General features: G+C 60.5%; 51 protein-coding genes (2 of these 51 running past the window's edge). 34 read left to right on the forward strand and 17 right to left on the reverse strand.

Translation table 11 applies throughout. The features are described from left to right. Positions 1-300, forward strand: partial view of a protein adenylyltransferase SelO gene (gene selO / locus AB7M26_RS03080; protein WP_123499889.1) — the final stretch only. It extends 1,164 nt beyond the left edge of the window; the window shows 300 of its 1,464 coding nt (coding positions 1,165-1,464); its start codon lies beyond the left edge, outside the window; its stop codon occupies positions 298-300. A 116-nt stretch (positions 301-416) separates the two neighbouring features. Then, a complete protein-coding gene (gene trxC / locus AB7M26_RS03085; protein ID WP_123499891.1) occupies positions 417-851 on the forward strand; it encodes a thioredoxin TrxC in 435 nt (144 codons plus the stop codon). 133 nt (positions 852-984) lie between these two features. Here trxC and AB7M26_RS03090 read toward each other — a convergent pair whose 3' ends face one another. Then, a complete protein-coding gene (locus tag AB7M26_RS03090; RefSeq protein WP_123499893.1) occupies positions 985-1,755 on the reverse strand; it encodes a ParA family protein in 771 nt (256 codons plus the stop codon). Positions 1,756-2,113: 358 nt separating this feature from the next. Here AB7M26_RS03090 and AB7M26_RS03095 point away from each other — a divergent pair, with 358 nt between their 5' ends. The 21 genes from AB7M26_RS03095 (at position 2,114) to AB7M26_RS03195 (ending at position 20,722) form a co-directional block, all read left to right on the forward strand. Next, positions 2,114-2,839: a beta-ketoacyl synthase chain length factor gene (locus tag AB7M26_RS03095; protein WP_123499895.1), complete on the forward strand. Its 726-nt coding sequence runs from the start codon at positions 2,114-2,116 to the stop codon at positions 2,837-2,839. Further along, complete coding sequence (locus AB7M26_RS03100; RefSeq protein ID WP_063341795.1) at positions 2,815-3,624, forward strand: lysophospholipid acyltransferase family protein; 810 nt, start codon at positions 2,815-2,817, stop codon at positions 3,622-3,624. The genes AB7M26_RS03095 and AB7M26_RS03100 overlap by 25 nt, the downstream gene beginning before the upstream one ends. Further along, a complete protein-coding gene (locus AB7M26_RS03105) occupies positions 3,605-3,865 on the forward strand; it encodes a phosphopantetheine-binding protein (protein ID WP_007903179.1) in 261 nt (86 codons plus the stop codon). Before AB7M26_RS03100 ends, AB7M26_RS03105 begins: the two co-directional genes overlap by 20 nt. A 9-nt stretch (positions 3,866-3,874) precedes the next feature. Continuing rightward, the gene (locus AB7M26_RS03110; RefSeq protein WP_007903178.1) at positions 3,875-4,129 is read left to right on the forward strand and encodes an acyl carrier protein; all 255 of its coding nucleotides are present in this window, start codon (positions 3,875-3,877) and stop codon (positions 4,127-4,129) included. Further along, positions 4,126-4,671, forward strand: a complete 546-nt coding sequence (locus tag AB7M26_RS03115) for a COG4648 family protein (RefSeq protein WP_007903177.1) — start codon at positions 4,126-4,128, stop codon at positions 4,669-4,671. The genes AB7M26_RS03110 and AB7M26_RS03115 overlap by 4 nt, the downstream gene beginning before the upstream one ends. Next, positions 4,668-6,350 carry an acyl-CoA synthetase family protein gene (locus AB7M26_RS03120; protein WP_123499897.1) on the forward strand — a complete coding sequence of 561 codons (1,683 nt, stop codon included), beginning with the start codon at positions 4,668-4,670 and terminating at the stop codon, positions 6,348-6,350. Before AB7M26_RS03115 ends, AB7M26_RS03120 begins: the two co-directional genes overlap by 4 nt. 155 nt (positions 6,351-6,505) lie before the next feature. Then, positions 6,506-7,240 carry a glycosyltransferase family 2 protein gene (locus AB7M26_RS03125; RefSeq protein ID WP_123499899.1) on the forward strand — a complete coding sequence of 245 codons (735 nt, stop codon included), beginning with the start codon at positions 6,506-6,508 and terminating at the stop codon, positions 7,238-7,240. Then, positions 7,237-8,184, forward strand: a complete 948-nt coding sequence (locus AB7M26_RS03130; protein WP_123499901.1) for an LpxL/LpxP family acyltransferase — start codon at positions 7,237-7,239, stop codon at positions 8,182-8,184. The genes AB7M26_RS03125 and AB7M26_RS03130 overlap by 4 nt, the downstream gene beginning before the upstream one ends. Next, on the forward strand, positions 8,165-9,709 hold the full coding sequence (locus tag AB7M26_RS03135) for an HAL/PAL/TAL family ammonia-lyase (protein ID WP_123499903.1): 1,545 nt from the start codon (positions 8,165-8,167) through the stop codon (positions 9,707-9,709). The genes AB7M26_RS03130 and AB7M26_RS03135 overlap by 20 nt, the downstream gene beginning before the upstream one ends. Continuing rightward, positions 9,702-10,127: an acyl-CoA thioesterase gene (locus AB7M26_RS03140; RefSeq protein ID WP_007903171.1), complete on the forward strand. Its 426-nt coding sequence runs from the start codon at positions 9,702-9,704 to the stop codon at positions 10,125-10,127. The genes AB7M26_RS03135 and AB7M26_RS03140 overlap by 8 nt, the downstream gene beginning before the upstream one ends. Next, positions 10,124-10,726 carry an outer membrane lipoprotein carrier protein LolA gene (locus AB7M26_RS03145; RefSeq protein ID WP_123499905.1) on the forward strand — a complete coding sequence of 201 codons (603 nt, stop codon included), beginning with the start codon at positions 10,124-10,126 and terminating at the stop codon, positions 10,724-10,726. Before AB7M26_RS03140 ends, AB7M26_RS03145 begins: the two co-directional genes overlap by 4 nt. Further along, positions 10,710-13,049: an MMPL family transporter gene (locus tag AB7M26_RS03150; protein WP_123499908.1), complete on the forward strand. Its 2,340-nt coding sequence runs from the start codon at positions 10,710-10,712 to the stop codon at positions 13,047-13,049. The genes AB7M26_RS03145 and AB7M26_RS03150 overlap by 17 nt, the downstream gene beginning before the upstream one ends. Then, positions 13,046-14,206, forward strand: a complete 1,161-nt coding sequence (locus AB7M26_RS03155) for a cation:proton antiporter (RefSeq protein WP_123499910.1) — start codon at positions 13,046-13,048, stop codon at positions 14,204-14,206. The genes AB7M26_RS03150 and AB7M26_RS03155 overlap by 4 nt, the downstream gene beginning before the upstream one ends. Then, positions 14,193-15,440 carry an NAD(P)/FAD-dependent oxidoreductase gene (locus AB7M26_RS03160; RefSeq protein ID WP_123499912.1) on the forward strand — a complete coding sequence of 416 codons (1,248 nt, stop codon included), beginning with the start codon at positions 14,193-14,195 and terminating at the stop codon, positions 15,438-15,440. Before AB7M26_RS03155 ends, AB7M26_RS03160 begins: the two co-directional genes overlap by 14 nt. After that, complete coding sequence (locus AB7M26_RS03165) at positions 15,437-16,162, forward strand: class I SAM-dependent methyltransferase (protein ID WP_123499914.1); 726 nt, start codon at positions 15,437-15,439, stop codon at positions 16,160-16,162. The genes AB7M26_RS03160 and AB7M26_RS03165 overlap by 4 nt, the downstream gene beginning before the upstream one ends. Continuing rightward, positions 16,162-16,644, forward strand: a complete 483-nt coding sequence (locus AB7M26_RS03170) for a DUF3261 domain-containing protein (protein ID WP_123499916.1) — start codon at positions 16,162-16,164, stop codon at positions 16,642-16,644. The genes AB7M26_RS03165 and AB7M26_RS03170 overlap by 1 nt, the downstream gene beginning before the upstream one ends. Continuing rightward, complete coding sequence (locus tag AB7M26_RS03175) at positions 16,641-17,837, forward strand: beta-ketoacyl-[acyl-carrier-protein] synthase family protein (RefSeq protein WP_123499918.1); 1,197 nt, start codon at positions 16,641-16,643, stop codon at positions 17,835-17,837. The genes AB7M26_RS03170 and AB7M26_RS03175 overlap by 4 nt, the downstream gene beginning before the upstream one ends. Beyond that, complete coding sequence (locus tag AB7M26_RS03180; RefSeq protein ID WP_123499920.1) at positions 17,834-18,292, forward strand: hotdog family protein; 459 nt, start codon at positions 17,834-17,836, stop codon at positions 18,290-18,292. The genes AB7M26_RS03175 and AB7M26_RS03180 overlap by 4 nt, the downstream gene beginning before the upstream one ends. Then, positions 18,292-19,020, forward strand: a complete 729-nt coding sequence (gene fabG, locus AB7M26_RS03185) for a 3-oxoacyl-ACP reductase FabG (protein WP_123499922.1) — start codon at positions 18,292-18,294, stop codon at positions 19,018-19,020. Before AB7M26_RS03180 ends, fabG begins: the two co-directional genes overlap by 1 nt. Continuing rightward, positions 19,020-20,246, forward strand: coding sequence for a beta-ketoacyl-ACP synthase (locus AB7M26_RS03190; protein ID WP_123499924.1), 1,227 nt, complete (start codon positions 19,020-19,022; stop codon positions 20,244-20,246). The genes fabG and AB7M26_RS03190 overlap by 1 nt, the downstream gene beginning before the upstream one ends. Positions 20,247-20,275: 29 nt before the next feature. Beyond that, on the forward strand, positions 20,276-20,722 hold the full coding sequence (locus AB7M26_RS03195; RefSeq protein ID WP_008067623.1) for a hypothetical protein: 447 nt from the start codon (positions 20,276-20,278) through the stop codon (positions 20,720-20,722). Positions 20,723-20,929: 207 nt separating this feature from the next. On the opposite strand, the gene AB7M26_RS03200 is transcribed toward AB7M26_RS03195, so the two are convergent. Together AB7M26_RS03200 and AB7M26_RS03205 are read right to left on the reverse strand one after the other, a co-directional pair. After that, positions 20,930-21,313 carry a type II toxin-antitoxin system PemK/MazF family toxin gene (locus AB7M26_RS03200; protein ID WP_123499926.1) on the reverse strand — a complete coding sequence of 128 codons (384 nt, stop codon included), beginning with the start codon at positions 21,311-21,313 and terminating at the stop codon, positions 20,930-20,932. A 98-nt stretch (positions 21,314-21,411) separates the two neighbouring features. Further along, complete coding sequence (locus AB7M26_RS03205; protein WP_123499928.1) at positions 21,412-22,314, reverse strand: LysR family transcriptional regulator; 903 nt, start codon at positions 22,312-22,314, stop codon at positions 21,412-21,414. Between the two features lie 161 nt (positions 22,315-22,475). Here AB7M26_RS03205 and AB7M26_RS03210 point away from each other — a divergent pair, with 161 nt between their 5' ends. Further along, entirely contained in the window at positions 22,476-23,708 is a 1,233-nt protein-coding gene (locus AB7M26_RS03210) for an MFS transporter (protein WP_429387892.1), read from the forward strand. A 172-nt stretch (positions 23,709-23,880) separates the two neighbouring features. On the opposite strand, the gene hemE is transcribed toward AB7M26_RS03210, so the two are convergent. The 11 genes from hemE to AB7M26_RS03265 all read right to left on the reverse strand — a co-directional run bounded on the left by hemE (position 23,881) and on the right by AB7M26_RS03265 (position 39,671). Then, positions 23,881-24,948 carry a uroporphyrinogen decarboxylase gene (gene hemE / locus AB7M26_RS03215; protein ID WP_008067641.1) on the reverse strand — a complete coding sequence of 356 codons (1,068 nt, stop codon included), beginning with the start codon at positions 24,946-24,948 and terminating at the stop codon, positions 23,881-23,883. Between the two features lie 246 nt (positions 24,949-25,194). Next, entirely contained in the window at positions 25,195-26,613 is a 1,419-nt protein-coding gene (locus tag AB7M26_RS03220) for an FAD-dependent oxidoreductase (RefSeq protein WP_048396075.1), read from the reverse strand. Positions 26,614-26,646: 33 nt separating this feature from the next. Next, positions 26,647-31,092 carry a glutamate synthase large subunit gene (gene gltB, locus AB7M26_RS03225; protein ID WP_429387896.1) on the reverse strand — a complete coding sequence of 1,482 codons (4,446 nt, stop codon included), beginning with the start codon at positions 31,090-31,092 and terminating at the stop codon, positions 26,647-26,649. Between the two features lie 350 nt (positions 31,093-31,442). Next, positions 31,443-33,023, reverse strand: a complete 1,581-nt coding sequence (locus tag AB7M26_RS03230; protein WP_123499934.1) for an SPOR domain-containing protein — start codon at positions 33,021-33,023, stop codon at positions 31,443-31,445. Positions 33,024-33,033: 10 nt separating this feature from the next. Further along, positions 33,034-34,134 carry a 3-dehydroquinate synthase gene (aroB, locus tag AB7M26_RS03235; RefSeq protein WP_123499936.1) on the reverse strand — a complete coding sequence of 367 codons (1,101 nt, stop codon included), beginning with the start codon at positions 34,132-34,134 and terminating at the stop codon, positions 33,034-33,036. A gap of 150 nt (positions 34,135-34,284) precedes the next feature. Beyond that, the gene (gene aroK / locus AB7M26_RS03240) at positions 34,285-34,803 is read right to left on the reverse strand and encodes a shikimate kinase AroK (protein WP_032830073.1); all 519 of its coding nucleotides are present in this window, start codon (positions 34,801-34,803) and stop codon (positions 34,285-34,287) included. A 4-nt stretch (positions 34,804-34,807) separates the two neighbouring features. Continuing rightward, on the reverse strand, positions 34,808-36,883 hold the full coding sequence (gene pilQ / locus AB7M26_RS03245) for a type IV pilus secretin PilQ (RefSeq protein WP_123499938.1): 2,076 nt from the start codon (positions 36,881-36,883) through the stop codon (positions 34,808-34,810). Positions 36,884-36,896: 13 nt separating this feature from the next. Beyond that, complete coding sequence (locus AB7M26_RS03250; RefSeq protein WP_123499940.1) at positions 36,897-37,424, reverse strand: pilus assembly protein PilP; 528 nt, start codon at positions 37,422-37,424, stop codon at positions 36,897-36,899. Continuing rightward, positions 37,421-38,044 (reverse strand): type 4a pilus biogenesis protein PilO, encoded by a 624-nt coding sequence (gene pilO, locus AB7M26_RS03255; RefSeq protein WP_123499942.1) that lies wholly within the window; start codon positions 38,042-38,044, stop codon positions 37,421-37,423. Before pilO ends, AB7M26_RS03250 begins: the two co-directional genes overlap by 4 nt. Next, positions 38,041-38,607, reverse strand: coding sequence for a PilN domain-containing protein (locus AB7M26_RS03260; protein WP_123499945.1), 567 nt, complete (start codon positions 38,605-38,607; stop codon positions 38,041-38,043). Before AB7M26_RS03260 ends, pilO begins: the two co-directional genes overlap by 4 nt. Next, positions 38,607-39,671, reverse strand: a complete 1,065-nt coding sequence (locus tag AB7M26_RS03265; RefSeq protein ID WP_123499947.1) for a pilus assembly protein PilM — start codon at positions 39,669-39,671, stop codon at positions 38,607-38,609. Before AB7M26_RS03265 ends, AB7M26_RS03260 begins: the two co-directional genes overlap by 1 nt. Before the next feature lie 220 nt (positions 39,672-39,891). Here AB7M26_RS03265 and AB7M26_RS03270 point away from each other — a divergent pair, with 220 nt between their 5' ends. Continuing rightward, positions 39,892-42,336, forward strand: a complete 2,445-nt coding sequence (locus AB7M26_RS03270; RefSeq protein ID WP_371317138.1) for a penicillin-binding protein 1A — start codon at positions 39,892-39,894, stop codon at positions 42,334-42,336. 268 nt (positions 42,337-42,604) lie between these two features. Here AB7M26_RS03270 and AB7M26_RS03275 read toward each other — a convergent pair whose 3' ends face one another. The 3 genes from AB7M26_RS03275 to rpmE form a co-directional block, all read right to left on the reverse strand. Next, positions 42,605-43,873, reverse strand: coding sequence for a malic enzyme-like NAD(P)-binding protein (locus AB7M26_RS03275; protein ID WP_007899225.1), 1,269 nt, complete (start codon positions 43,871-43,873; stop codon positions 42,605-42,607). Between the two features lie 183 nt (positions 43,874-44,056). Beyond that, positions 44,057-44,857, reverse strand: coding sequence for a thermonuclease family protein (locus tag AB7M26_RS03280; protein ID WP_123499951.1), 801 nt, complete (start codon positions 44,855-44,857; stop codon positions 44,057-44,059). A 14-nt stretch (positions 44,858-44,871) separates the two neighbouring features. Beyond that, the gene (gene rpmE / locus AB7M26_RS03285) at positions 44,872-45,102 is read right to left on the reverse strand and encodes a 50S ribosomal protein L31 (protein WP_007899231.1); all 231 of its coding nucleotides are present in this window, start codon (positions 45,100-45,102) and stop codon (positions 44,872-44,874) included. A 302-nt stretch (positions 45,103-45,404) separates the two neighbouring features. Here rpmE and AB7M26_RS03290 point away from each other — a divergent pair, with 302 nt between their 5' ends. The 9 genes from AB7M26_RS03290 to phaC (AB7M26_RS03330) all read left to right on the forward strand — a co-directional run. Further along, positions 45,405-47,624 carry a primosomal protein N' gene (locus AB7M26_RS03290; protein WP_123499956.1) on the forward strand — a complete coding sequence of 740 codons (2,220 nt, stop codon included), beginning with the start codon at positions 45,405-45,407 and terminating at the stop codon, positions 47,622-47,624. Between the two features lie 238 nt (positions 47,625-47,862). Continuing rightward, positions 47,863-49,599, forward strand: a complete 1,737-nt coding sequence (argS, locus tag AB7M26_RS03295; protein ID WP_123499958.1) for an arginine--tRNA ligase — start codon at positions 47,863-47,865, stop codon at positions 49,597-49,599. Between the two features lies 1 nt (position 49,600). Next, positions 49,601-50,308 carry an SPOR domain-containing protein gene (locus AB7M26_RS03300; RefSeq protein WP_008009226.1) on the forward strand — a complete coding sequence of 236 codons (708 nt, stop codon included), beginning with the start codon at positions 49,601-49,603 and terminating at the stop codon, positions 50,306-50,308. Positions 50,309-50,598: 290 nt separating this feature from the next. Next, positions 50,599-51,129: an ATP-dependent protease subunit HslV gene (gene hslV, locus AB7M26_RS03305; protein WP_007899242.1), complete on the forward strand. Its 531-nt coding sequence runs from the start codon at positions 50,599-50,601 to the stop codon at positions 51,127-51,129. 54 nt (positions 51,130-51,183) lie between these two features. Then, positions 51,184-52,524, forward strand: a complete 1,341-nt coding sequence (hslU, locus tag AB7M26_RS03310) for an ATP-dependent protease ATPase subunit HslU (RefSeq protein WP_123499960.1) — start codon at positions 51,184-51,186, stop codon at positions 52,522-52,524. 139 nt (positions 52,525-52,663) lie between these two features. Continuing rightward, entirely contained in the window at positions 52,664-53,041 is a 378-nt protein-coding gene (locus tag AB7M26_RS03315) for a gamma-butyrobetaine hydroxylase-like domain-containing protein (RefSeq protein ID WP_008009230.1), read from the forward strand. A 242-nt stretch (positions 53,042-53,283) separates the two neighbouring features. Further along, positions 53,284-54,963, forward strand: coding sequence for a class II poly(R)-hydroxyalkanoic acid synthase (phaC, locus tag AB7M26_RS03320; RefSeq protein WP_123499962.1), 1,680 nt, complete (start codon positions 53,284-53,286; stop codon positions 54,961-54,963). 134 nt (positions 54,964-55,097) lie between these two features. Next, a complete protein-coding gene (phaZ, locus tag AB7M26_RS03325) occupies positions 55,098-55,952 on the forward strand; it encodes a poly(3-hydroxyalkanoate) depolymerase (RefSeq protein WP_008067658.1) in 855 nt (284 codons plus the stop codon). Between the two features lie 129 nt (positions 55,953-56,081). Further along, positions 56,082-57,671: the 5' portion of a class II poly(R)-hydroxyalkanoic acid synthase gene (phaC, locus tag AB7M26_RS03330; protein ID WP_123499964.1), read on the forward strand. 93 nt of this gene lie beyond the right edge of the window; the window shows 1,590 of its 1,683 coding nt (coding positions 1-1,590); its start codon is at positions 56,082-56,084; its stop codon lies off the right edge, out of view.

The raw sequence follows: 57,671 nt of genomic DNA on the forward strand, positions 1-57,671 counted from the left end.
TTCGTCGACCTCAAGGGTTTCGATGCGTGGGGCGAGCTTTACATCGCCCGGGTTGCCCGTGAAGGCGTGGTTGACCAGGAACAGCGCCGCACGCGCATGCATGCGGTCAATCCGCTGTACATCCTGCGTAACTATCTGGCGCAAAACGCCATCGATGCTGCAGAGAGTGGCGACTACTCGGAAGTTCGCCGCTTGCACGCGGTGCTGAGCAATCCGTTCGAGGAGCAGCCTGGAATGGAGCGCTACGCCGAACGGCCGCCGGAGTGGGGCAAGCATCTGGAGATCAGTTGTTCGTCGTGAATGCAGATAGGCCCTTTTCGCAACCGAAGAAGATAGTGGTCTAAAACCTATCTCCTTGATAAAGACCACCTTCAACTCCAGATCAGTTCCATAGACTGCCCAACTGAGAGCCAATCATGACCGACCCACTCCTCATCCCCTGCCCCCACTGCAACGGTCTGAACCGCATCCCCGCCGAGCGCCTCAACGACCATCCAAAATGCGGTCGCTGCAAGGCCGAGGTCTTGCTGAACAAACCGTTCGAATTGAAACAAGGCGATTACGCCAGTCAGATCAAGGGCGACCTGCCATTGCTGGTAGATGTGTGGGCGGACTGGTGCGGGCCATGCAAGTCGTTTGCGCCGGTGTTCGCGCAGGCGGCGGGGCAGTTGACGGGCAAGTGTCGGTTGGCCAAGCTGGACAGCGAGGCGAATCAGCAGTTGTCGGCGCAGCTGGGGATTCGCTCGATCCCGAGCCTGATTCTGTTCAAGAACGGCCGGGAAGTGGCTCGCCAGAGCGGGGCCTTCCCGTTACCGCAGTTGATGAGCTGGTTGCGTAGTCAGGGGATTTGAATACAACACGATGCCAAATGTGGGAGCGGGCTTGCTCGCGAAAGCGGTCTATCAATCAGCGATGACGTTGACTGTTATGACCCCTTCGCGAGCAAGCCCGCTCCCACATGGGTTCTGCGCCAACAACAGCGACTCAGGCATTTTCCAGCAGGTTGTGCAGGTCAACGAACTGCAGGGTCAGTTTGTGTCGTGGGTCGAGATGGATCAGCGGCGTGTTGGCCTGATGGGATTCGCGCATCCGCACTGAACTGGCCAGGTACACCGGCAACACCGGCAGCCCTTCGGCGATCAATTCATCGAGGATTTGCTGAGGCAAACTGGCGCGGGCCTGGAACTGGTTGACGACAATGCCTTCAACCTCCAGCCCTTCGTTGTGGTCCTCCTTCAATTCTTCGATTTCCGCCAGCAGGCCATATAGCGCCTGACGCGAGAAACTGTCGCAATCGAAGGGAATCAGCACACGATCAGCGGCGATCAACGCCGACACAGCATAGAAATTCAGCGCTGGCGGTGTATCGAGGTAGATTCGGTCGTAATCGCCGTCCAGTTCCTCGAGCAATTTTCGCAGCTTGTTGATCTTGTGCTTGGCCTCAAGCTTGGGCTGCAAGTCAGCCAGCTCGGCGGTGGCAGTGACGACGTGAAGGTTGTCGAATGGGGTTTCGTAAATATCGACCTGGTTTTTCTTCGAGAACGGCCCGGAGGACAGCGTCTGCTTGAAGAAGTCAGCGATCCCCATCGGGATATCATCACCGGTGAGTCCCGTCAGGTATTGAGTGGAGTTGGCCTGGGCATCGAGATCCACCAACAGCGTGCGATAGCCTTCGCTGGCACTGACCGCCGCCAGATTGCAGGCAATACTTGACTTGCCCACGCCACCTTTCTGATTGAACACCACGCGCCGCATGTCAAAACCTCCGTGTATCAAAGAATGACCGAGTGTAGTAGTCCACGGCGCTGCTTAGCTACCTCGCTGGCATCGGGACTACACAGTCATTGGTAATTTCCATCGGAAAAAGCCGCCAACTCGCCCATCGACAGCCGATAGAGCTGACAGACATGTCCGGCGCAACGTGGATAATGGCCAAACGACAGCTTTCTGGCGAACCAGACGGTACATTTCGTTGCACAAAATGTAACCAGCATTTGCTACACGCCCGCCGCACCGGGATAATGCGCGCCACTCGGCGTTAAGCGCCACGTAAGGTCTGCCGTGATTTTTTGCGGTTCACCGCGTCAAAAGGAAGCCCGCAGGGGCGGGATGAATGTCTGTGATCAACTTCAACATCGCCCAATGGCGCGCGTGGGCCCCCGGGCTTGAAAGCGTGGATGATTGGCAGGCCTGGAGCCGGCAACCGATCGTGCTCGAGCGCAGCGATGCCGCCCCCGATGTGTCGTTTCTGCCGGCCATGCAGCGTCGGCGACTCAGCCGTCTGGCGCGGATGGCGTTCAGCGTCGGCTGGCCTTTGGCCGATGGTCGCCAGGACCTACCGTTGGTCTTTATTTCCCGCCATGGCGAAACCCCGCGCACCTTCGACATTCTCAGCGATCTGGCGACTGATCAACCGTTGTCGCCCACTCAGTTCAGCTTGTCGGTGCACAACGCGGTGATCGGCCTGTGGTCGATCATGCGTGGCGAAACCAGCGAAATGACCGCCCTCGCCGCGGCTGGCGATGGCCTTGAACACGGCATGCTAGAGGCGGCGGCGCTGCTTGAGGAAGGCGCGCCTGCGGTACTGCTGGTGGTGACAGAAGAGCAACCGCCCGCAGCCTACTCGGCCTGGATCGACGATGTGCCATTCCCCTACGCGGTGGGCCTGTTGATTACGCCCGGCAATCAGTGGCAGCTGTCGCTGAACAGCACCTCGCAAGCGTTGTCCAAAACCCACTGGCCCCATGCCCTGAATCTGTTGCGTACTCTGCTCGGCCAGCAAACGACCTGCCAACATGCCTGGAAAAATCGTGTATGGACCTGGCAACGCAACCTGTGACCGATAAAAACCGCGACGCCTATTACTGGCGCCTGCTGGCCACTGCCGCAAGCTTCACCCTGTTCGGGTTGGGCGGGCTATGCCTGCGATTGGTGGTATTCCCGCTGCTGAGTTGCCTGCCGGGAGACGCTCAGGCCCATCGTCAGCGCGCCCGACAGACAGTGAGCCGCTGTTTCTGGTTTTTCATTCGGTTCATGGCTCGCACTGGCGTGCTGACTTATGACATCCAGGGCGCGGAAAAACTCGGACGGCCAGGGCAAATGATCGTTGCCAATCACCCCTCGTTGATCGATGTGGTGTTTTTGATCGGCCTGGTGGGCCACTCCAACTGTGTGGTCAAGAAAAGCCTCTGGGAAAACCCGTTCACCCGCGCCCCGCTCCGCCGCACCGATTACATCAGCAACGATGGCAGCATGGACATGCTCGACGCCGCTGCCGACGCGCTGAAAAGCGGTCAGACCCTGATCATCTTTCCCGAGGGCACCCGCACCCAACCCGGTAAACCGCCGGCCTTTCATCGGGGGGGCGCGGCAATCGCCCTGCGCGGTGCGAGAATCCTCACCCCGGTGATCATCAAGGTCAGCCCGACCACATTGACCAAGGCCGAACCCTGGTATCGGATTCCCAAACGCCGCGTGCACTTCAGTTTTCGCGTTGGGGCCGATATAGACCCACAGGCCTTCGCTACGCAGGGGCCTGCACCTCAGGCCTCGCGCAAGCTCAATGACTATTTGCACCATTACTTTATTAAGGAGCTCGCCGAAGATGAGCGATCTGCACCGTGAGATAAAAGAACTGATCATCGAAGCCCTGGGCCTCGAAGACATCAGCGTCGACGACATCGGCGACAACCAGACGCTGTTCGGCGAAGGCTTGGGCCTGGACTCGGTAGACGCCCTGGAACTTGGCTTGGCCATCCAGAAAAAGTACGGCATCAAAATCGATGCCGACGCCAAGGACACCCGTAATCACTTCACCAACGTGGCGAGCCTTGCGGCGTTCGTCACTGCAAAACAGGCAGCTTGAGACCGGACCATGCAAACTCGTGACGATATTTTCAATACCCTGCGCGATGCTCTGGTCGAACTCTTCGAGCTGGAACCCGAGCGCATCAGTCTGGGGTCCAACCTGTATCAGGATCTGGAAATCGACAGCATCGATGCGGTCGACCTGATCGATCACATCAAACGCCAGACCGGCAAGAAAATCGCCGCCGAAGAATTCAAATCGGTGCGTACCGTCAGCGACGTGGTGGAGGCGGTCTACCGCCTGGTTCAACCCGCCGCATGAGCCGACTGATCGGCCTCGGCCTGCTGCTGGCAGGCCTGTTGTACCCCTTTGCGGTGTATTTCGGCATGGAGCATTTTGCCCCGTGGCAGTTCGGTCTGCTGCTGGGTAGCCTGTGGCTGGCGCGGGCGCTGACTGGCGAGCGGCGGCCTGGCAGCCTGTGGATGGCCGTGGTCGCCATCGCGTTCTGCCTGTTGCTGGCGCTGTTCGACAGCCCGGTGCTGCTGCGCTGGTACCCGGTGCTGATCAGCGCGTTCATGCTGGCGCTGTTCGGCCTGAGCCTGAAATATGGCCCGCCGATGATTGAACGTCTGGCCCGTCTGCGAGAGCCGGAGCTGCCGGCCAGGGCCATTCGCTACACCCGCCAGGTGACGATTGCCTGGAGCGTGTTTTTTCTCTGCAACGGCTTGTGCGCCGCGGCCCTGACCCTTTGGGCGCCGCTGAGTTGGTGGATGTTGTACACCGGCCTGATCTCCTATGGATTGATCGGCCTGATGTTTGCCATTGAATGGCTGATACGACAACGGGTAAGAGGCCGCCCATGAATTGGATAACACTTGAGCAACTGTTGCTCAAGGCTCAGCCGGAACGTGCCGTGACGGTCGAACCGGCGTTGAATCATGCGCAATTGTGCGAACAGGCCCTGAGCCTGGCTGCCGGCCTGCAAGCGCACGGCGTACAGCGCATTGCCGTGCACCTTGAGGACGCTGCCGACCTGGCCATTGCCCTGCTCGGCGCCTGGCGTGCCGGGGTCAGCGTACTGCTGCCCGCCGACCTGCAAGTGCAGACGCGCCAGCGCTGGTCGACCGAGGTCGATCTGTGGCTGACCGATCACGCCGAGGATGCGCACCTGAGCGATTATCAGCATCCACCGCTACCGGCCAGCCCACTGGATCTGGATCGCTGTCAGCTGAGCCTGTGCACTTCCGGTTCCAGTGGTGAACCCAAGCGTATCGACAAAACCCTGCGCCAATTGGCCAATGAAGTCGAAGCGCTGGAGCACCTGTGGGGCGCAGATCTGGGCGCGGCCTGCATCATCGGCAGCGTTGCCACGCAGCACATCTACGGGTTGCTGTTTCGGGTGCTGTGGCCGTTGTGCGCCGGGCGCTCGTTCGTCCGCAAGCAATTGGCCTTCCCGGAAGACTTGCAGCGCGCCAGCCGCGAACACCCGGCCTTCGCCTGGGTCGCCAGCCCGGCGCTGCTCAAGCGCATGGGCGACAACCTCGACTGGCCAGCGCTGAGCGCGGTGCGCCGAGTGTTTTCCTCCGGTGGCGCGTTGCCCGCCGAAGCAGCGCAAAGCCTGCATGAGCGCCTGCAACAATGGCCGACAGAAATCTTCGGCAGTTCGGAAACCGGCGGCATCGCCTGGCGTCAGGGCCAGCATCTCTGGCAGCCCTTCGCCGATGTTGCGCTGAGCCAGGACAGCGATGGCGCCCTGATTATCGCCTCACCGTACTTGCCGGCCGGCCATATTGAACACACCGCCGATGCCGCGCGCATCGCCGCCGACGGCCGTTTCGAGCTGTTGGGTCGGCTGGACCGAATCGTCAAACTGGAAGAAAAACGTATTTCGCTACCGATGCTTGAACAAGCACTGATGGCTCACGACTGGGTCGCCGAAGCGCGCCTCGGTGTGGTTCAGGAAAACCGCGCTTCATTAGGGGCGCTGCTGGTACTCAGCGAGCGAGGCCTGCGTGCCTTGCGCAATCAGGGTCGACGCTGCCTGACTCAAGCCTTGCGTCAGCACCTGAGTCAACATTGTGAAACGCTGGCCCTGCCACGCCGCTGGCGCTTGTTGCGGCAGCTACCGCTGAACGCGCAAGGCAAACTGCCCCAGGCCGAGGTGGAAACCTTGCTGCTGGCACCCCGTCCAAAAGCGCCGGAAGTGCTGGAGCAGCTCGAAGTCGATGGCGAGTGGAGCCTGCAACTGGCAGTCCCGCCAGACCTGGCGTATTTCAGCGGCCACTTTCCCCGAGCGCCGGTATTGCCCGGTGTGGTGCAGGTGGATTGGGCATTGAGCCTGGGCCAGCAACTGATGGATCTGCCGGCAAAATTTTCCGGTATGGAAGTGCTGAAATTCCAGCAACTGGTACGCCCCGGTGATGAAATCCAGTTGCACCTGCGCTTCGACTCGGCGCGCAGCAAATTGTATTTCGCCTATCGCAATGAAACCGCCACCTGCTCCAGTGGGCGGATTTTGCTGGAGGCGTCAAGCGATGCATAACCTGTGGCGAGGGAACTTGCTCCCGCTGGGCTGCGAAGCGGCCCCCAAATCAACCAACGCAGACTTCATTGCGAGCGCTTCGCACTCGAACGGGAGCAGGCTCCCTCGCCACAGTAAGCGCCTTCAAAACAAGGGTTCTGTGGAGGTTTCTGATCATGCATAACCCCTGCGCAATCATCCCGGTCTACAACCACGAAACCGCAATCACCGCCGTGGTCGATGCGCTGCTTGCCAGTGGCTTGCCCTGCATTCTGGTGGACGATGCCAGCAGTCCTGCCTGCGCCAAGGTGCTTGACCAACTGGCCCGGCGGGACCGGGTTTACCTGATCAGGCTCACCGTCAATCAAGGCAAGGGCGGCGCGGTGATGACCGGCTTGCGCGAAGCGTCGCGCCTGGGCTTCAGCCACGCCTTGCAGGTGGACGCCGACGGCCAGCACGACCTGCAAGACGTCAAAGTCTTCATCGAACATTCACGCGCCCACCCCGATGCGGTGATTTGCGGTTATCCGCAATACGACGCCAGCGTGCCGAAGGGCCGTTTATACGCGCGCTATCTGACCCATGTGATGGTCTGGATCAACACCCTGTCGTTGCAGATTCGCGACTCCATGTGCGGCTTCCGTGTCTACCCATTGCCACCGACCCTGGCACTGATCGACTCGGCCAGGATCGGCAAGCGCATGGACTTCGACTCCGACATCCTGGTGCGCCTGGCCTGGCGCAATCAGCCGATGCAGTGGCTGAAAACCAGGGTTCATTACCCTCTGGATGGCGTCTCGCATTTCCGTCTGTTCCACGACAACGTACTGATTTCGAGCATGCACACCCGGCTGTTCTTCGGCATGTTGCTGCGCGCACCGGTGATCCTCTGGCGACGGTGGCGAGCATGAGCGACAACGCAGACAAACAGCACTGGGCCGACCGCCAGGAGCGCGGCAGCTTCTGGTTGATGAAGTTCACTGCGCTTTGCGCAAAAGTCTTGGGTCGCCGACTACTGAGCCCGTTGCTGTACGGCATCGTGCTGTACTTTTTCCTGTTCGGACGCAGCGCCCGCCAAAGCGCCTGGCAATACCAGCAGCGGCTTGCCGACTGGAGCGGTCGTAGCGAATTGCGCCCGACCCATTGGCGGGTGTTTGGCCAGTTCATGGCCTTCGCCGATTCCATGCTCGACAAACTCGATGTGTGGAACGGCAAGCTGAGCATCGATCAAATCGAAATCATCGACCCGGCGCTGCTGCGCAATAAACTGCGCGGCACACGCGGGCAAATGCTGGTAGGCGCGCACTTGGGCAATCTCGAAGTCTGCCGGGCGCTGGCCGAGATCGGTGAGAAAGTCACCATGAACGTGCTGGTGCACACCAAGCACGCCGAACAATTCAACCGTCTGCTGGGTGAAGCCGGAGCGACCAATCTGCGGCTGATCCAGGTCAGCGAGCTGGACCCGGTGATCATGCTGCAATTGCATGAACGCCTGGAGCGCGGCGAATGGCTGGCGATTGCCGGCGACCGCGTGCCGTTGCATGGCGGACGCAGCGTGATCGTGGATTTCCTCGGTCATCAAGCCGCGTTCCCTCAGGGCCCATGGTTGCTGGCCGGTCTGCTCAAATGCCCGATCAACCTGATGCTGTGCCTGAAGAAACCCACTGGCGACTATCGACTGACCCTCGAACCGTTCGCCGACGCCATCGTGTGGAAACGCAGCGACCGCGAACAGGTCATTCATCAGTGGGCCTCCCGCTACGCCGAACGCCTGGGTCACTATTGCCTCGAAGCACCCCAACAATGGTTCAACTTTTACCCTTTCTGGAAGACCGATGACGACGCCAACGCTTGAGCCGGTAACCTTCGGCGAACTCCCTTTGCGCATCGAAGACGTGTTGGCCCTGGCCAACCGTCAGGTGCCGACGCAGTTGCAGGGCGACCCCGAGTTTCGCCAGCGCATCGCCAAGGGCCCGCAATTCCTTGATTCCCTGTTGGACAAGGAAGGCGTGATTTATGGCGTGACCACCGGTTATGGCGATTCCTGTGTGGTGGCGGTGCCGCTGCACCACGTCGAAGCCCTGCCCCGTCATCTGTATACCTTCCACGGTTGCGGCCTGGGCAAACTGCTCGACGCCCAAGCCACCCGCGCGGTGCTGGCGGCGCGTTTGCAATCGCTTTGCCAAGGCGTTTCCGGAGTACGCGTGGAACTGCTGGAGCGCCTGCAAGCCTTCCTCGAACACGACATTCTGCCGCTGATTCCGGAAGAAGGTTCAGTGGGCGCCAGCGGTGATCTGACACCGCTGTCCTACGTCGCCGCGACCTTGTCCGGCGAGCGCGAAGTGATGTTCCGTGGCGAGCGTCGACAAGCCGCCGACGTACACAGCGAACTGGGCTGGGAACCGCTGGTATTGCGCCCCAAAGAAGCGCTGGCGCTGATGAACGGCACCGCCGTGATGACCGGCCTCGCTTGCCTGGCTTACGCCCGCGCCGATTACCTGTTGCAACTGGCCACGCGCATTACCGCGCTGAACGTGGTCGCGTTGCAGGGCAACCCGGAGCACTTCGACGAGCGTCTGTTCGCCGCCAAACCGCATCCGGGGCAGATGCAAGTCGCTGCGTGGTTGCGCAAGGATCTGGCGATCGATGCGCCGACTGCGCCGCTGCATCGCCTGCAAGACCGCTATTCCCTGCGTTGTGCGCCGCACGTGCTCGGTGTATTGGCCGACAGCCTGAACTGGCTGCGCTCGTTCATCGAGATCGAACTCAACAGCGCCAACGACAACCCGATCATCGACGCCGAAGCCGAACGCGTGCTGCACGGCGGGCACTTCTACGGCGGCCATATCGCGTTCGCCATGGACAGTCTGAAAACCCTGGTGGCGAACGTCGCCGACTTGCTCGACCGCCAGCTCGCGCTGCTGGTGGACGAGCGTTACAACCATGGCTTGCCAAGCAACCTGTCCGGCGCCAGCCCCGACCGCGCGATGCTTAACCATGGCTTCAAGGCTGTGCAGATCGGTACCAGCGCCTGGACCGCCGAAGCCCTGAAAAACACCATGCCGGCCAGCGTCTTCTCGCGCTCCACCGAGTGCCACAACCAGGACAAGGTCAGCATGGGCACCATCGCCGCCCGCGACGCCATCCGCGTGCTGGAGCTGACCGAACAGGTCGCCGCCGCTACGCTGCTGGCCGCCAATCAGGGCGTCTGGCTACGCGGCCAGGCTGAAGATGCGCGGCCACTGCCACCGGCCCTGGCCGCGATGCACGAAGAATTGGCCAAGGACTTCCCGCCGGTCATCGAAGACCGTGCGTTGGAAGGCGAATTGCGCCTGTGCCTGCAGCGCATCGCCGAACAACACTGGAGGCTGCATGCGTAGCAAGGGAGTGCTGCACACCGACACGGAAATCCTCGTACCGTTCTTTGACGTCGACACCATGAACGTGGTCTGGCACGGCCATTACGTCAAATACCTGGAAGTCGCCCGCTGTGCGCTGCTGGACAGGATCGGCCACAACTACGACGCCATGGTGGCATCGGGTTACGCGTGGCCGGTGATCGACTTGCAGCTGCGCTATGTGCGCGGCGCGGTGTTCGGCCAGAAGCTGAATGTGCGCGCCAGCCTGGTGGAGTGGGAAAACCGCCTGAAGATCAATTACCTGATCAGCGATCTGGCCACCGGCGAACGCCTGACCCGCGCCTGCTCCGTGCAGGTCGCCGTCGACATGAGCAGCCGCGAAATGCAGCTGGCGTCACCGAAAGTGTTCACCGATGCGGTTGAAAGGATGCTGCCATGAATTCGCTGTTCAAATGCCTTGGCGCTTTAGCGTTGCTCGGGCTCTCATCATTGGCGCAGGCCTTCGATCTGCAACAGCTCAGCGATCAACTGGCCAAACCCGATGTGATCCACGGCAGCTTTGTCCAGGAAAAACACCTGCGCGCCCTGCCCCAGCCGCTGACCAGCAAGGGCACCTTCGTTCTGGCAAAAAACCATGGCCTGCTCTGGCTGCTGAAAACCCCGCTGCAACAGGACTACCGCATCAGCGACAAAGGCATTGCCCGGCGTGATGCCAGCGGCTGGCAAATGCTGCCGAACAAGAGTGCCGGCGCCGAACAGAACCGCTTGTTCCTCGCGGTGCTGCAAGGCGACAGCAGCGGCCTGCAACGGGATTTCGAGCTTTCGCTGAGCGGCGATGCACAGCGCTGGAAGCTGACCCTGATCCCACGTTCGATGCTGCTCAAGCAGGTGTTCAATCAGATCAACATTGACGGCAGCGAACTGGTGCACAGCATCGAGCTGCTCGAAACCCAGGGTGACCGAACCCTGTTGCGCATGCAGGACAGCACCAGCGCACAACCTTTGAGCGATGCGGAGCAACATGACTTTGCCGAGTGAACGGATGCTCCCGCGGCTGTTTCTGGTCCTGCTGCTGGCGGTGCTCGCGCTCGCCGGCTGGCAATGGCGTGACGGTGCACCGCTGTCGGCGAACCTGATGGAACTGGTGCCAGGCACCGCGCCGGACGCGCTGGAACTGCGCGCCGAACAACGCATGCAAGAACCGCTGAACCGGGAAATGCTGGTGCTGGTCGGCCATCAAGACCGCCAGCAGGCCATCGCCATGGCACAAAAACTCGGCGAGCAATGGCAGGCCAGCGGCGTCTTCGAAAAGGTCCAGTGGAACCTGCAAGCCGACTTGCCCGCATTGCGCAGCCAATTGCTGCAAGGCCGACTGGCGATGCTGTCCGCGGCCGACCGGCAGCAACTCATCGAGCACCCTGACGCCTTTATCCAGCAACGGGTACAAGCCCTGTTCGACCCGTTCACCGGCTTCAGCCTGGTGCCGAGCCAGGACGACTGGCTCGGCCTGACCGGGCGCATCCAGAACAGCCAGCCGCAACACGGCTCGGTGCAACTGGACATCGGCAGCGGTACGCTGGTTGCCGATGCCGACGGCAAGAGCTGGGTGATGCTGCGGGCGCGAACCGTCGGCAACGCGTTCGATATGAACCTGCCGCTGCAAGTGGCTGACCTGCTCCAGCACAGTCGCGAAGAAGCCGCCCAGGCGGATGTGCAACTGCTCGCCGCCAGCGGCCTGTTGTACGCCGCCAGCGGTCAACGGCAAGCCGCGCGGGAAATGACTTGGGTCGGCGGCGGCGCCACGGTCGGGATTCTGTTACTGCTGTTGCTGGCCTTCCGGCGCTGGCGGGTGTTGCTGGCGTTCGTCCCGGTGCTGGTGGGCATGCTGTTCGGTGCGGTGGCCTGCGTGGCGCTGTTCGGCCACATGCATGTGATGACGCTGGTGCTGGGCTCAAGCCTGATCGGCGTGGCGGTGGATTACCCACTGCATTACCTCTCGAAAAGCTGGAGCCTGAAACCCTGGCACAGCTGGCCGGCGTTACGCCTGACCCTGCCGGGGCTGACCCTGAGCCTGATCACCAGCTGCATCGGCTACCTGGCCCTGGCCTGGACACCGTTCCCGGCCCTGACCCAAATTGCCGTGTTCTCCGCCGCCGGCCTGCTTGGCGCCTACCTGTCGGCAGTGTGCCTGTTGCCGGCGCTGCTCAAGGGCGTGGATCTACGGCCGGCGCAATGGCCGATGCGCATCGCCGAGAAGTTGCTGGAGCTGCGTGAGTCATTACTGAAATACTTGCGCACGCCAGTCCTGCTGGCACTGCTGATCGCCTTCTGTGTCGGCGGTCTATTGCAGTTGCAGAGCAAAAACGATATCCGCCAATGGGTCGGCACACCGCAGCAACTGACTGACGAAGCCCAGACCATCGCACGCATCACCGGCTATCAACCTACCAGCCAGTTTTTCCTGGTGCGCGCGGCCAATCAGCAGGCGTTGCTCGAACGCCTGACGGCACTGAGCGAGCGTCTGGATCAACTGGTCAATCTGGAAAAACTCCAGGGTTATCTATCGCTCAATCAACTGGTCAGCCAGCCGAGCGAACAGCGCAAAGTGCGTGAAGCACTGAGCAAGCTGCCGCAGTTCTGGCAACCGTTGCTCGAGCTCGGCGTGCCGGCCGCCGCGTTGCAGGCCGAGTTGGCTACGTTGCAGGCGCTGCCCACCGAAGACATCGACACAGCGCTGGCCGGTCCATTGGCCGAGCCCTACCGCACCCTGTGGCTGGGGCCGACCGATGACGGCGTGGCGGCGATGGTCAGCCTGCAAGGCTTGAACAATCCCACGCTGTTGCGGGTTCAGGCGCTGGACTTGCCGGGTGTGGAACTGGTGGATCGCCTCGGCGAACTGAACCAGGTTTTTGCCGCCACTCAAATCAGCGCCGCTGAATTGAAACTCGCCTCCTGCGTGTTGATCGTGCTGGTGCTGATCCTGCCATTCGGTTTCGGTGGCGCGCTGCGAATCGTCTCCCTGCCGTTGCTGGCGGCCCTGTGCAGCCTGGCAAGCCTTGGTTGGCTCGGTCAGCCGCTGACATTGTTCAGCCTGTTCGGCCTATTGCTGGTGACGGCGATCAGCGTCGATTACGCGATCCTCATGCGCGAACAGATCGGCGGCGCCGCGGCGAGTCTGCTGGGCACCTTGCTGGCAGCGGTGACCACTTGGCTGTCGTTCGGCCTGCTGGCGGTGTCCAGCACGCCAGCGGTGAGCAACTTCGGCCTGTCGGTGAGCCTCGGCCTGGCGTTCAGTTTCATCCTGGCACCGTGGGCCGGACGCCAAGTGCATGCCGCCCCAGTTACGGAGCCGGCAGCATGATGGTCGCGGTGTTCTGGGCGATGGCCCTGGTGTTGTTCGCCGTGGCCACCCGTGTCGGTCGTCATTTCGGTCTGATTCCGATCGTCAGCCAGTTGCTGCTGGCGACCTTCGGCCTGCCATTGCTGATGTACTTCTGGATCGAACCGGGCTGGCAACTGAGCGGTGCCGACCTGATCTCGCCGGGCTGGCTGAAGAACCTCTACAGCCTGAGCTTTGCCTTGCTGCTGGGGCACATTCTCAGCGACGTGATCGACCTGCGCCTGGAACGCCAGAGCCTGAAAATCGCCCTGCCGAGTTTCTGTATTCCGTTCGCCTGCGGGCTGGCGACAGCGTTCTGGCTGTTGCCGCCGCAGCCGTGGATCAGCTCGCTGGCGGTCGGTCTGCTGTTCGCCATCACCGCAATTCCGGTGTTGTATCTGTACCTGCGACACATCAACTACCCGCCCGCCGCCACCCGGCGTCTGGTGCAAACCGCGATCCTGATCGACCTGACCTGCTGGACCCTGTTCGCGTTCGCCCAGGGCAGCCTGCATCTGAGTAGCCTCTTGCTGCCGCTGGCCGGCGCCTGTCTGCCGTTGTTGCTGCGCCTGCTCGGGTTGCGCCAACCGTTGCTGCACAGCGGCTGCTTCTTCGCGCTGCTGGTGGTCGCCGAACACTTCAAACTCAATGCGCTGATTTTCGGTATCGGCTATCTGCTGTGCATGGCCGCGCTCAAGGTGCCATTGGTGCTGCCATTGTCGGCGGCATGGATGAGCCGTTTGCAGACCTGGATCGCCATCCCGCTGATCCTCACGTTCGGTATCGTGCAGATCAACGTGCACAGCGCCATCGACAGTCTCGGCGGGATGCAACTGACCGCGCTCCTGCTGTTGCCAATCGCCAGCAAACTGTTGGGTAACTGGCTGGGCCTCGGCTGGGCTGGCGCCTCGTTTGAAGGTGCCAGCCGCTGGCGGGAAAGCCTTTTACTGAATATTCGCGGCTTGAGCGAGATCGTCTTTCTCAACCTGCTGCTGCAACAACAGCTCATCAGCCCGGCGCTGTACTTCGCGCTGATGTTGATGGGCCTGATCGCAACCCTGCTGCCGGCACTCGCCGGCATGCACCGAATCCCTTTGAACATCGCCGCCCCGGCAAGGAGCACCCGTGCCAACAGTTGAAATGGAACGTCGTCAGGTACTGGTGATCGGCGCTGGCCCCTCGGGCGCCATCGCCGCCGCGCTGCTCAAGCGTAAAGGCCATGATGTGCTGGTGATCGAGCGTCAGCATTTCCCACGGTTTTCCATCGGTGAAAGCCTGCTGTCCCATTGCCTGGATTTCGTCGAAGAAGCCGGCATGCTCGAGGCGGTCAATGCGGCTGGTTTCCAGCGCAAAAACGGCGCAGCGTTCGCTTGGGGCGATCAGTACAGCACCTTCGATTTCGGCGACACGTTCACCAACGGCAAGCCGACGACGTTCCAGGTCCAGCGCGCCGACTTCGACAAGCTGCTGGCCGATCAGGCTGAGCTGCAAGGTGTCGATGTCCGTTACGGCGAAGCCATCGTCAGCGCCGATTTCAGCCTGCCTAAGCCGCAGCTCGACGTACTTCGCGAAGACGGCAGCCAATACCGCGTCGAAGCCGACTTCGTGCTCGATGCCAGCGGCTACGGTCGCGTGCTGCCGCGCTTGCTCGACCTTGAAGCACCGTCGAATTTCCCGGTGCGCCAGGCCGTGTTCACCCACGTCGAAGACTGTATCGACAACCCGGCTTTCGACCGGGAGAAAATCCTTATCACCACCCATCCGACCCAGCGTGATATCTGGTTCTGGACCATCCCGTTCAGCAACGGCCGTTGCTCGGTGGGCGTGGTGGCAGCCGCCGAACACTTCGAAGGCCGCACCGAGAATCTGGACGACTGCCTGCGCGGCTTCATTGCTGAAACGCCAAGCCTGGCCGGTGTGCTGAACAATGCCGTGTGGGATACGCCCGCGCGGACCATCGGCGGTTATTCGGCCAACGTCAAAACCCTGCACGGCCCTGGTTTCGCCCTGTTAGGCAACGCGGCGGAGTTTCTCGACCCGGTGTTCTCCTCCGGTGTGACCATCGCCATGCGTTCGGCGAGCATGGCCGCCGGGGTGCTGCACCGCCAACTGCAAGGTGAAAGCGTCAACTGGCAGACCGAGTTCGCCGAACCGCTCAAGCGCGGCGTCGACACCTTCCGTTGCTACGTCGAAGGCTGGTACGCCGGGACCTTTCAGGATGTGATTTTCTATCAGGGCGGCGCAGCGGAAATCCGCCGCATGATCAGCTCGATCCTCGCGGGTTACGCCTGGGATGAGCGCAACCCGTTCGTCAGCGAACCCAAACGTCGGCTGCGGATGATTTCGGACCTGTGCGCACAGGACCCGACATGAGTTACTTGAGCGACAACTACGTCGAAGAAACCCGTTTCGGTTTCTGGTTTCTGCGCAGTCACACCTGGCAGCACCATGTACTGAGAGTGGCGATCAATGATTTGCGCGACCTGTTCAGCGCGCCATTGCCCGCCAACCCGGTATTGCTGGATGCCGGTTGCGGCCAGGGCAAGTCGTTCCAGTACCTGCGCCAGACCTTCGCGCCTCAACGCCTGATCGGGCTGGATGCCGATCCTCACAGCCTGAACCTGAGCGGTGAAGAAGCGACTCGTCAGGGCATGGATGTAGAACTGATCGGCAGTGACTGCGCGAGCATCAACGTGCCGGACGCCAGCGTCGATCTGCTGTTCTGTCACCAGACCTTCCATCACCTTGTCGAGCAGGACCGGGCTCTGGCCGAGTTCTATCGAGTGCTCAAGCCGGGCGGCTATTTGCTGTTCGCCGAGTCCACCGAGGCTTACATTGATACGTGGGTGATTCGCTGGCTGTTCCGCCACCCGATGCACGTGCAGAAAAGCGCCGCTGGCTACCTGGACATGATTCGTCGGCAGGGTTTTGAATTCGGCCCGCAGAACGTGTCTTACCCTTACTTGTGGTGGAGTCGCGCCAAGGATTTCGGCCTGCTCGAACGCTTCGGCTTGCGCCAGCCAAAACCCTTTGGCCAACGGGAAGAAACCCTGGTCAATGTAGTCGCGCGCAAGCCTCTTGAAGGGTGTGCCTGATGATCCGTTTTCTGCTGCTCTGCTGTGTCCTGTTGCTGAGCGCTTGCGCCAGCCAGGCACCGCTGCCCGAGCGAACCCCGAACCTGGCGTTGCCGCTGCAACTGCACATCGAACGGCAGATGGCCGAACAGCGTCAGGACTGGCTGCTGGTGATCCAGCGTGAAGGCCCGGGCATTCGCTGGTCGATGATGGACCCTTTGGGGATTCCCGTGGCACGGCAGAAACTGATCGATGGCCAGTGGCAGGCCGACGGTCTGCTGCCACCCAATCCGGAAGCCCGGGAACTGTTCGCCGCCTTATTGTTTGCGTTGACCCCTGCGGGCGAGTTGCATCGCAACTATCCCGCCGCCCGGCAGGATGGCGGGCAACGGTCCTTGTCACCACGCTGGAACATCCGCTATTCACAACCACTGAGCTTTGAATTGAACGTATCCCAAGGCCCGCACTATCGCGTCACTCCGTTAGGCGAGCACACGCCATGACAGCTTATCTGAACGCCCTCGGGGTGATCTGCGCCCTGGGCCGCGACAAGCAGGAAGTCGCCCGCAACCTGTTTGCCGGCGATTGCTCAGGCATGCGCAGCGAGGCCGGCTGGGTCGTGGAACGCTCGCTGCCGGTCGCGGCGGTGCGCGGCGAACTGGCGCCGATTCCGCCTGAGCTGGCCCATCAAAGCAGTCGCAACAATCAATTGCTGCTGGAGGCTGCGCTGCAAATTCGCGAAGACATCGAGCAGGCGATCCAGACCTACGGCCGCGACCGGATCGGCGTCATCCTGGGCACCAGCACCTCGGGCATTCACGAGGCCAGCAGTGGCCTGGCCCATTACATCCGCGAGCATCAGTTTCCCGCCGACTATGACTATCAGCAACAGGAACTCGGCGCACCGGCGACGTTTCTCGCCGACTGGCTGCAATTGAGCGGCCCGGCCTATGTGATTTCCACCGCCTGCACCTCCAGCGCCCGCGCGCTGATGAGCGCCCAACGATTGCTCGATCTGGGCATGTGCGACGCCGTGTTGTGCGGCGGTGTCGACAGTTTGTGCAAGCTGACCCTCAACGGTTTCTCGGCCCTGGAAGCGGTGTCCGAGCAGCGCTGCAATCCATTTTCGGTCAACCGCAACGGCATCAATATCGGCGAAGCGGCGGTGCTGTTTCTGATGAGCAAAAACGCCGGCAACCGCCAACCGATTGCCCTGCTGGGCAGTGGCGCCAGCTCCGATGCACACCATATTTCCGCGCCGGAACCGACCGGTCGTGGCGCCCTGCAAGCGATGCGCAAAGCCTTGAGCCGCGCAGGGCTGCAACCGCAGCAGATCGGTTACCTGAACCTGCACGGCACCGCCACGCAACACAACGACGCCATGGAAAGCCTGGCCGTGACGACGCTATTCCCGCAAGGCGTGCCCTGCTCATCGACCAAACCGATGACCGGTCATACCCTCGGCGCTGCCGGTGCCCTGGAAGCGGCGTTCTGCTGGTTGAGCCTGAGCGTGGACAACCGCGAGCACGCCCTGCCGCCCCACATCTGGGACGGCCAGCCCGACCCCGAATTGCCGGCCCTGCACTGGGTGACCCCGACTGACCACCTGACGTCCATTGCACCTCGCTACCTGATGAGCAATTCCTTTGCCTTCGGTGGCAATAACGTCAGCCTGATTATCGGAGACGCCCCATGATTGCCTGGCCGCTCGCCGAACTGCTGCCGCATGCCGGCGACATGATCCTCATCGAGCAGATCCTGTCGTTCGATGACGAGCAGATTCACACCCGACTCACCGTCAAACCCGGCGGCCTGTTCAATCGCCCCGACGGCAGCCTGCCGGCCTGGGTCGGTATCGAGCTGATGGCCCAGAGCGTCGCCGCGTACGCCGGCTGCCATGCGCGCCAGAAAGGCAATGCGGTGGAGTTGGGTTTCCTGCTCGGCACCCGTAAATTCGAATGCAATGTGGAACACTTCCCCGCCGGTACCGAGTTGACCATCCATGGAATACGCTCGCTGGAAGACGACAACGGCATGGGTGTGTTCGAATGCCACCTCACCGCCCCCGGCATCCACGCCACCGCCCGGCTGAACGTGTTTCGCCCGCCTCAGGCCGCGCACTATCTTCAAGAACCCCAAGGAGTCGAGTGATGACTGAATCCGTACTGGTCACCGGCTCCAGCCGTGGTATTGGCCGCGCTATCGCGTTGCGTCTGGCCCGGGCCGGGCATGACATCGTGCTGCACTGCCGCAGCGGCCTTGCGGACGCCGAAGCCGTCAAGGCCGAAGTCGAGGCTCTGGGCCGCAACGCGCGCATCCTGCAATTTGACGTGTCCGACCGTGCCAGTTGCAAAGCTATTCTCGAAGCCGATGTCGAAACCCACGGCGCCTATTATGGCGTGGTACTCAACGCCGGCCTGACCCGCGACGGTGCTTTCCCGGCCCTGAGCGAGGAGGATTGGGATCTGGTGATGCGCACCAACCTCGACGGTTTCTACAACGTGCTGCACCCAGTAATGATGCCGATGATCCGTCGTCGCGCCGCCGGGCGGATTGTCTGCATCACCTCTGTTTCCGGCCTGATCGGCAATCGCGGGCAAGTCAATTACAGCGCGTCCAAGGCCGGTTTGATCGGCGCAGCCAAGGCGTTGGCGATCGAACTGGGCAAACGCAAAATCACGGTCAACTGTGTCGCACCCGGCCTGATCGACACGGCGATGCTCGATGAAAACGTGCCGGTGGAAGAACTGATGAAAATGATCCCCGCACAACGCATGGGCACCCCGGAAGAGGTGGCTGGTGCAGTTAATTTCCTGATGTCGGCGGAAGCGTCGTACATCACCCGGCAGGTTCTGGCCGTCAATGGAGGTCTGTGCTGATGAAGCGCGTCGTCGTCACCGGCATGGCCGGCATCACCTCACTGGGCAGCGACTGGGACACCATCGCCGCCAACTTCGCGGCCAACCGCAGCGGCATCCGCCGCATGGACGAGTGGGATCGTTTTACCGAACTCAGCACGCGCCTGGCCGGGCCGATCGATGACTTCAAAGTGCCGGGCCACTGGACCCGCAAACAACTGCGCAGCATGGGCCGCGTCTCGCGGCTCGCTGTTGGTGCGGCTGAACAAGCGTTGGCGGACGCCGGGCTGCTGGGTGACGAGTCGATCAAGGATGGGCGCATGGGCGTCTCCTGCGGTTCGTCCACCGGCAGCACCGACGAGATCAAGGCGTTCGGCAATATGCTGCTCAACTCGGTGGCCGAAGGCTTGAACGCCAACTCCTACGTACGGATGATGCCGCACACCACAGCGGCCAATGTCAGCATCTTCTTCGGCCTCACCGGCAGGCTGATCCCCACCTCCAGCGCCTGCACCAGCGGCAGCCAGGGCATCGGTTATGCCTACGAATCGATCAAGTTCGGCCGCCTGCCGCTGATGCTCGCCGGCGGCGCCGAAGAGCTGTGCCCGACCGAAGCCATGGTGTTCGATGCGCTCTACGCCACCAGCCTGAAAAACGACGCCCCGCAAACCAGCCCTCGCCCCTACGACACCGACCGCGATGGCCTGGTGATCGGTGAAGGCGGCGGCATGCTGGTGCTCGAAGAGCTCGAGCACGCCCTGGCGCGCGGTGCCCGCATCCACGCCGAGATCGTCGGTTTCGGCAGCAACGCCGACGGCCAGCACGCCACCCGTCCGGAGCAGCTCACCATGCGTCGAGCCATGGAGCTGGCGCTGGAAGACGCCGGGCTGCAGCCTTCCGACATCGGCTACGTGAACGGTCACGGCACTGCTACAGAACAGGGCGACATTGCCGAAACACTGGCCACCAGCGCGTTGTTCGGTGAACACATGCCGATCAGTTCACAGAAGAGTTTCCTCGGTCACACCCTGGGAGCCTGCGGTGCGCTGGAGTCCTGGTTCAGCATCGAAATGATGAACCGCGACCAATACGTACACACCTTCAACCTTGATGAAGTCGATCCGCAGTGCGGCAAGCTCGACTACCTGCGCGGTGAATTCCGGCAGATGAGCAATGAGTACGTGATGAACAACAATTTCGCTTTTGGTGGGGTCAACACCTCGTTGATTTTCCGCCGCTGGTCGTAATCGAATAACTCAGGGTCAAGGAGACCTTCATGCACTTCAAGAAACTCGCTGCCGCCGCCACCCTGCTGATCTGCGCATTGCCGAGCATCAGCCAGGCCCGTGACACCGCGGTGTATCTGCCTTTTGACAAAGCAGTCGCGGAAGCAACCCGCGCCGGCAAAATCGATGGCAGCGTGAAATTCTACCTGGCAGGCAATACACCGACTGGCAACGTCACCGTGCTCAGCACCGGCGCCGTAACCAACAAGAAAACCAACGCCTTCAACAAGTCTGACGAAGTGGCCTGCGAATGGGTCGCGCAATCGGCAATCATCAGCCTGCACCAGGCAGCGAAAAACGCCGGCGCCAACGCCGTGACCAACATCGTCAGCTTCTACAAGAAAAATGAGCGCAAGGATGCCAAGACTTATGAGTGCCACGCTGGGGCGCTCATGGCGGGCGTTGCGCTGAAAGGGGATTTGGCGAAGGTTCAGTAACACCAGAAACGACAAAGGGCGCCTTTCGGCGCCCTTTCACAAACAGGTCGGCTTGTCATTGCCCTTTACCTGTCTGGCTCTGCGATGGCTGGTTGCCCAGGATCCTCAGAGTCTCACAAGCCCCTTTCGGGAACGTCAGCAGTATTGCTTTAAATTGAACGGACGACAACGGCTGGCAATTCGCCGGTCGCGCCACCTTTAGTGCCATCACAGACCCAGAGCGCTACGTACTGCGGCTTTGATTGCAAAAAATTCATCTGTTGCAAGTTGTGAAATGAGATAAACACGCTTTCCCTGACGATCCCGACTTTTGATCCGGTCCAGTCTGGAGAGACTTACCGTCGCAACCATATCGCATTTTGCCCAGCAGATCGGACTGGCTCCGTGCAGATGACTCGCTAGCTTCAAATGATGGTCAAGTACACAGTCCGGGGCAGTGGTGCTCAAGGGCACGACTGTCACCAACAAACTATTGGTCCTGTGTTTGCGTATTACGACAACAGGTCTGACCTTGATCATCTCCGGGACTTCATAACCCCTGAAGTCGCAAATCAGTACGCTGCCTTCCTTGGGTTGATATCGAAGTGGCATCCATGGCACTCATCGAAAAAAAACGATTCTGCGCAAGAACCGGGCAAATACCAAGGCAGATCCGTAACCTGAAATGTCCCTCTTTCGGGCGCTCGCAGTTATGGTGTTAACGGTTCAACCTTACGCGTCAACAACTCCACAAACGCCTTGGCCATCGGCGACTTCTGATCCTTACGCTGCACCAGCCACACCGCCGACACCGCTTCCGGGTCAAGCAAAGGCCGATACACAACACCATCAATACGCATCCGCTGATACGACGCCGGCAACACCGACACTCCCAAACCTGCCGCCACCAACCCGATAATCGTCATCGCCTCGCCAGCCTCTTGCGCGAAGTGCGGGCTGAAACCGGCATCCCGCGCCAGGCTGAGCAGCTGTGCGTACAAACCACTGCCATAGCTGCGCGGGAAAAATACGAATGGTTCGAGGGCTAGCGCCGAGAGGAATAAACCTTCTTCGCTGCCATACACCAGCGGATGCTTGGAGCTGAGGACCGCCACCAGTGGCTCGCGCATCAATTCCACTACGCTGAGCGAGTCCGGCAGCCCAAGCGGCCGCATGATCCCGACTTCGATTGATTCGTCCACCAGTGCATCGGCCACTTGGGTGCTGCTCATCTCCCGCAGGTTCAAGTGCACTGCCGGGAAGCGCTGGCGAAACGAGAAAATCGCCTGGGGAATGGTCGAGTTGAACGGTGCCGACGAGGTGAAGCCGATCTTCAGTTCACCCAACTCACCGAGTTGTGCCCGCCGTGCAACATCGGCCGCTTTGTCGACCTGAGCCAGCACCAACCGCGCCTCTTCCAGAAACAATCGCCCCGCCTCACTGAGTTCGACCCGACGATTGGTCCGTTCAAATAGACGTGCTCCCACCTCCTGCTCCAGCGCCTGAATCTGCTGGCTCAGCGGTGGTTGCGAGATGCCCAGCACCTGGGCGGCGCGGCCGAAATGCAGTTCTTCGGCGACTGCAATGAAGTAGCGCAGGTGGCGCAATTCCATGAAAACTCCATTAGGTCGTTAAACCTATCAAACAGGTCGAACAATATATTGGATTGAATCATTAGCCAGCTATATGATTTTTTCATTGCCTGACCGGCTGCGCCCCTCCGAGGTCCGAAGTGAAAACTGCTGTCGCCCCACTCGCCCATGAAATTCCGCCCATGGCCCCGGACGATATCGTCGCTGAGCTGAGCGAGATCTATATAGAAAAAGGTACGCCGCTGTTCATGCGCACGGTGCTTGCGCTGTTCTCGGGCGGTTTCGCGACCTTTGCCCTGCTGTATTGCGTGCAGCCGATGATGCCGCTGCTGTCCCGCGAATTTTCCATCAACGCAGCCCAGAGCAGCCTGATCCTGTCGGTCGCCACCGGCATGCTCGCCATTGGCTTGCTGATCACCGGCCCCATCTCTGATCGCATCGGGCGTAAACCGGTGATGGTCGCCGCGTTGTTCGCCGCAGCGCTGTGCACCATGGCCAGCGCAATGATCCCGAGCTGGCAAGGCGTGCTGGTGATGCGGGCGCTGGTGGGCCTGTCGTTGAGCGGTCTGGCGGCGGTGGCGATGACTTACCTGAGCGAAGAAATCCATCCGCAGCACCTTGGCCTGGCCATGGGCTTGTACATCGGAGGCAACGCTATTGGCGGCATGTGTGGGCGGTTGATCGTCGGGGTATTGATCGACTTCGTCAGCTGGCACACGGCGATGCTGGTCATCGGTGGCCTGGCGCTGATTGCCGCAGCGGTGTTCTGGAAGATCCTTCCCGAGTCGCGCAACTTCCGCGCCCGCTCGCTGCATCCGCGCAGCCTGCTCGACGGCTTCACCATGCACTTTCGCGATGCCGGCCTACCACTGCTGTTCCTTGAGGCGTTCGTGCTGATGGGTGCGTTCGTTACGCTGTTCAACTACATCGGCTATCGCTTGCTGGCCGAGCCGTACCACATGGATCAGGCCTTCGTCGGGCTGCTCTCGGTGGTGTACCTGTCGGGCATCTACAGCTCGGCGAAAATCGGCGCCCTGGCCGACCAGCTCGGCCGGCGCAAAGTGCTCTGGGCAACCATCGTGCTGATGATCGCTGGCCTCGCCCTGACCATGCTCACGCCGTTGCCGGTGGTGATCATTGGCATGCTGATCTTCACCTTTGGCTTCTTCGGTGCGCATTCAGTGGCCAGTAGCTGGATTGGTCGTCGTGCGATCAAGGCTAGAGGACAGGCGTCATCGCTGTACCTGTTCAGCTATTACGCCGGGTCGAGTATCGCGGGTACAGCGGGCGGCGTGGCCTGGCACTTGGGTGGCTGGAACGGGATCGGGTTGTTTATTGGCGGGTTGTTGGTGATTGCGCTGTTGGTGGCATTGAAGCTGGCGAAGTTGCCGCCGTTGGGCGATGTGAAGGCTTGACACAAAACCTTGTGGGAGCGGGCTTGCTCGCGAAAGCGGTGGATCAGTCGACATCGATGTTGAATGTTCAACCGCTTTCGCGAGCAAGCCCGCTCCCACATTGACTGAGTACTACCTGATGTCTCAAACAAAAACGCCCGGCATAAGCCGGGCGTTTTTTATTGGGCGACGATCACTCGTGATACTGCGCCGACAGTTCATGCACCGCGCGCAGGAAGGCGCCAGCATGTTCTGGGTCAACTTCCGGGGTGATGCCATGACCGAGGTTGAACACGTGGCCGCTGCCCTTGCCGTAGCTGGCGAGAATGCGACCAACTTCGGCGCGGATGGCTTCTGGCTTGGCGTAGAGCACGGTCGGGTCCATGTTGCCTTGCAGGGCGACTTTGTTGCCGACGCGCTGGCGGGCTTCACCAATGTCGCAGGTCCAGTCCAGGCCCAGCGCATCCGCGCCAGCGTCAGCGATGCTTTCCAGCCACAGGCCACCGTTCTTGGTGAACAGGATGACCGGAACTTTGCGGCCTTCGTGCTCGCGGATCAGGCCGCTGACGATTTTACGCATGTAGGCCAGGGAGAATTCCTGGTAAGCCGCTGCGGAGAGGTTACCGCCCCAGGTGTCGAAGATCTGCACCGCTTGCGCGCCGGCCATGATCTGGCCGTTGAGGTACGAAGTGACCGACTGTGCGAGCTTGTCCAGCAGCAAATGCATGGCTTGCGGGTTGTCGTAGAGCATGGCTTTGGTCTTGCGGAAGTCTTTCGACGAGCCGCCTTCGACCATGTAGGTCGCCAACGTCCATGGGCTGCCGGAGAAGCCAATCAGCGGCACGCGGCCGTTCAGTTCACGACGGATGGTGCTGACCGCATCCATGACGTAGCCGAGGTCTTTGTGCGGATCAGGAATCGGCAGGGCTTCGATGTCGGCCAGGGTGCTGATGACTTTCTTGAAGCGCGGACCTTCACCGGTTTCGAAGTACAGGCCTTGGCCCATGGCGTCCGGGATGGTGAGGATGTCGGAGAACAGGATCGCCGCGTCCAGTTGCGGATAGCGGTCGAGCGGCTGCATCGTGACTTCGCAAGCGAACGCCGGGTTCATGCACAGGCTCATGAAGTCACCGGCCTTGGCACGGCTGGCGCGGTATTCAGGCAGGTAGCGACCGGCCTGACGCATCATCCACACAGGGGTGACGTCTACGGGTTGCTTGAGCAGGGCGCGAAGGAAACGGTCGTTCTTCAGGGCAGTCATGTCGGCATCCGGAAAAAAAGTGCGGGCATTTTCTCAGAGCCGGGCGCAAAAGGCACGGCAAGAGCCGCTCCTTTTGTCTATCGGGTCAATTTGTCGCGGTGGAACACCGTCTTCGCAACACCACAAAACACTGTGGGAGCTGGCTTGCCTGCGATGCGGACACCTCGGTCTTTCAGTTAGACCGAGGCGATGCTATCGCTGGCAAGCCAGCTCCCACAGGAATTGCATTCCAATGTTGGAATACGGTTAAACCCCCAGGTAATCCAGGATCCCTTCAGCCGCATTGCGGCCTTCGAAGATCGCCGTCACCACCAGGTCGGAACCGCGCACCATGTCGCCACCGGCGAAGATTTTCGGGTTGCTGGTCTGGTGCTTGTATTGGCCTTGTTCCGGTGCCACGACGCGGCCCTGGCTGTCGGTCTGGATGCTGAACTGCTCGAACCACGACGCCGGGCTTGGACGGAAACCGAAAGCGATGACCACGGCGTCGGCCGGGATGATCTCTTCGGAGCCCGGGATCGGCTCAGGGCTGCGACGGCCACGGGCGTCCGGTTCGCCGAGACGGGTCTCGACCACTTTCACGCCTTCGACGCGGTCTTCACCGACGATCGCGATCGGCTGGCGGTTGTAGAGGAATTTCACGCCTTCTTCCTTGGCGTTCTTCACCTCTTTGCGCGAGCCCGGCATGTTCGCTTCGTCACGACGATACGCACAGGTCACCGACTTGGCGCCCTGACGGATCGAAGTACGGTTGCAGTCCATCGCCGTGTCGCCACCGCCCAGCACCACGACCTTCTTGCCTTTCATGTCGACGAAATCTTCCGGCGACTTTTCAAAGCCCAGGTTGCGGTTGACGTTGGCGATCAGGAAATCCAGCGCGTCATACACGCCCGGTAGATCTTCACCGGCAAAACCGCCCTTCATGTAGGTGTAGGTACCCATGCCCATGAACACGGCATCGTATTCTTCGAGCAGTTGCTCGATGGTCACGTCCTTGCCGATTTCGGTGTTCAGGCGGAACTCGATGCCCATGCCGGTGAAGACTTCGCGGCGATTGCTCAGCACGGTCTTTTCCAGCTTGAACTCGGGGATGCCGAAGGTCAGCAGACCGCCGATTTCCGGGTTCTTGTCGAACACCACCGGGGTCACGCCGCCACGTACCAGCACGTCGGCACAACCCAGGCCGGCAGGGCCCGCGCCAATCACCGCAACACGCTTGCCGGTCGGTTTGACCTTGGACATGTCCGGGCGCCAGCCCATGGCGAACGCGGTATCGGTGATGTACTTCTCGACCGAGCCGATGGTCACCGCACCAAAACCGTCGTTGAGGGTGCAGGCACCCTCGCACAGACGATCCTGAGGACACACCCGGCCGCAGACTTCCGGCAGGGTGTTGGTCTGGTGCGACAGCTCGGCGGCCTGCAGGATGTTGCCCTCGGCCACCAGTTTCAGCCAGTTGGGAATGAAGTTGTGCACCGGGCACTTCCATTCGCAATACGGGTTACCGCAACCCAGGCAGCGGTGGGCCTGGTCGGCCGACTGCTGGGGCTTGAACGGTTCGTAGATTTCCACGAACTCTTTCTTGCGTTGACGCAACAGTTTCTTCTTCGGATCTTTGCGCCCGACATCGATGAACTGGAAGTCGTTATTCAGACGTTCAGCCATTGTTAAAACCTCATCAAACTCTTCAGGCGCATATCACTGCGGGTTGGCACGGGTGCTGGAAAGCAACGATTTCAGGTTGGCAGCCTTGGGCTTGACCAGCCAGAAACGACGCAGATAGTCATCGAGGTTTTCAGCGAGGTTACGACCCCACTCGCTGTCGGTTTCCTCGACGTATTCGTTCAGCACGCGCTGCAGGTGGCTGCGATAGGCTTCCATCGCCTCACCGCTGATCCGCTGGATTTCCACCAGTTCGTGGTTGACCCGGTCAACGAAGGTGTTGTCCTGGTCGAGCACGTAGGCGAAACCGCCGGTCATGCCGGAGCCGAAGTTGTAACCGGTCTTGCCCAACACGCAGACGAAACCACCGGTCATGTACTCGCAGCAGTGATCGCCAGTGCCTTCCACAACCGTGTGAGCACCGGAGTTACGCACCGCGAAACGCTCGCCCGCGGTACCGGCGGCGAACAGCTTGCCCCCGGTGGCGCCATACAGGCAGGTGTTGCCGATGATGGCGCTGTCCTGAGTCTTGTAGATACTGCCCTTCGGCGGAACGATGACCAGCTTGCCGCCGGTCATGCCTTTGCCGACGTAGTCGTTGGCATCGCCTTCCAGGTACATGTTCAGGCCGCCGGCGTTCCACACACCGAAGCTCTGACCCGCCGTGCCTTTGAAGCGGAAGGTGATCGGCGCGTTGGCCATGCCTTGGTTGCCATGCTTGCGAGCGATTTCACCGGAGATCCGCGCGCCGATGGAACGGTCGCAGTTGCAGATATCCAGGGCGAAATCGGCGCCGCTCATGTCGTTGATGGCCGAAGTGGCCAGATCGACCATCTTCTCGGCCAGCAGGCCTTTGTCGAACGGCGGGTTGCGGTCGACCTGGCAGAACTGAGGTTTGTCTGCCGGGATGTGATCGCTGCCCAGCAACGGGGTCAGGTCCAGGTGATTCTGCTTGGCGGTCTGGCCTTCGAGGATTTCCAGCAGATCGGTACGGCCGATCAGCTCTTCGAGGGAGCGCACGCCCAGCCTGGCCAGCCACTCACGGGTTTCTTCGGCGACGTAGGTGAAGAAATTCACCACCATGTCGACGGTACCAATGTAGTGATCCTTGCGCAGCTTCTCGTTTTGAGTCGCGACGCCGGTGGCGCAGTTGTTCAGGTGGCAAATACGCAGGTATTTGCAGCCCAGGGCGATCATTGGCGCGGTGCCGAAGCCGAAGCTCTCAGCGCCGAGGATCGCTGCTTTGATCACGTCGAGACCGGTTTTCAGGCCGCCGTCGGTCTGCACCCGGACCTTGCCGCGCAGGTCGTTGCCACGCAGGGTCTGGTGGGTTTCGGCCAGGCCGAGTTCCCACGGTGCGCCCGCGTATTTGATCGAGGTCAGTGGCGATGCACCGGTACCGCCGTCGTAGCCGGAGATGGTGATCAAGTCCGCGTAGGCCTTGGCCACACCGGCAGCGATGGTGCCGACGCCGGCTTCTGCCACCAGCTTCACCGAGACCAATGCCTTCGGGTTGACTTGTTTCAGGTCGAAAATCAGCTGCGACAAGTCTTCGATCGAATAGATGTCGTGGTGCGGCGGAGGCGAAATCAGGGTCACGCCCGGCACTGCATAGCGCAGCTTGGCGATCAGACCGTTGACCTTGCCGCCAGGCAGCTGACCACCTTCGCCGGGCTTGGCGCCCTGAGCGACCTTGATCTGCAGCACTTCAGCGTTGACCAGATATTCCGGGGTTACACCGAAACGGCCAGTGGCGACCTGCTTGATTTTCGAGCTCTTGATGGTGCCGTAGCGCGCCGGGTCTTCGCCGCCTTCGCCGGAGTTGGAACGCGCACCGAGGCGGTTCATGGCTTCGGCCAGGGCTTCGTGGGCTTCCGGCGACAATGCGCCCAAAGAGATGCCCGCGGAGTCAAAGCGCTTGAGCACCGACTCCAGCGGCTCGATCTCGCTGATGTCCAGCGGCGTGTCCAGGGTCTTGACCTTGAACAGGTCGCGGATCATTGACACCGGACGGTTGTCCACCAGCGCCGTGTATTCCTTGAACTTGCTGTAGTCGCCCTGCTGCACAGCGGCTTGCAGGGTGCTGACCACGTCCGGGTTGTAGGCGTGATATTCGCCACCGTGGACGAACTTCAGCAGGCCGCCTTGCTGGATCGGCTTGCGCGGGCTCCAGGCTTCGGCCGCCAGGGCTTTCTGCTCGGCTTCGATGTCGACGAAACGCGCGCCCTTGATGCGGCTTGGTACGCCACGGAAGCTCAGGTCGCAGACTTCTTCGGACAGGCCGATGGCTTCGAACAGTTGCGCACCGCGGTACGAGGCGATGGTGGAGATGCCCATCTTCGACAGGATCTTCAGCAGGCCTTTGGTGATGCCTTTACGGTAGTTCTTGAACACCTCATAGAGGTCGCCCAGCACTTCACCGGTGCGGATCAGATCGCCCAACACTTCGTAGGCCAGGAACGGATAGACCGCCGAGGCGCCGAAACCGATCAGTACCGCGAAGTGATGCGGGTCGCGAGCAGTGGCGGTTTCCACCAGGATGTTGGAGTCGCACCGCAGGCCTTTTTCGGTCAGGCGGTGGTGCACCGCGCCGGTGGCGAGCGAAGCGTGGATCGGCAACTTGCCCGGGGCGATGTGACGGTCACTCAGCACGATCTGGGTGCGACCGGCGCGAACGGCTTCTTCAGCCTGATCGGCAACATTGCGCACTGCGGCTTCAAGGCCAACGCTCTCGTCGTAGTTGAGGTCGATGATCTGGCGTTCGAAGCCCGGACGATCGAGGTTCATCAGCGAGCGCCACTTGGCCGGGGAAATGACCGGCGAGCTGAGGATCACGCGCGAGGCGTGTTCCGGCGACTCCTGGAAAATGTTGCGCTCGGCACCGAGGCAGATTTCCAGCGACATGACGATGGCCTCACGCAGCGGGTCGATCGGCGGGTTGGTCACCTGCGCGAACTGCTGACGGAAATAGTCGTACGGCGTACGCACACGCTGGGACAGCACGGCCATCGGCGTGTCATCGCCCATCGAGCCAACGGCTTCGTAGCCTTGCTCGCCGAGCGGACGCAGCACCTGGTCGCGCTCTTCGAACGTGACCTGATACATCTTCATGTACTGCTTGAGCTGATCGACGTCGTAGAACGCCGAACCATGGTCGTTGTCTTCCATGGTCGCCTGGATGCGCAGGGCATTCTTGCGCAGCCATTGCTTGTACGGATGACGGGACTTCAAACGGTTGTCGATGGCATCGGTGTCGAGGATCTGACCGGTTTCGGTGTCCACGGCAAAGATCTGGCCAGGGCCAACGCGGCCCTTGGCGATCACGTCTTCAGGCTGGTAGTTCCAGACACCGATTTCCGAGGCCAGTGTAATGAAGCCGTTCTTGGTGGTGACCCAACGCGCAGGACGCAGACCGTTACGGTCGAGCAGGCACACCGCGTAACGACCATCAGTCATTACCACGCCGGCCGGGCCGTCCCACGGTTCCATGTGCATCGAGTTGTATTCGTAGAACGCACGCAGATCCGGGTCCATGGTTTCGACGTTCTGCCACGCAGGCGGAATGATCATCCGCACGCCACGGAACAGGTCGATGCCACCGGTGACCATCAACTCGAGCATGTTGTCCATGCTGGAGGAGTCGGAACCTACGCGGTTCACCAGCGGGCCGAGTTCTTCCAGATCCATCAGATCGTTGGTGAACTTGGTGCGACGGGCCTGAGCCCAGTTGCGGTTGCCGGTGATGGTGTTGATCTCGCCATTGTGGGCGAGGAAGCGGAACGGCTGAGCCAGCGGCCATTTCGGCAAGGTGTTGGTGGAGAAGCGCTGGTGGAACACGCAGATTGCGGTTTGCAGGCGCTGGTCGCTCAGGTCTGGATAGAAGGCGGTCAGATCCGCCGGCATCATCAGGCCTTTATAAATGATGGTCTTGTGGGAAAAGCTGCAGATGTAGTGATCGACGTCGGCGGCGTTGGCCACGGACGAACGACGACGGGCGCTGAACAGCTTGATCGCCATGTCCTGATCGCTCAGGCCTTCACCGCCGATATAGACCTGCTCGATTTGCGGCAGGCGCTCAAGGGCCAGGCGGCCGAGGACGCTGGTGTCGATCGGCACTTTGCGCCAGCCGACCAGTTGCAGGCCTTCGGCCAGGATCTCGCGGTTCATGTTCTCGCGAGCGGTTTCGGCTTTCACCGGGTCCTGGTTGAAGAAGACCATGCCCACCGCATATTGCTTGGGCAGTTCGACACCGAAGGTTTCCTGGGCGATGGCTCGCAGGAATACATCCGGTTTTTGAATCAGCAGACCGCAACCGTCACCGGTCTTGCCGTCGGCGTTGATCCCACCGCGGTGGGTCATGCAGGTCAGGGCCTCAATGGCCGTTTGCAAAAGGGTATGACTGGGCTCGCCCTGCATATGGGCTATCAGGCCGAAACCGCAGTTATCCTTGAATTCATCTGGTTGGTACAGACCTGCTTTCATAGACACTTTCTCACCAGGCTGCCTCTTATCGAGGCAAATTTCTTTTCAATTCAGCCAGTTACCATCCACGCCGAACGTACGCCAGCTTTGCGGGGGCAAAAGGGAGGTCATTGTACACACCGACACAGAGGCTCACAAATTTGACGACGAAATGTCGCAAATCTATGTCGCATTTGTGAAAGGTTTAAAGCGATATGCTGTGCTAGTCAAAACTTTTTTAATTTTGACCGCAACGACTCAAAGACCACTGTGACGCAGACACCACAAGGCACGCGGTCTGTAGAGACGGCATGCGCTTGCAGAAATTTTGAGGTGCTTGGAGAGGCGGCCTGGGTAAGGCCGCCGAATCTTCAGCGAGTTGTTGCCAGTTCCTGTTGGACGCTGGCGACAGTGCGAGGCCAAGGTTTACCAGCCTGAACCTTCGCTGGCAAGGCTTTGATGGCGGTAACGGCTGCATCGCGGTTGGCGAAGCTACCGTAGGTGATGACGTAAAGCGGCTTGCCGTTGAGGACTTTCTTGAAATAACGGTACTCGCCGCCCTGCTCTTTGACGAAGCTTTGCGCGGCCGATTCGGAGCTGGTGCCGAGGATTTGCACCACGTAGTTACCCGGCGCCTGGCCTGCGTACCAGCTGCCACCGGCGGCTTTAGCCACGGCGACTGGCTTCTCGGCAGGTTTGGCGGCGGCGACCGGCTTGGCGGGCGCTGGAGCCGGTTTGGCAACAGGTGCAGGCGCTGGCTTGGCGGTCGCGACCTGAGTCGGCGCTGGAACCGGTTTGGCCGCAGGCGTTGGCGCCGGCTGGATGCCGGCAGGCGGCGCAGTCGTGGTCACGGTTGGCGGTGTAGCGCTGGAACCTTCGACCGGCACGCCGTCGTCGCCTTCGGTGATACCACCGGCCGCTTCGGCCAACGGGCCACGCATTACCGGCTGCGAGTTGCCGACCAACGGCAATGGCATCGGTTGTGAATTACCGGCGAACTCTACGGCGGGAGCGCCACTGCTGTCAGTTTGTGGCGCGCCCTGGCCCAATGGCAGTTGTGCCTGTTCATTGGCAGGCGCGCCGGTGGTCGGTGCTTTGCTGCGACCCGGCATCAACCAGGCGGCGGCTACCGCGACCACGACTACGGCGGAAATCGCCAATACGTGTTTCTTCGGCATGTTGAACCCCATACTTGGACGCTTCACCGCTGAGCGGCTGGCAATCATGGCTTCGATCATTGCATCGCGGGCGACCTGATTGATGTTGCCAGGCCAACCGTCGGAGCTTTCGTGAATATCAGAGATCTGATCCGCGGTGAAAAGTTCGATACCCCGGCCAGCGCCTTCAAGACGCTGATCCAGATATTCGCGGGTTTCTTCTTCGGTGTAAGGCTGCAATTCGATGACGTGGAAACGCTCTTCCTCAAGGCTCAGCGCATCAAGCTGAGCAATCAGCGAGGACTCGCCGAACAGGAACACGTGGGGGCGACCTTCCGGTGCGCCCGCTGCCAAGGCCAGCAAGGCTTCCAGCGCGGATTCGTCGAGTTGCTCGGCATCATCCACCAGCAAATAGACTTCCTGCCCCGTGAGGGCAAGCTGTACCACCTGGGCCAGGATCGCGCCGATTTCAGCCTGCTCGACATTCAGCGCCTGAGCCACCTGACGCAGCACACCAGCCGCATCGCCGGCGCCACGGGCGGAAACCACCACGCTCTGCACTGACTGTTTGTTGGTGCTGGCCACCAGGGCCTGACGCAACAGGGTTTTGCCGCTGCCTTGAGGGCCAGTGACCACCAGCAACAACTGGCTGTAACGGGCCAGATGATGCAGTTGCCCCAGCACCGGTTTGCGCTGGGCCGGGAAAAATTTGAAGCCAGGCACCCGTGGAGCGAAAGGGTCATGACTTAACTGGTAATGGCCGAGGAAAGCCTCGTCGGCATGCAAACTAGTCATCGGGATCTTATTAACCTTTAAGCTGAGCCAGGGCGCGGTAATCCGCTCCCAGCGTGGCCTGTAAAACCTCTTTCGGATAATCGTCGGTCACCACTGCTTCGCCCATGTGGCGCAGCAGCACCAGGCGCAAACGACCGTCGATCACTTTCTTGTCAATTGCCATGTGTTCGAGAAAATCGGCTTCGCTCATCTCTTGCGGCGGGATGACCGGCAGGCCGGCCCGCTGGAACAGGCGAATACCGCGATCACGTTCCTGTTCGCTGATCCAGCCCAGGCGCGCGGACATTTCCAAAGCCATTACGGTGCCAGCAGCGACTGCTTCACCATGAAGCCAGACACCATAGCCCATATGGGTTTCGATCGCGTGGCCAAAGGTGTGGCCCAGGTTCAACGTGGCACGAACGCCCGTCTCTTTCTCGTCAGCACCCACCACTGCAGCCTTGGCCGCGCAGGAGCGTTCGATGGCATAAGTCAGTGCGGTCTGGTCCAGCGCTCGCAGGCGATCGACGTTTTCTTCGAGCCAGGTCAGGAATGGCTCGTCGCAGATCAGCCCGTATTTGATGACTTCCGCCAACCCGGCGGACAGTTCGCGGGGCGGCAGGGTATTGAGGGTGGCGGTATCGATCAGCACCACGTTGGGCTGATAGAAGGCGCCGACCATGTTCTTGCCCAGCGGGTGATTGATCCCGGTCTTGCCGCCTACCGAGGAGTCGACTTGCGACAACAACGTGGTCGGTATCTGGATGAAATCGACGCCTCGCTGGTAGCAGGCGGCCGCAAAACCGGCCATGTCACCGATTACACCGCCACCGAGGGCGATCACCGTGGTACGGCGATCGTGCCGTGCAGTCAGCAGGCCGTCGAAAATCAGTTGCAGGGTTTCCCAGGTCTTGAAGGCTTCGCCGTCGGGCAGCACCACGGAAATCACCGAGAACTGCGCGAGGCTGCGGGTCAGACGCTCCAGGTAGAGCGGCGCGACGGTCTCGTTGGAGATGATCGCTACTTGCCGCCCGCGGATATGCGGGGCCAGCAGCTCAGGCTGATCCAACAAACCTTCGCCAATATGAATCGGGTAGCTGCGCTCGCCTAGATCGACCTTGAGTGTCTGCATGTGTCCCCACAGTGAAGATGGAATCAGGCGTCCTGCCTTGAGTTTACGAATTCCATGGCGTCTGCTGGTGTGACGCCATTCGGTAGCCAGCCGCCACAACCTCGAGCGGCTGCGACAGGACGCCGAGGATAGCGCATTTCGCGCCGCGCATTAACGGGGCGGTAGCTGCTGCAAGCGTTCGAGGATATCGAGCACCACCATCCGCGGTGGCCGCTCATCGGTTTCAACCACCAGGTCGGCGATTTCCCGATACAGCGGATCACGGATCGCCAGCAAGTCGCGCAGGGTTTTCGCCGGGTCGGCGGTGCGCAGCAGTGGCCGATTGCGGTCGCGAGCCGTCCGGCCGACCTGCTGCTCGACCGACGCATGCAGATAGACCACTCGACCACCGGCGTGCAGCGCCCGGCGATTGGCTTCGCGCATCACTGCGCCGCCGCCGGTCGCCAATACCACACCGTCGCACGCGCACAGCTCGGCGATCATCGCCTGCTCGCGGTCGCGAAAGCCCGGCTCGCCTTCCTTATCGAAAATCCACGGGATATTGGCGCCCGTGCGCAATTCAATTTCCTTATCGGAATCTTTGAACGGCAGGCGCAGCTCTTTGGCCAGCAACCGGCCGATGGTGCTTTTACCAGCCCCCATCGGTCCAACAAGAATCAAATTTCGCACAGAATCAATGACTCACAGCAATCGCCTGATTGTTCATGATACGCGGAGTGAGAAATACCAGCAGCTCGGATTTTTTCTCCGAAACCACGTCACGCCGGAAAAGGCGGCCAAGATACGGCACATCACCGAGAAATGGCACCTTATCTACAACCTTGCTCTGAGTATTTGAGAAAACTCCACCAATGACGATGGTCTCGCCGTCGTTAACCAACACCTTGGCGTTGACCTCGTTTTTCTTGATTGGCGGTACATCCTGCACTTTGTTCAGGTAATCCGGTTCATCCTTGGTGACCTTGACCTCCATGATGATGCGGTTGTCCGGCGTGATCTGCGGGGTCACTTCCAGGGACAGCGAGGCTTCCTTGAACGACACCGAGGTGGCGCCGCTGGAGCTGGCTTCCTGATAGGGAATCTCGGTGCCCTTGAGGATTTTCGCGGTTTCCTTGTCGGACGTGACCACCTTGGGCTGCGAGACGATTTCCCCGTTGCCGGTTTTCTCCATGGCCGAAAGTTCAAGGTCCAGCAGCACATTGTCGGTAATGAAGGCGATGCCGATCCCCGAGGTATTGGCAGAGGTCCCCAAGTCGACGAACGGCGAGTTAGTGCTGGTGCTGCCTGGCGTCCCTATGGTGGTCGAAGAGCCGTTGACCCCGGAGGTGTTCCAGTTACCCTTCTGCACCGAACCGCCCCAGCGCACGCCAAGGCTTTTGTCGTAATCGACGTTGGCCTCAACGATGCGCGCCTCGATCATCACCTGACGCACCGGAATATCCAGCTGCGCAACGATACGACGCAGTTCGTCGAGGCGATCCTGGGTCTGGTAGGCAATGATGTTGTTGGTCCGCTCATCGACAGTGATTGAACCTCGTTCGTCGACTTTCGCTTCGGCGCTGGTCACTGACTGGAACAGCTTGGCGATATCGGCGGCCTTGGCGTAGTTGACCTGTAACAGCTCGCGACGCAGAGGCGCCAGTTCGGAAATCTGCTTCTGCGATTCCAGTTCCTGACGCTCTCGGGCAGCGATCTCATCAGCCGGCGCCACCAGCAGCACGTTACCAATCTTGCGCTTATCCAGACCTTTGGTTTTCAACACCAGGTCCAGCGCCTGATCCCACGGCACATTCTGCAGACGCAACGTGATGCCACCCTGCACCGTGTCGCTGGCCACCAGATTGAGGTTGGTGAAATCGGCGATCAGCTGCAGCACCGAGCGCACATCAATGTCCTGAAAATTCAGCGAGAGTTTTTCGCCGGTGTAGGCAAAGCGTTCAGTGTTGCGCTTCTGCAAGTCATCGACAGTCATCGGCCGAATGCTGACGGTCAGTTTGTTGTCGGTCTGATAGGTCGAATAATCGAAGGCGCCACTGGGCTCGATACTGATAATGGCTCGGTCGCCCGTGGCGCTGGCGTTGACGAACTGCACCGGCGTGGCGAAATCCTTGACGTCGAGACGTACACGCAACCGTTCAGGCAGTTGGGTCTTGGTGAAACCGACGATGATTTTGCCATCGCGCTCCTGGATGTCCGGAGCGATGGACGGATCCGACAGATCGATGACCACATTGCCCTCACCCTGGGTGCCGCGCTGGAAATCCACGCCCCGGATGGCTTTGCCCACGGGTGCATTGACCCTGGCGGGCGCTGGCGTCGCAGTGGTTGCGCGCGGTGCGCTGGCGGCCGGTTTGGGCGCCTTGCTACCGGCCCCTTGCCCGACAACCACGAACAAATTGTTGCCTTCGACGCGAGCGTTGTATGGCGTCAATTGAGTCAGGCTGATGATCAACCGCGTACGGTCCTTGGCCTCAACGACCGTGGCGCTGCGGGCATTGCCGCCGCCCAGATCCCGATTCTTGTTCGCCAGCTGACTGGTGACCCCTGGCAGGTCCAGCGCAATCCGCGCAGGCTGCTCTGTCGTGTAACCGTGGGGCTGCGGTGGCGGCCCATCGAACGACAACTTCAACTCGACACGGTCACCGGGCAGCGCGGCGACATCCAGCGCTTTGAGGTTGGCCGCCAGTACCATCGGCGACAAAAACGCTATCCATAGCGAAATACCGAAGGTTGAGAAAATCCTGTTCATTATTCGAGTTCCACTATGAGTGCTCTTTCAAAGGGATGGTCCGCGGCCGTTCCAGCCAGGCGCCTTCGCCGTCAGGAACGATTTCGACCACGTCGACTTGCGAACCGCTGATGGCGACGATCCGCCCATCGTTACGCCCCAGGTAATCGCCGACTTTCAGCCGATGCACGCCGCCCGCCCCGCGCAACAGCGCAAAGGAGCCGGTTGCATTGGAGAGGGTGCCGACCATTTCAAACTGTTCGATGTTGAAACCTTCGAGGTACTGCTTGACCCGGTTGGGGTCGGGTTTGACGTTACGCGAGCCGTGCTTCTGACCGGCCAGATCGACTCTGACCTGCCTGGAGAACGGGCTACGCAGGTTGGCAGCGTTATAGGTGAATGTCGGGTAAGACCGGAATGTGGGCGTTGGTTCAATTTTGCCGGGGGCACGCAGGCGCACTTCGTTCAGGTAGGCGTCCAGGTCGCTGAAATCATTGTCGCCGCCACAACCGGCCAGGATGACCAGGCACATGACCATCGACAGGCAACGAATCGGGCTCATTTCTGCAACCCCTTGTCGTTGTAGCGATAGGTCTTGGCCAGGATGCTCATGCGCAACTTCGGACCGCCATCGGGATTGGCCGGCGCCAGGTCGAAGTCATGCAGGGTGACGATCCGTGGCAGCCCGGCCACGCCACTGACAAAAGTGGCCAGGTCGTGATAAGCGCCGGTGACGGTGATCTGGATAGGGAGTTCGATGTAGAACTGCTGGGTGACCTCCGGGAGCAGCTTGATTTCTTCGAACTCCAGGCCGCTGCCCAGGCCGGTGCGGGTGATGTCCTCCAGCAGGCCGGGCACTTCGGTGTCGCTGGGCAATTGCCGCAACAGCATGCCGAAGGAGTTTTCCATTTCCTTCATCTGCTGGGTGTACAGCTCCAGATTCGCCGCCATATGGGCTTTGGTCGCGAATTGCTCCCTGAGCGTCGATTCTTCCTCGCGCCTGAGTTCCAGGTGGTTTTGCAGGTCACTGATCAAGAAGCTGTAGCCAAGGGTTAGCACCAGGATCATCAGCAGGACACTTGCCAGGACCTTGATCGCCGGTGGCCAGGAACCCATGTTGTTGGTGTCCAGATCGTTGATGTCGATCTGGCGCAACCCTTCGAACCATTCGGATGGTTTCATTTAGCGCCCCCCACAATCGCGGGCTGGGTCTGACGGACGGTCAACTGAAAAATATTGGCCTGGTCCAGCTGACCGGCGGTGGTCGCTTTGACTTCCGTGAGGTTGGGCGCATCGAACCAATCGGAGGCATCAAGATTGCGCATCAGATCCGAAACCCGGTTGTTGGATTCCGCCGCGCCGGTGATGGACACGGTTTTGCCGACCATTTTCACTTCGGTGAAATAAACTCCGTCCGGCAAGGTACGCGCCAATTGATCGAAAATCCTCCCGCTGATCGGCCGGTTGCCTTGCAGGTCCTGAATGATGCGCATGCGTTCGACGAGTTGCTGTCGGCGGGCCTTCAGATCGCTGATCTGTTTGATCCGCTCGTCGACCACGGCAATCTGCTTGCCAATGTAATCGTTACGGGCGACTTGCCGATTAATGGCGCTGTTAATGACCTGGTCCGCAATCAGCAGCGCTGCCACCGACCCCACTAGCACACCGACCAATGCCAGTAAAAAGCGTTTGCGACGCCCTTCGCGCAACTCTTCACGCCAGGGTAAAAGATTGATCCGCGCCATCAGTCGAAACTCCTGAGGGCCAGCCCGCAAGCGATCATCAGTGCCGGGGCATCGCTCGCCAAGGCACCGGCGTTGACCTTGCTGCTCAGGGTCATGTTGGAGAATGGATTGGCGACCTGGGTCGGCGTACCCAGTCGCTGCTCGATCAATCGCTCCAGCCCGGGGACCGAGGCGGTGCCGCCGGCCAGGAGGATGTGATCGACCGAGTTGTACTGGCCAGAAGCAAAGAAAAACTGCAATGAACGCGACACCTGTTGCACCAACGCATCACGAAATGGCTGCAAGACCTCGCTGACGTAATCGTCCGGCAAACCGCCCTGCTTCTTCGCCAGCCCCGCCTGTTCGACCGTCAGGCCATAACGACGCTGGATCTCTTCCGTCAGTTGACGGCCGCCGAACAATTGTTCGCGGGTGTAGATGATCCGCCCGTTGTGCAACACGCTCAGGGTGGTCATGGTGGCCCCGATATCGACCACCGCCACGGTCAGGCGCTCCTGAGAGGCGGCCAACTGGGTTGCCAGCAGGCCGAACGATCGCTCCAGGGCATAGGCTTCGACGTCGACCACGCGCGCGGTCAGCCCGGCCAGAGCCAGGGCCGCTTCACGGACCTCGACGTTTTCCTTGCGACACGCCGCCAGCAGCACATTGACCCGCTCGGGGTTGCGCGCCGACACGCCTTGCACTTCGAAATCGATCGCCACTTCATCCAGTGGATAAGGGATGTACTGATCAGCCTCGATCTTCAGTTGGTTTTCCATCTCGTCGTCGGAAAGACCGGCGTCCATCTCGATGGTCTTGGTGATCACCGCCGAACCGGCCACAGCGACGGCCACGTTCCTGAGGCTGGTTTTGGCCTTGGATAGCACCCGCGCAAGCGCCTGCCCCACCCCTTCGAGCTCGGCGATATTTTTCTCGACCACGGCGCTGGCAGGCAGCGGCTCGACCGCATAGGCCTCGACCCGGTACCGGTCGCCCTGACGACTGAGTTCCAGTAGCTTCACCGACGTAGAGCTGATGTCGATCCCCAGAAGCGTATTGGCTTTTTTATTGAAGAGTCCTAGCACTACCAATTCCCTATGACTATCCGTGAGTTACGGACTCTGTAATATCCATTGCGTTCAATACCCTCCGTCTTGACAGAAGCGCAAATGACGCTCCCCGACGGAAAAATGCTTATAATGCTGAGCGTTTTTTCCGCTTTCACTGCAAGCGCGGGTCATTCTGTGTATAGCCTGAACCCCTGATGCCTAATTCATTCTTTACCCTGGATATCCAAAAGCCTTGATTCGTCTGCTGAAATTTTTCGGTTGGTCCATCGTCGCCGTTTTCTGCGGACTGCTCCTGGGTCTGAGCGGCGCTTTTCTTTACCTTAGCCCCGGATTGCCATCCGTGGAGGCGCTGAGAAGTATTCAGTTGCAGATTCCTTTGCGGGTGTACAGCAGCGACAACAAGTTGATCGCAGAATTTGGCGAAATGCGCCGTACGCCAATCCGTTTCGCCGACATTCCCCCCAATTTCATTAATGCGTTACTAAGTGCTGAAGACGACAATTTCGCCAACCACTACGGCGTCGATCCCAGCAGCCTGATGCGTGCCGCCACCCAGCTGGTAAAGAGCGGACATATTCAGTCCGGCGGCAGCACCATCACCATGCAGGTAGCGAAGAACTTCTTCCTGACCAGCGAACGCAGCTTCTCGCGCAAAACCACCGAAATCCTCCTGGCCCTGCAGATCGAACGGCAGTTGACCAAGGACGAGATCCTCGAGCTGTACGTCAACAAGATCTATCTGGGCAACCGCGCCTACGGCATCGAAGCAGCGGCGCAGGTTTATTACGGCAAGTCGATTCGTGACGTGAGCCTGGCGCAGATGGCGATGATCGCCGGCCTGCCAAAAGCCCCGTCGCGCTTCAACCCGCTGGCCAACCCGACCCGCAGCAAAGAGCGTCGCGACTGGATCCTGGGGCGCATGTATAAGCTCGGCAAAATCACCGAAGCCGACTACACCACTGCCATCAATGAGCCGCTGAACGCCAGCTATCATGTGCCGACTCCGGAAGTGAACGCGCCATACGTCGCCGAAATGGCCCGTGCCGAAATGGTCGGCCGCTATGGCAGCGATGCGTATACCGAAGGTTTCCGTGTCACCACCACGGTGCCGAGCAATTTGCAGGAGATGGCCAACACCGCGGTTCATGAAGGCTTGATGACCTACGACCAACGGCACGGTTATCGCGGCCCCGAGTCACGCCTGCCGGGTAAAACCCGAGAGGCCTGGACTCAGGAGTTGACCAAACAGCGAATCATCAGCGGCCTGGAACCGGCGATCGTGACCCAGGTCGACAAGAACGGCGTGCAGGTGTTGACCCGCACGGGTACCGGCGAAGAGCACGTCGCCTGGGAAACCATGAAGTGGGCTCGTCCGTTCCTGAACACCAACAGCATGGGCGCCAATCCGAAGCAGCCGTCGGATGTCGCACAGGTCGGTGATCTGATTCGCGTGCAGCGTCAGCCAGACGGTTCGCTCAAATTCAGCCAGATTCCGCAGGCTCAAGGCGCGCTGGTTTCCCTCGACCCGCAGAACGGTGCCATTCGTTCGCTGGTCGGCGGTTTCGCCTTCGAGCAGAGCAACTACAACCGCGCCATGCAGGCCAAGCGTCAGCCGGGTTCGAGCTTCAAGCCGTTCGTGTACAGCGCCGCCCTGGACAACGGCTATACCGCCGCCAGCCTGGTGAACGACGCACCGATCGTGTTCGTCGACGAGTACCTGGACAAAGTCTGGCGGCCGAAGAACGACACCAACACCTTCCTCGGCCCGATCCGCATGCGTGAAGCGCTCTACAAGTCGCGCAACCTGGTATCGATCCGCCTGCTGCAAGCGCTGGGTGTCGACCGCACCATCGACTACATCAGCAAGTTCGGCTTCAACAAGCAGGACCTGCCGCGCAACCTGTCCCTGGCCCTGGGTACCGCGACCCTGACGCCAATGGAAATCGCCACCGGCTGGGCCACCTTCGCCAATGGCGGCTACAAGATCACCCCGTACATCATCGACAAGATCGAAAGCCGCAACGGCGACACGCTATTCGTTGCCAACCCGCCGAGCGTTCCGAAAGGCGTCGTAGCCAGCGATGGCATCGCCATGCCGGCCTCTGACACCTTCACGGTCAACGCTACCCCGGGCGAAGCACCGAGCGCCCAGCCAATGCCACAAACGCCGGCCGTGGCCGAGCGCATCATCGATGGGCGCACCACTTACATCCTCAACAGCATGCTTGAGGATGTGATCAAACTCGGCACCGGCCGCCGTGCGCTGGCGTTGGGTCGCAGCGACATCGCGGGCAAGACCGGTACCACCAACGAATCCAAGGACGCCTGGTTCTCCGGCTACAACGCCGATTACGTGACCACCGTCTGGACCGGCTTCGACCAACCGGAAAGCCTGGGCAAACGCGAGTTCGGCGGCACCGTTGCCTTGCCGATCTGGATGAACTACATGGCCGCGGCCCTCAAAGACAAACCGCCCCACACCCAAGCGGAACCCGAAGGCATTCTCAGCCTGCGCGTCGATCCGATCAGCGGCCGCGCGGCCACCCCAAGTACGCCAGGTGCCTACTTCGAACTGTTCAAGGCCGAAGACACGCCACCGTCGGTGAATGAGCTGAGCAACGGCAATGTGCCGGGCAGCCCGCTACCAGCCGATGAGGCAGCGCCGATCGATTTGTTCTGATCGTGTAGCAACACCTAAAAGCCCCGCCCTCGAAAGATGTGCGGGGCTTTTTATTGCCTGCCGGTTATGCGCTGAATGACCCACCCCCTTCGCGGGCAAGCCCGCTCACACAAGGTTCTGTGGTGCTCTCAGGGGTTGTGAACCACCGCGATTCCTGTGGGAGCGGGCTTGCCCGCGAAGAGATCCTTACAAACGATACAAAACTCTCAGATACAAAAAAGCCCCGACTCGCGAGAGCCGGGGCTTTTGGTTGATGCGCTACAACGGCTTAGCCGTTGAACACGTCATCCACGCTTTTCAGCGGGTAGTTCTTCGGATACGGCAGGGTCGCCACACCGGTCTCGATGGCGGCTTTGGCCACGGCATCGGAGATCAGGGTGATCAGACGGGCATCCATTGGTTTCGGAATGATGTACTCACGACCGAATTCCAGTTTGATGCCGCCGTAGGCGTCGCACACTTCCTGAGGTACTGGCAGCTTGGCCAGTTCACGCAGGGCGTTGGCGGCAGCCACTTTCATTTCTTCGTTGATGCGCTTGGCGCGAACGTCCAGGGCACCACGGAAGATGAACGGGAAGCCCAGTACGTTGTTGACCTGGTTCGGGTAGTCCGAACGGCCGGTGGCCATGATCACGTCGTTACGGGTGGCGTGAGCCAGTTCCGGGGAGATTTCCGGATCCGGGTTAGAGCACGCGAACACGATCGGGTTGGCCGCCATGGATTTCAGGCCTTCAGCGCTCAGCAGGTTCGGGCCGGACAGGCCAACGAACACGTCAGCACCTTCCAGCGCGTCAGCCAGGGTGCGCTTTTCGGTCGCGTGAGCGAACACAGCCTTGTACTGGTTCAGGTCGTCACGGCCGGAGTGGATCACGCCGGTACGGTCAACCATGTAGATGTTTTCGATGTTGGCGCCCATGCTCACCAGCAATTTCATGCAGGAGATGGCGGCAGCACCGGCGCCCAGGCAGACGATCTTGGCGTCAGCCAGGGTTTTGCCAGCGATTTCCAGGGCGTTGATCATGCCGGCCGCAGTCACGATTGCGGTGCCGTGCTGGTCATCGTGGAATACCGGAATGTCGCACTGCTCGATCAGAGCACGTTCGATCTCAAAGCACTCAGGTGCCTTGATGTCTTCCAGGTTGATGCCGCCGAAGGTAATGGAGATACGCTTGACGGTGTCGATGAAGGCTTGCGGGCTTTCGGAGTCGACTTCGATGTCAAACACGTCGATGCCGGCGAAGCGCTTGAACAGCACGCCTTTACCTTCCATAACTGGCTTGGAAGCCAATGGGCCAAGGTTACCCAGGCCGAGAATCGCGGTGCCATCGGAAATGACTGCAACCAGGTTGCCCTTGCCGGTGTATTTGTAGGCCAGTTCAGGATCGCGGGCGATTTCGCGTACTGGTTCGGCTACGCCGGGGCTATAGGCCAGCGACAGATCGCGGGCGGTAGCGGTGGCCTTGGTGAGCTCGACACTCAGCTTCCCTGGACGGGGATGGGCGTGATATTCGAGAGCGGCAGTTTTCAGATCAGACATAGGGGCATTCCGCTTTTTACTGTTGGACAGACGGACCGCCGAGGATACTCGCCTCGCAAAGTCCTCACAAGACTGACCAGTCACCCCTGTCAAGCGCCCGGCCCTACGACTTTGGGCCAAGAGCCACGGAACACAAGGGATAGACTGTTCACAATCGACATTTAAAATGTCTACAATTTTTTCTTACGGCGCGGCCTGCAACATCGCCGGATCGGTCAGCGGCAGAAGCCAGCGCGCCTGCCCCGGTTGCAACCCACCGCGGCGCGAACGATCCACCACCCAGCCACGAGCCTCGATCTGCTTGCCTTTGAGCTTTTCAAGCGATGCGACATCGAATTGGTCCAGTAGATTGGGTGCAACCCGCAATACAACCGAATCCTGCAACTCGATCCAAACGCCGCCGCGATTGCGCTGAACCTTGCTCACACGACCACTGAGCATGGCGAAACCGGACGCGCTGATCTGCTCCGCTTTCAATACAGGTGATTGTCGCCACAGCCCAAGACCGGCCCGACGAGCACTGGTTTCGGCCGCTTGCTGGCAGGCGACCAAATCGACATTCGGTGCCACCGCCACCTGAAAACCGAGGCCCTCGGCGAGCATCTGCGCTTCGAGGTTGGCCCCATCGACACTGTAGACATGAGCCAGGGTACGGCCGTAATGGTCCCTGCTTTCTTTACCCGGCAACAAACCGACTCGCCCATCGCTGGCAGCCACCAGCGCTTCAAGGCGTTTGCGCGCGGCCACGGCAAACGGTTCGTCGGAGCGACCCTGTTTGCCCAGCTCCGGCGTATTCAAACCGATCATGCGCACACTACGGCCATCGCTCAGACGCAAGGTGTCGCCATCCACCACCCGTTGCACCGCGACCGGCGTCAGCCCGCTCGGCGCCGGGCAGAAGGCCTGAGCACCGGAAAGCCAAATCGCGGACACAAAAAAGGCGCCCGCGAGGGACGCCTTTTTCATCAGCAAGGAAAAGCCCATCGGGCCTTTCAACCTTACTCTGCAGCAGCAGGAGCTTTCTTGCCGAAAGCGCCGAAACGGTCTGCGAAGCGCTGTACACGACCGCCAGTATCCAGAGTCTTCTGCTTACCGGTGTAGAACGGGTGGCACTCGTTGCATACGTCGATCGCCAGAGGCTTGGCCAGGTTCGAACGAGTTTCGAACTTGTTGCCACAGCTGCAGGTAACTGCGGTGATTTCGTATGTTGGATGGATATCGGCTTTCATGATGTATTCCTCAGGCTAGCGTGCCGCCACTCAACACCATTGTTGAATACCGCACGTAATTAGGCCGCGGATTCTACCAGACCTTCGCAATCACGCAAGCTGTCCCTTACACCGACCGTCTGCTAGGCTCGCGCCCCAAATGCTGATCATCTGCACGCAAACCTGTGGGAGCGGGCTTGCCCGCGAAAGCGTCCTGACAGCCAATGAAGATGCCGACTGCATAGGCCTCTTCGCGGGCAAGCCCGCTCCCACAGGGGTTGCGCTCAGCCTTTCTTACTGCCCGCCCAGAGAGATCCCCCCGCGTGCCCAACGCCATTTTGCGCCTCGCCCTGCCTTCGCCTCTGCGCCGCCTGTTCGATTATCGTGCCCCGGCCGGTATCTTGCGTGCCCAGTTGCACCCGGGCATGCGCTTGCGGGTGCCGTTCGGTCGGCGGGAGATGATCGGGATTCTGGTGGAGGTCACCGACACCAGCGAAGTGCCGGCAGACAAACTCAAGCCGGCCCTGGCGCTGCTCGACGCCACGCCGCCGCTGCCGCCCGCACTGTTCAAACTGTGCCTATGGACCTCTCAGTATTACCAGCACAGCCTCGGCGACACGTTGAGCTGGGCACTGCCGGTACTGTTGCGACAAGGCGAACTGGCCGAAGCACGCCAGGAACGCTTCTGGTCCGCCGCGCCCGGCGCCAGCCTTGATGACCCGCGCATCGCTCGTGCCCCGCGTCAGCGCGAAGCTCTGGCGACCCTGGCTCAGCATCCCCACGGCGTCGCTCATCAGCTGCTGAGCAAACTGATGCTGAGCAAGGACAGCCTCGATCTGTTGCTGGCCAAGGATCTGGTGCAAGTCGAAATCCGCAAGCACGCCCCCGGCGCTCGCCACGAACACTGGCTGGCACAACCGGAATTGCCGCTCAACCCCGAGCAGCGCGCCGCTTATGAAGCGATTCGCGCCGGGTTCGACAGTTATCACGCGTTCCTGCTGGCCGGCGTTACCGGTAGCGGCAAGACCGAAGTCTATTTGCAGCTGATCCGCGAAACCCTCGAGGCCGGCAAGCAAGCTCTGGTGCTGATCCCGGAGATCAACCTCGGCCCGCAAACCCTGGCGCGCTTCGAGCAGCGCTTCAATGCGCGCATCGCGCTGATCCACTCCGCGGTCAATGACCGCGAACGCCTGGAAGCCTGGCTGGCGGCGCGGGATGGCGAGGCCGACATTATTATCGGTACCCGTTCGGCACTGTTCACGCCGATGAAAAACCCCGGCCTGATCATCATCGATGAAGAGCACGACGGCTCTTATAAACAGCAGGAAGGCCTGCGCTACCACGCCCGCGACCTGGCACTGGTCCGCGCCCGGCAGGAAAACATCCCGATTGTCCTCGGATCCGCCACACCTTCGCTGGAAAGCCTGCAAAACGCCTACACCGGTCGTTACGGCCTCCTACGCCTGAATGAGCGGGCCGGTGGTGCCAAGCAACCGCGTTTCCTGCGCCTGGACGTGAAAAGTCGTCCGCTGGACAGCGGCATTTCCGGGCCGATGCAGCAAGCTATCGGTCAGACCCTGGCCGCCGGCCAGCAGGTGCTGGTGTTCCTCAACCGCCGAGGGTTCGCCCCGACGCTGCTCTGCCACGACTGCGGCTGGATGTCTGAATGCCAGCGCTGCGACGCGCGAATGACCGTGCACCAGCGCTCCGGCGAGCTGCGTTGCCACCATTGTGGCTACGTCGAACGAGTGCCCCGGCATTGCCCGAAGTGCGGCAAGGTCGATTTGCGGCCTGTGGGCGCCGGTACCGAGCGCGCCGAAGAACGCCTGGGGATTCTGTTTCCGGACGTCCCGGTGCTGCGGGTCGACCGCGACAGCACTTCACGCAAAGACGCGATGAATCAACTGTTCGCCACCATTCAAAAAGGCCAGCCGTGCATTCTGGTCGGCACACAAATGCTTGCCAAAGGGCACCACTTTCCACGGGTGACCCTGGTGTCGATTCTGGATGCCGACGGCGGGCTGTTCTCCGGCGATTTCCGCGCCAGCGAACGCATGGCGCAGTTGATCGTCCAGGTCGCCGGGCGCGCGGGGCGGGCCGAAGAACCGGGCAAAGTGATTATCCAGACGCACCTGGCGGACCATCCGCTGCTGGTGCAACTGACCGAACAGGGCTATTTCGCCTTTGCCGAACAGGCGTTGAGCGAACGCCGCTCCGCCGGTCTGCCGCCGTTTGCGCATCTCGCGCTGCTGCGGGCCGAAGCGCATAAACCGGGGCAAGCCGAAGGCTTCCTCGATGAGGCGTGCAGCGAGGCCGAGCGTTTGCTGGCCGAACAGAATCTGACCGGGATTGAGTTGCTGGGGCCCGTGCCGGCACCGATGGAACGCCGGGCCGGGCGTTATCGTGCACAGTTGTTGCTGCAAGCCACGGCCCGGGCGCCGCTGCATCGATTGCTGAGCAGTTGGTTGCTGGTTTTGGAGCAGATGCCGAGTGGGCGGGCGGTGCGTTGGTCGCTGGATGTTGATCCGGTCGATTTGTATTGATTTAGAGATTGCCATCGCGAGCAGGCTCGCTCCCACAAAGTCTATGGTGTTCATTGGTTTTGTGATCAACGCCTATTCCTTGTAGGAGCGAGGCTTGCCCGCGAAGGCGGCCGATTTGTCACCACATATCCATAACCTGCCCGCTATAGTTGGCAAGCCCGTCTTCGCAACGGATAATGCCCAGTTTTTCCACCAGCGCATCGAAGCGCCGCCGCGCTAGCGGTCGAAAGAGAAGACCATGAAAGACACCATTCGCCAGTTGATCCAACAAGCCATCACCCAACTCGTCAACGAAGGTGTGTTGCCTGAAGGCCTGTCGCCGGCGATCCAGGTGGAAAACTCTCGCGACAAGAAAAACGGCGACTTCGCCAGCAACATCGCCATGATGCTGGCCAAGCCTGCGGGCATGAAGCCCCGTGACCTGGCCGAGAAAATCATCGCCGCGCTGCCGACTGACGAGAACGTCTCCAAAGCCGAAATCGCCGGTCCTGGCTTCCTGAACTTCTTCCAGAACACTCAAGCCCTGGCGACCCGCCTGGACGCGGCACTGGCCGATGACCACATCGGCGTACGCAAGGCCGGCCCGGTGCAGCGCACCGTGGTCGACCTGTCGGCCCCGAACCTGGCCAAAGAAATGCACGTCGGCCACTTGCGTTCGACCATCATCGGCGACGGCGTGGCCCGGGTTCTGGAGTTCCTCGGCGACGAAGTGATCCGCCAGAACCACGTTGGCGACTGGGGCACCCAGTTCGGCATGCTGATGGCTTATCTGCAGGAAAACCCGATCACCAGTGATGAGCTGTCGGACCTGGAAAACTTCTACCGCGCCGCCAAGCAGCGCTTCGACGAATCCGAAGAGTTCGCCGATCGCGCCCGTGGCCTGGTGGTCAAGCTGCAAGCCGGCGACCCGGATTGCCTGGCGCTGTGGACCAAGTTCAAAGACATCTCGTTGTCGCACTGCCAGAAAATCTACGAATTGCTGAACGTCAAACTGACCATGGCCGACGTAATGGGCGAAAGCGCCTACAACGACGACCTGATCAACGTGGTCAACGACCTCAAGGCCGCCGGCCTGCTGGTCGAGAGCAACGGCGCTCAATGCGTATTCCTCGACGAATTCAAGAACGCCGACGGCGACCCGCTGCCGGTGATCATCGTCAAGGCTGACGGCGGCTACCTCTACGCCACCACCGACCTGGCCGCCGTGCGCTACCGTAGCGGCAAGCTCAAGGCCGATCGCGCGTTGTACTTCGTCGACCAGCGCCAGGCCCTGCACTTCCAGCAAGTGTTCCAGGTCGCGCGCCTGGCCGGCTTCGTGACGCACCCGATGGAAATGGAACACATGGGCTTCGGCACCATGAACGGCGCCGACGGCCGTCCGTTCAAGACCCGCGATGGCGGCACCGTGAAGTTGATCGACCTGCTGACCGAAGCCCAGGAACGCGCCTACACCCTGGTGAAGGAGAAGAACCCGGAGCTTGCCGAAGACGAGTTGCGCAACATCGCCAAGGTCGTAGGCATTGGCGCCGTGAAATACGCCGACCTGTCCAAGCACCGCACCAGCGATTACAGCTTCAACTTCGACCTGATGCTGAACTTCGAAGGCAACACCGCGCCATACCTGCTGTACGCCTACACCCGAGTGGCCGGCGTGTTCCGCAAACTCGGCAAGGACTTCAGCGAAGTCGAAGGTAAAATCAGTCTCGAAGCAACCCACGAACATGAGCTGGCCGCGAAACTGGCGCAGTTCGGCGAAATACTGAACAACGTGTCCGACAAAGGCACGCCGCACATCCTCTGCAGCTACCTGTACGATGTCGCCGGCCTGTTCTCCAGCTTCTATGAGAACTGCCCGATCCTCGGCGCCGACACCCCGGCGCAAATGCAGAGCCGCCTGCGCCTCGCCGCGCTGACCGGCCGCACTCTCAAGCAAGGCCTGGAACTCTTGGGTCTGGAAACTCTGGAGCGTATGTAAGTTGGCTGCCAAGAAAAAACCTGCACCCAAGCGTGGCGCCAGCCGTTACCAAGCTCCTGCAAAGCAACCGATCCCGGGCTGGCTGTGGATGGCCATCGGCCTGACGGTCGGCGCGTTCATTGTGTTCCTGATGAAGCTGGAGCCGGGCAAGGGCAGCGATACCGTCAAGCGCGAGAAGATCGAGCAGCAGAAAGCCACCAAGATCGCCGAGGCCAACAAGACTCCGCCGAGCCCGACGCAACCGGTGAAGCCGAAGTACGACTTCTACACTTTGCTGCCGGAATCGGAAGTCATCGTGCCCCCGGACGCGGTGCCGGAGAAAACCCTGCCGACGCCACAAGTGCCGGCCATCCCGACCACGCCGGTGACGCCGGAGCAAGCGGCGAAGATCGACACGGCCCGGGCTCAAGCGGCATTGGCCGGCATCACCCCGCCGCCAGCGCCACCCGTGGCGAAAGCTGCGCCGGTGACCAAGTTCTTCCTGCAGGCCGGTTCGTTCCGCAAGGAAGCCGATGCCGACAAGGTGCGTGCGCAGATCATTCTGCTGGGTCAGGCCGTGGCGGTTGAATCCGGCACGGTGAAGGACGAGACCTGGTATCGAGTGCTGGTTGGCCCGTTCAGTAATCGCGAACAGCTGACTACCGCTCAGAAGCAACTGGCGGGCAGCGGCTTCAGCAACCTGTTGTTACAACAACGTCAGAGTCGCTGACCTAGCAGAAACAACCTGCTTTTGTGGCGAGGGAGCTTGCTCCCGCTGGAGTGCGCAGCACTCTCTAACCCGGGCACCGCGGTCCATCAGACAGACTGCGGTAGCTGGGTTTACGACTGCTGCGCAGCCGAACGGGAGCAAGCTCCCTCGCCACAGGGATTCACTTGCATCCTCCTTCAGCAAATGACAAACCGCTCGTCCCCCGCCGCGTCCTACAGTTGAAAAACGCTCCACCACCCCCATATGAGTTGGCATAAGGCATTTTCGCCCCGCTGCGTGGAGACTCTCCCTTGACCACCATCGTTTCAGTTCGCCGCCACGGCAAAGTCGTCATGGGCGGCGACGGCCAGGTTTCGCTCGGTAATACCGTGATGAAAGGCAACGCGAAGAAAGTTCGCCGCCTCTACCACGGCCAGGTTATCGCCGGTTTTGCCGGGGCCACCGCTGACGCCTTCACCCTCTTCGAGCGTTTCGAAGGCCAGCTCGAGAAACATCAGGGCCACCTGGTTCGCGCCGCCGTCGAACTCGCCAAAGAATGGCGCACCGACCGCTCCCTGAGCCGCCTCGAAGCGATGCTCGCGGTCGCCAACAAAGATGCCTCCCTGATCATCACCGGCAACGGTGACGTGGTTGAGCCCGAAGAAGGCCTGATCGCCATGGGTTCCGGCGGCGGTTACGCCCAGGCTGCCGCGAGTGCCCTGTTGAAGAAAACCGATTTGTCGGCGCGGGAAATCGTCGAAACAGCGCTCGGCATCGCCGGCGACATCTGCGTATTCACCAACCACACCTTCACCATCGAGGAGCAGGATCTCGCTGAGTAAGCCTGTTTTGGCCTAGCGCCACGGCTCACTTTTGCTTGAGGACCGCCAATTATTATGCCCATGACCCCCCGTGAAATCGTCCACGAACTCAATCGCCATATCATCGGCCAGGACGATGCCAAACGCGCCGTCGCCATCGCCTTGCGCAACCGCTGGCGCCGGATGCAGCTGCCCGAAGAGCTGCGCGTCGAAGTCACTCCCAAGAACATCCTGATGATCGGCCCCACCGGTGTCGGTAAAACCGAGATCGCCCGTCGCCTGGCCAAACTCGCCAACGCGCCGTTCATCAAAGTCGAAGCGACCAAATTCACCGAAGTGGGCTACGTTGGCCGCGACGTCGAATCGATCATTCGTGATCTGGCCGACGCCGCGATCAAGCTGCTGCGCGAACAGGAAATGACCAAGGTTCGCCACCGCGCCGAAGACGCCGCCGAAGAACGCATCCTCGACGCCCTGCTGCCACCGGCACGCATGGGCTTCAGCAACGAGGACTCCGCACCGTCCCAGGATTCCAACACCCGTCAGCTGTTCCGCAAACGCCTGCGTGAAGGTCAGCTGGATGACAAGGAGATCGAAATCGAAGTGGCCGAAGTGTCCGGCGTCGATATCTCCGCGCCACCGGGCATGGAAGAAATGACCAACCAGTTGCAGAGCCTGTTCGCCAACATGGGCAAGGGCAAGCGCAAAAACCGCAAGCTCAAGGTCAAGGAGGCGCTGAAACTGGTACGCGACGAAGAAGCCGGTCGCCTCGTCAACGAAGAAGAATTGAAGGCCAAGGCCCTGGAAGCCGTCGAGCAGCACGGCATCGTGTTCATCGACGAAATCGACAAGGTTGCCAAGCGAGGCAACTCCGGGGGCGTCGACGTGTCCCGTGAGGGCGTACAGCGCGACTTGCTGCCGCTGATCGAAGGCTGCACCGTCAACACCAAACTGGGCATGGTCAAGACTGACCACATCCTGTTCATCGCTTCCGGTGCGTTCCACCTGAGCAAGCCGAGCGATCTGGTGCCGGAGCTGCAAGGTCGCCTGCCAATTCGGGTCGAACTCAAGGCCCTGAGCCCGGAAGATTTCGAGCGCATCCTCAGCGAACCGCATGCATCGCTCACCGAGCAATATTGTGCACTGCTGAAAACCGAAGGCCTGCTCATCGAATTCCTCCCGGACGGCATCAAGCGTCTCGCCGAGATCGCCTGGCAGGTCAACGAGAAAACCGAAAACATCGGTGCCCGTCGCCTGCACACCCTGCTCGAGCGCCTGCTCGAAGAGGTGTCGTTCAGCGCCGGCGATCTGGCCAGCACCCACGAGGACAAGCCGATCCTGATCGATGCCGATTACGTCAACAGCCACTTGGGCGAATTGGCGCAGAACGAAGACCTGTCCCGTTATATCCTGTAGGTCACCTACTCTCCTGTGAGAACGTAACACCTGTAGGAGCTGCCGCAGGCTGCGATCTTTTCCGGCTGACGCCGAAGATCAGAAGATCGCAGCCTTCGGCAGCTCCTACACAACGTTCCACATAGACGGACGACCTGCCATGACCCAACTCCCCACCGACATCAAACTCCACAAAGCCTCGAAAACCCTGTCGCTCAAATACGCGTCCGGCGAGGAATATCACCTGCCCGCCGAGTTTCTTCGCGTGCACTCTCCTTCCGCCGAAGTCCAGGGCCATGGCAAACCTATCCTGCAATTTGGCAAGATCGGTGTCGGCCTGAGCAAGGTCGAACCAGCCGGTCAGTACGCACTGAAATTGACCTTCGACGACGGCCACGACAGCGGCCTGTTCACTTGGGAGTATCTGTACCAGCTGGCAGTGCGCCAAGAAGATCTTTGGAACGATTATCTTGCGGAACTCAAAGCGGCTGGAAAGACCCGTGATCCGAATGAATCGGTCGTCAAGCTGATGCTCTAATACAGGCCTCTGGCTGTTTAGAGGGCATTTTCTAATTCCATCTGTTTGAATGCTCCGCTGCGGCGTCAACGATTGGCCCGCTTGCGAAAAAAATTAAACTCGGGTAACCAATGGAGCTGGCAAGTTCCGTGCATTTGTAGCTATTCGCAATTAACGGTCACCCGAGCAGTAGTACCTGGCGTTTGCTGTGTGACTACACAGCTGGGCTCAGGTACTCGTCTCAGGACAATGGAGCGTCGTAGATGAGTAACAAGCTTAACGATGACTTGAAATTTCAGGCTTCGGAAAATACCTTGGGGCTGAATCCTGTTGTTGGACTACGTAGAAAGGATCTCTTGGGCTCTGCCCGCATGGTGCTGAGCCAGGCCATCAGGCAACCCATCCACAGTGCCAGGCATGTCGCTCATTTCGGCATCGAACTGAAGAACGTACTGTTTGGAAAATCCGAGCTTCAACCGCAAAGTGATGACCGTCGCTTCCTTGACCCGGCGTGGAGTCAGAACCCGCTCTATAAACGTTATTTGCAAACCTATCTGGCGTGGCGCAAGGAGCTTCACGCGTGGATCGATGACAGCAATCTTTCGCCCAAGGACGTCGCTCGCGGGCATTTCGTGATTAACCTCATGACCGAAGCCATGGCCCCGACCAACACGGCGGCCAATCCGGCGGCGGTCAAACGCTTCTTCGAAACCGGTGGCAAGAGCCTGCTCGACGGTCTCTCCCACCTGGCCAAGGATCTGGTGCACAACGGCGGTATGCCGAGCCAGGTCAACATGGGCGCGTTCGAAGTCGGCAAGAGCCTGGGCGTGACCGAAGGCGCAGTGGTGTTTCGCAACGATGTGCTGGAGTTGATCCAGTACCGACCGATCACCGAGCAGGTGCATGAACGCCCGCTGCTGGTGGTGCCGCCACAGATCAACAAGTTTTATGTTTTCGACCTGAGCCCGGACAAGAGTCTGGCGCGCTTCTGCCTGCGCAACAATGTGCAGACATTCATCGTCAGCTGGCGCAACCCGACCAAGGAGCAGCGTGAGTGGGGTCTGTCGACCTACATCGAAGCGCTCAAGGAAGCGGTCGACGTGGTCACCGCAATCACCGGCAGCAAAGACGTGAACATGCTTGGCGCCTGCTCCGGCGGCATCACCTGCACCGCCCTGCTGGGCCACTACGCGGCGATCGGCGAGAAGAAGGTCAACGCCCTCACCCTGTTGGTCAGCGTGCTGGACACCACCCTGGACAGCGATGTGGCCCTGTTCGTCGACGAGCAGACCCTCGAAGCCGCCAAGCGCCATTCTTACCAGGCCGGTGTGCTGGAAGGCCGTGACATGGCGAAAGTCTTCGCCTGGATGCGCCCGAACGACCTGATCTGGAACTACTGGGTCAACAACTACCTGCTGGGCAACGAGCCTCCGGTTTTCGACATTCTGTTCTGGAACAACGACACCACTCGCTTGCCGGCCGCGTTCCACGGCGACCTGATCGAGATGTTCAAAAACAACCCACTGATCCGCCCCAACGCACTGGAAGTGTGCGGCACAGCGATCGACCTCAAGCAGGTGACCGCCGACATCTTTTCCCTGGCCGGTACCAACGATCACATCACTCCGTGGAAGTCCTGCTACAAATCCGCGCAGCTGTTCGGTGGCAAGGTCGAGTTCGTGCTGTCCAGCAGCGGGCATATCCAGAGCATTCTGAACCCTCCGGGCAATCCGAAAGCGCGCTACATGACCAGCACCGACATGCCGGTCAAAGCCGAAGAATGGATGGAAAACTCCACCAAGCATACCGACTCCTGGTGGTTGCATTGGCAGGCGTGGCAGGCCGAGCGTTCGGGCAAACTGAAGAAATCCCCCGCCAACCTTGGCAACAAGGCCTATCCAGCGGGTGAGGCTTCGCCGGGTACATACGTGCATGAACGTTGAGCTTCAAATAACTCGCAGTCCGCGGCACTGGGAGGTGCCGCGATCTCTATCGATTACTCTCGAGGCCAGCCTCGAACATTCTGCGACGGCCCGGGACGGCTCGATCAGCGTTTAAAACCTACAGGGCTTCGTGCATGCCGCAACCGTTCGTCTTTCGTACCGTCAACCTGGATGGCCAGACCCTCCGCACTGCGGTACGCCCCGGCAAGCCCCACTTGACGCCCTTGCTGATTTTCAACGGCATCGGCGCCAACCTGGAGCTGATATTCCCGTTCGTCCAGGCTCTGGATCCGGACCTGGAAGTCATTGCCTTCGACGTGCCCGGTGTCGGCGGCTCATCGACTCCCAATCGACCCTATCGCTTTTCAGGCCTGGCAAAACTCACGGCGCGAATGCTCGACTATCTCGATTACGGGCAAGTCAACGTGATTGGCGTTTCGTGGGGCGGCGCTCTGGCGCAGCAGTTCGCCCATGACTATCCCGAGCGCTGCAAGAAGCTGGTGCTGGCGGCCACGGCGGCAGGCACCGTGATGGTTCCGGGCAAGCCTAAAGTGCTGATGATGATGGCCAGCCCGCGACGCTATATCCAGCCCTCCCATGTGATCCGCATTGCACCGATGATCTACGGCGGCTCGTTCCGTCGCGATCCGACCCTGGCAGCCAGTCACGCCGCCAGGGTTCGTTCGGCAGGCAAGCTCGGTTACTACTGGCAACTGTTCGCCGGCCTCGGCTGGACCAGCATTCACTGGCTGCACAAAATCCATCAACCGACCCTGGTATTGGCCGGCGACGACGACCCACTGATCCCGCTGATCAACATGCGCATGCTGGCTTGGCGAATTCCCAATGCCCAATTGCACATCATCGACGACGGCCATCTGTTCTTGATTACCCGCGCCGAAGCGGTGGCACCGATCATCATGAAGTTTCTCGAGGAAGAACGTCAGCGCGCAGTAATGCATCCGCATCCGGCGCCATCGGGCGGTTAACCGACCCCGACTTTTGTTTATGAAAAGGAGTCAGCAGGAGGCCGTGCCGCGCAACAACCCGCAACAACGTCTATGGTGTTTTGTTCGGGTGTGTTTGTTTTTGGCCTGATGACGAAGGAGTGTTAACTCATGCGCGACAAACCAGCGAAGGGCTCTTTGCCCACTCCCGCTGCATTCATCAATGCTCAGAGTGCGGTTACCGGTCTGCGCGGCCGGGACCTGCTTTCGACCTTGCGCAGCCTGGCCACCCACGGCCTGCGCAACCCGGTGTATACGGCCCGGCATGCCTTGAAGCTGGGCGGCCAGTTGGGCCGCGTATTGTTGGGTGAAACCCTTCATCCGACCAACCCGCAAGACAGTCGCTTTGCCGACCCGACGTGGAGCCTCAATCCTTTTTATCGCCGCAGCCTGCAGGCCTATCTGAGCTGGCAGAAAGAAGTCAAAAGCTGGATCGACGAAAGCAACATGAGCCCGGACGATCGTGCCCGCGCCCACTTTGCCTTTGCCTTGATCAATGACGCCGTGGCGCCGTCCAACACCCTGCTCAATCCGCTGGCGATCAAGGAATTTTTCAACTCCGGCGGCAATAGTCTGGTGCGGGGTATCGGCCATCTGGTCGACGATGTCCTGCACAACAACGGCCTGCCAAGACAAGTCACCAAACAAGCATTCGAGGTGGGCAAAACGGTCGCCACCACTACCGGCTCGGTGGTGTTTCGCAATGAGCTGCTGGAGCTGATCCAGTACAAGCCGATGAGCGAAAAGCAGTATTCCAAGCCATTGCTGATCGTGCCGCCACAGATCAACAAGTACTACATTTTCGATTTGAGCCCCAACAACAGCTTCGTTCAGTTCGCCCTTAAAAACGGTTTGCAGACCTTCGTTATCAGCTGGCGCAATCCCGATGTGCGTCATCGCGAATGGGGGTTGTCGTCTTACGTCGAAGCCACTGAAGAAGCGATGAATGTTTGCCGGGCAATCACCGGCGCGCGCGAGGTCAACTTGATGGGGGCCTGTGCCGGTGGGCTGACCATTGCCGCATTGCAAGGGCATTTGCAGGCCAAGCGACAGCTACGACGAGTATCCAGCGCGACCTACCTGGTCAGCATGCTCGACAGTCAGATAGACAGCCCGGCCACCCTCTTCGCCGACGAACAAACGCTGGAAGCGGCCAAGCGTCGCTCGTATCAGAAGGGCGTTCTGGAAGGTAGTGACATGGCCAGGGTGTTTGCCTGGATGCGTCCCAACGACTTGATCTGGAATTACTTCGTCAATAACTACCTGATGGGCAAGGAGCCGCCGGCGTTCGACATCCTCTACTGGAACAATGACAACACGCGTCTGCCGGCAGCATTTCATGGTGATCTGCTGGACTTCTTCAAGCACAACCCGCTGAGTCATCCTGGCGGGCTGGAAGTGTGCGGCACACCGATCGACCTGCAGAAAGTCACCGTCGACAGCTTCAGCGTGGCAGGCATGAATGATCACATCACCCCGTGGGATGCGGTGTATCGCTCGACATTACTGCTGGGGGGCGAGCGGCGCTTCGTGCTGTCCAACAGCGGTCATGTACAGAGCATTCTCAACCCGCCGAACAATCCGAAAGCCAACTACGTCGAGAATCCGAAACTGAGCAGCGACCCGCGGGCCTGGTATTACGACGCCAAGCGCGTCGACGGTAGTTGGTGGACGCAATGGCTGGACTGGATTCAGGAACGC

It is taken from the genome of Pseudomonas sp. F-14 TE3482 (assembly GCF_053629455.1).

What these genes read in the sequence shown, in the direction of transcription:
- AB7M26_RS03260 (WP_123499945.1), bottom strand. Translation starts at nt 38,607, where the DNA reads ATGGCGCGGATCAATCTTTTACCCTGGCGTGAAGAGTTGCGCGAAGGG.
- AB7M26_RS03200 (WP_123499926.1), bottom strand. Translation starts at nt 21,313, where the DNA reads ATGCCACTTCGATATCAACCCAAGGAAGGCAGCGTACTGATTTGCGAC.
- AB7M26_RS03155 (WP_123499910.1), top strand. Translation starts at nt 13,046, where the DNA reads ATGATGGTCGCGGTGTTCTGGGCGATGGCCCTGGTGTTGTTCGCCGTG.
- AB7M26_RS03145 (WP_123499905.1), top strand. Translation starts at nt 10,124, where the DNA reads ATGAATTCGCTGTTCAAATGCCTTGGCGCTTTAGCGTTGCTCGGGCTC.
- AB7M26_RS03195 (WP_008067623.1), top strand. Translation starts at nt 20,276, where the DNA reads ATGCACTTCAAGAAACTCGCTGCCGCCGCCACCCTGCTGATCTGCGCA.
- AB7M26_RS03115 (WP_007903177.1), top strand. Translation starts at nt 4,126, where the DNA reads ATGAGCCGACTGATCGGCCTCGGCCTGCTGCTGGCAGGCCTGTTGTAC.
- AB7M26_RS03105 (WP_007903179.1), top strand. Translation starts at nt 3,605, where the DNA reads ATGAGCGATCTGCACCGTGAGATAAAAGAACTGATCATCGAAGCCCTG.
- AB7M26_RS03220 (WP_048396075.1), bottom strand. Translation starts at nt 26,613, where the DNA reads ATGGCTGAACGTCTGAATAACGACTTCCAGTTCATCGATGTCGGGCGC.
- hslU (WP_123499960.1), top strand. Translation starts at nt 51,184, where the DNA reads ATGCCCATGACCCCCCGTGAAATCGTCCACGAACTCAATCGCCATATC.
- pilQ (WP_123499938.1), bottom strand. Translation starts at nt 36,883, where the DNA reads ATGAACAGGATTTTCTCAACCTTCGGTATTTCGCTATGGATAGCGTTT.
- AB7M26_RS03090 (WP_123499893.1), bottom strand. Translation starts at nt 1,755, where the DNA reads ATGCGGCGCGTGGTGTTCAATCAGAAAGGTGGCGTGGGCAAGTCAAGT.
- AB7M26_RS03250 (WP_123499940.1), bottom strand. Translation starts at nt 37,424, where the DNA reads ATGAGCCCGATTCGTTGCCTGTCGATGGTCATGTGCCTGGTCATCCTG.
- AB7M26_RS03135 (WP_123499903.1), top strand. Translation starts at nt 8,165, where the DNA reads ATGACGACGCCAACGCTTGAGCCGGTAACCTTCGGCGAACTCCCTTTG.
- gltB (WP_429387896.1), bottom strand. Translation starts at nt 31,092, where the DNA reads ATGAAAGCAGGTCTGTACCAACCAGATGAATTCAAGGATAACTGCGGT.
- fabG (WP_123499922.1), top strand. Translation starts at nt 18,292, where the DNA reads ATGACTGAATCCGTACTGGTCACCGGCTCCAGCCGTGGTATTGGCCGC.
- AB7M26_RS03280 (WP_123499951.1), bottom strand. Translation starts at nt 44,857, where the DNA reads ATGGGCTTTTCCTTGCTGATGAAAAAGGCGTCCCTCGCGGGCGCCTTT.
- argS (WP_123499958.1), top strand. Translation starts at nt 47,863, where the DNA reads ATGAAAGACACCATTCGCCAGTTGATCCAACAAGCCATCACCCAACTC.
- pilO (WP_123499942.1), bottom strand. Translation starts at nt 38,044, where the DNA reads ATGAAACCATCCGAATGGTTCGAAGGGTTGCGCCAGATCGACATCAAC.
- phaZ (WP_008067658.1), top strand. Translation starts at nt 55,098, where the DNA reads ATGCCGCAACCGTTCGTCTTTCGTACCGTCAACCTGGATGGCCAGACC.
- AB7M26_RS03175 (WP_123499918.1), top strand. Translation starts at nt 16,641, where the DNA reads ATGACAGCTTATCTGAACGCCCTCGGGGTGATCTGCGCCCTGGGCCGC.
- AB7M26_RS03180 (WP_123499920.1), top strand. Translation starts at nt 17,834, where the DNA reads ATGATTGCCTGGCCGCTCGCCGAACTGCTGCCGCATGCCGGCGACATG.
- AB7M26_RS03170 (WP_123499916.1), top strand. Translation starts at nt 16,162, where the DNA reads ATGATCCGTTTTCTGCTGCTCTGCTGTGTCCTGTTGCTGAGCGCTTGC.
- AB7M26_RS03125 (WP_123499899.1), top strand. Translation starts at nt 6,506, where the DNA reads ATGCATAACCCCTGCGCAATCATCCCGGTCTACAACCACGAAACCGCA.
- AB7M26_RS03130 (WP_123499901.1), top strand. Translation starts at nt 7,237, where the DNA reads ATGAGCGACAACGCAGACAAACAGCACTGGGCCGACCGCCAGGAGCGC.
- AB7M26_RS03210 (WP_429387892.1), top strand. Translation starts at nt 22,476, where the DNA reads ATGGCCCCGGACGATATCGTCGCTGAGCTGAGCGAGATCTATATAGAA.
- AB7M26_RS03150 (WP_123499908.1), top strand. Translation starts at nt 10,710, where the DNA reads ATGACTTTGCCGAGTGAACGGATGCTCCCGCGGCTGTTTCTGGTCCTG.
- phaC (WP_123499962.1), top strand. Translation starts at nt 53,284, where the DNA reads ATGAGTAACAAGCTTAACGATGACTTGAAATTTCAGGCTTCGGAAAAT.
- hemE (WP_008067641.1), bottom strand. Translation starts at nt 24,948, where the DNA reads ATGACTGCCCTGAAGAACGACCGTTTCCTTCGCGCCCTGCTCAAGCAA.
- AB7M26_RS03275 (WP_007899225.1), bottom strand. Translation starts at nt 43,873, where the DNA reads ATGTCTGATCTGAAAACTGCCGCTCTCGAATATCACGCCCATCCCCGT.
- AB7M26_RS03140 (WP_007903171.1), top strand. Translation starts at nt 9,702, where the DNA reads ATGCGTAGCAAGGGAGTGCTGCACACCGACACGGAAATCCTCGTACCG.
- AB7M26_RS03165 (WP_123499914.1), top strand. Translation starts at nt 15,437, where the DNA reads ATGAGTTACTTGAGCGACAACTACGTCGAAGAAACCCGTTTCGGTTTC.
- AB7M26_RS03230 (WP_123499934.1), bottom strand. Translation starts at nt 33,023, where the DNA reads ATGACTAGTTTGCATGCCGACGAGGCTTTCCTCGGCCATTACCAGTTA.
- trxC (WP_123499891.1), top strand. Translation starts at nt 417, where the DNA reads ATGACCGACCCACTCCTCATCCCCTGCCCCCACTGCAACGGTCTGAAC.
- AB7M26_RS03120 (WP_123499897.1), top strand. Translation starts at nt 4,668, where the DNA reads ATGAATTGGATAACACTTGAGCAACTGTTGCTCAAGGCTCAGCCGGAA.
- AB7M26_RS03190 (WP_123499924.1), top strand. Translation starts at nt 19,020, where the DNA reads ATGAAGCGCGTCGTCGTCACCGGCATGGCCGGCATCACCTCACTGGGC.
- AB7M26_RS03315 (WP_008009230.1), top strand. Translation starts at nt 52,664, where the DNA reads ATGACCCAACTCCCCACCGACATCAAACTCCACAAAGCCTCGAAAACC.
- aroB (WP_123499936.1), bottom strand. Translation starts at nt 34,134, where the DNA reads ATGCAGACACTCAAGGTCGATCTAGGCGAGCGCAGCTACCCGATTCAT.
- AB7M26_RS03095 (WP_123499895.1), top strand. Translation starts at nt 2,114, where the DNA reads ATGTCTGTGATCAACTTCAACATCGCCCAATGGCGCGCGTGGGCCCCC.
- rpmE (WP_007899231.1), bottom strand. Translation starts at nt 45,102, where the DNA reads ATGAAAGCCGATATCCATCCAACATACGAAATCACCGCAGTTACCTGC.
- AB7M26_RS03100 (WP_063341795.1), top strand. Translation starts at nt 2,815, where the DNA reads ATGGACCTGGCAACGCAACCTGTGACCGATAAAAACCGCGACGCCTAT.
- AB7M26_RS03205 (WP_123499928.1), bottom strand. Translation starts at nt 22,314, where the DNA reads ATGGAATTGCGCCACCTGCGCTACTTCATTGCAGTCGCCGAAGAACTG.
- AB7M26_RS03110 (WP_007903178.1), top strand. Translation starts at nt 3,875, where the DNA reads ATGCAAACTCGTGACGATATTTTCAATACCCTGCGCGATGCTCTGGTC.